The organism is Enterocloster aldenensis (genome assembly GCF_003434055.1).
Lineage (GTDB): Bacteria > Bacillota > Clostridia > Lachnospirales > Lachnospiraceae > Enterocloster > Enterocloster aldenensis.
In genome coordinates, this window is the sequence record NZ_QVEX01000001.1 from 1300895 (window position 1) to 1355073 (window position 54179).

At 47.0% G+C, this 54179-nt stretch carries 46 protein-coding genes and 4 pseudogenes (1 of these 50 cut by a window edge); 11 read left to right on the forward strand and 39 right to left on the reverse strand.

Features of this window, described 5'->3' with window-relative positions:
* The 14 genes from DWX59_RS06100 to DWX59_RS06160 all read right to left on the reverse strand — a co-directional run.
* Positions 1–408: the 5' end (the start) of an aromatic acid exporter family protein gene (locus DWX59_RS06100; protein WP_117557017.1), read on the reverse strand. The gene continues 621 nt to the left of window position 1, outside the view; the window shows 408 of its 1029 coding nt (coding positions 1–408); its start codon is at positions 406–408; its stop codon lies beyond the left edge, outside the window.
* Positions 409–515: 107 nt separating this feature from the next.
* A complete protein-coding gene (locus DWX59_RS06105) occupies positions 516–1286 on the reverse strand; it encodes a nucleotidyltransferase domain-containing protein (protein ID WP_166460169.1) in 771 nt (256 codons plus the stop codon).
* Positions 1286–2287, reverse strand: coding sequence for a nucleotidyltransferase domain-containing protein (locus tag DWX59_RS06110; RefSeq protein WP_117557305.1), 1002 nt, complete (start codon positions 2285–2287; stop codon positions 1286–1288). The genes DWX59_RS06105 and DWX59_RS06110 overlap by 1 nt, the downstream gene beginning before the upstream one ends.
* Before the next feature lie 127 nt (positions 2288–2414).
* On the reverse strand, positions 2415–2585 hold the full coding sequence (locus DWX59_RS28640) for a hypothetical protein (protein WP_165642315.1): 171 nt from the start codon (positions 2583–2585) through the stop codon (positions 2415–2417).
* A 61-nt stretch (positions 2586–2646) separates the two neighbouring features.
* Complete coding sequence (locus DWX59_RS06115; RefSeq protein ID WP_117557021.1) at positions 2647–3003, reverse strand: hypothetical protein; 357 nt, start codon at positions 3001–3003, stop codon at positions 2647–2649.
* Positions 3004–3086: 83 nt separating this feature from the next.
* Positions 3087–4586 (reverse strand): methyltransferase domain-containing protein, encoded by a 1500-nt coding sequence (locus DWX59_RS06120; protein WP_117557022.1) that lies wholly within the window; start codon positions 4584–4586, stop codon positions 3087–3089.
* Positions 4587–4893: 307 nt separating this feature from the next.
* Positions 4894–5475 carry a helix-turn-helix domain-containing protein gene (locus tag DWX59_RS06125; RefSeq protein ID WP_117557024.1) on the reverse strand — a complete coding sequence of 194 codons (582 nt, stop codon included), beginning with the start codon at positions 5473–5475 and terminating at the stop codon, positions 4894–4896.
* A gap of 99 nt (positions 5476–5574) precedes the next feature.
* A complete protein-coding gene (locus tag DWX59_RS06130) occupies positions 5575–5928 on the reverse strand; it encodes a DUF2200 domain-containing protein (RefSeq protein WP_117557026.1) in 354 nt (117 codons plus the stop codon).
* Positions 5929–6074: 146 nt separating this feature from the next.
* The gene (locus DWX59_RS28530; protein WP_147325766.1) at positions 6075–6401 is read right to left on the reverse strand and encodes a hypothetical protein; all 327 of its coding nucleotides are present in this window, start codon (positions 6399–6401) and stop codon (positions 6075–6077) included.
* Positions 6402–6439: 38 nt separating this feature from the next.
* Positions 6440–6916: a GNAT family N-acetyltransferase gene (locus DWX59_RS06135; RefSeq protein ID WP_117557028.1), complete on the reverse strand. Its 477-nt coding sequence runs from the start codon at positions 6914–6916 to the stop codon at positions 6440–6442.
* Positions 6917–7010: 94 nt separating this feature from the next.
* A complete protein-coding gene (locus tag DWX59_RS06140; protein ID WP_235844923.1) occupies positions 7011–7514 on the reverse strand; it encodes a GNAT family N-acetyltransferase in 504 nt (167 codons plus the stop codon).
* A gap of 1234 nt (positions 7515–8748) precedes the next feature.
* Complete coding sequence (locus DWX59_RS06145) at positions 8749–9774, reverse strand: PDDEXK nuclease domain-containing protein (RefSeq protein ID WP_117557032.1); 1026 nt, start codon at positions 9772–9774, stop codon at positions 8749–8751.
* Positions 9775–10079: 305 nt separating this feature from the next.
* Positions 10080–10694 (reverse strand): helix-turn-helix domain-containing protein, encoded by a 615-nt coding sequence (locus DWX59_RS06150; RefSeq protein WP_008393242.1) that lies wholly within the window; start codon positions 10692–10694, stop codon positions 10080–10082.
* A gap of 370 nt (positions 10695–11064) precedes the next feature.
* On the reverse strand, positions 11065–11736 hold the full coding sequence (locus DWX59_RS06160; protein ID WP_008393244.1) for a helix-turn-helix domain-containing protein: 672 nt from the start codon (positions 11734–11736) through the stop codon (positions 11065–11067).
* 494 nt (positions 11737–12230) lie between these two features.
* Here DWX59_RS06160 and DWX59_RS06165 point away from each other — a divergent pair, with 494 nt between their 5' ends.
* The 3 genes from DWX59_RS06165 (at position 12231) to DWX59_RS06175 (ending at position 14767) form a co-directional block, all read left to right on the forward strand.
* Positions 12231–13292 carry a replication initiation factor domain-containing protein gene (locus DWX59_RS06165; RefSeq protein ID WP_276519246.1) on the forward strand — a complete coding sequence of 354 codons (1062 nt, stop codon included), beginning with the start codon at positions 12231–12233 and terminating at the stop codon, positions 13290–13292.
* Positions 13292–13495: an excisionase gene (locus DWX59_RS06170; protein WP_015527885.1), complete on the forward strand. Its 204-nt coding sequence runs from the start codon at positions 13292–13294 to the stop codon at positions 13493–13495. Before DWX59_RS06165 ends, DWX59_RS06170 begins: the two co-directional genes overlap by 1 nt.
* A gap of 78 nt (positions 13496–13573) precedes the next feature.
* Positions 13574–14767 (forward strand): site-specific integrase, encoded by a 1194-nt coding sequence (locus tag DWX59_RS06175; RefSeq protein WP_117557033.1) that lies wholly within the window; start codon positions 13574–13576, stop codon positions 14765–14767.
* 707 nt (positions 14768–15474) lie between these two features.
* On the opposite strand, the gene DWX59_RS30325 is transcribed toward DWX59_RS06175, so the two are convergent.
* The 8 genes and pseudogenes from DWX59_RS30325 to DWX59_RS06210 all read right to left on the reverse strand — a co-directional run bounded on the left by DWX59_RS30325 (position 15475) and on the right by DWX59_RS06210 (position 23540).
* The gene (locus DWX59_RS30325) at positions 15475–15708 is read right to left on the reverse strand and encodes a recombinase family protein (protein WP_165642915.1); all 234 of its coding nucleotides are present in this window, start codon (positions 15706–15708) and stop codon (positions 15475–15477) included.
* Positions 15709–15723: 15 nt separating this feature from the next.
* Positions 15724–16170 (reverse strand): annotated as a pseudogene (locus DWX59_RS30330) (recombinase family protein); the annotation flags it as partial.
* Between the two features lie 58 nt (positions 16171–16228).
* Positions 16229–16330, reverse strand: a pseudogene (locus tag DWX59_RS30335) (DUF7695 domain-containing protein); the annotation flags it as partial.
* 519 nt (positions 16331–16849) lie between these two features.
* The gene (locus DWX59_RS06190) at positions 16850–18085 is read right to left on the reverse strand and encodes an abortive infection system toxin AbiGii family protein (protein ID WP_117557035.1); all 1236 of its coding nucleotides are present in this window, start codon (positions 18083–18085) and stop codon (positions 16850–16852) included.
* A 2-nt stretch (positions 18086–18087) separates the two neighbouring features.
* Positions 18088–18873, reverse strand: a complete 786-nt coding sequence (locus tag DWX59_RS06195) for an abortive infection system antitoxin AbiGi family protein (protein ID WP_117557037.1) — start codon at positions 18871–18873, stop codon at positions 18088–18090.
* Positions 18874–19168: 295 nt separating this feature from the next.
* Complete coding sequence (gene rlmD, locus DWX59_RS06200; RefSeq protein ID WP_117557039.1) at positions 19169–20695, reverse strand: 23S rRNA (uracil(1939)-C(5))-methyltransferase RlmD; 1527 nt, start codon at positions 20693–20695, stop codon at positions 19169–19171.
* Positions 20696–21147: 452 nt separating this feature from the next.
* Positions 21148–22107, reverse strand: coding sequence for a 3'-5' exoribonuclease YhaM family protein (locus DWX59_RS06205; protein ID WP_117557041.1), 960 nt, complete (start codon positions 22105–22107; stop codon positions 21148–21150).
* Positions 22108–22199: 92 nt separating this feature from the next.
* On the reverse strand, positions 22200–23540 hold the full coding sequence (locus DWX59_RS06210; protein ID WP_117557043.1) for a S1C family serine protease: 1341 nt from the start codon (positions 23538–23540) through the stop codon (positions 22200–22202).
* 190 nt (positions 23541–23730) lie between these two features.
* Here DWX59_RS06210 and DWX59_RS30245 point away from each other — a divergent pair.
* From DWX59_RS30245 to DWX59_RS06230, 5 genes and pseudogenes are all read left to right on the forward strand, one after another.
* A pseudogene (locus DWX59_RS30245) lies at positions 23731–24057 on the forward strand (endonuclease MutS2); the annotation flags it as partial.
* 201 nt (positions 24058–24258) lie between these two features.
* A pseudogene (locus tag DWX59_RS06215) lies at positions 24259–26343 on the forward strand (endonuclease MutS2); the annotation flags it as partial.
* Between the two features lie 47 nt (positions 26344–26390).
* A complete protein-coding gene (locus DWX59_RS06220; protein WP_117557053.1) occupies positions 26391–27098 on the forward strand; it encodes a response regulator transcription factor in 708 nt (235 codons plus the stop codon).
* 4 nt (positions 27099–27102) lie between these two features.
* Entirely contained in the window at positions 27103–28509 is a 1407-nt protein-coding gene (locus tag DWX59_RS06225; protein ID WP_117557307.1) for a sensor histidine kinase, read from the forward strand.
* A gap of 180 nt (positions 28510–28689) precedes the next feature.
* Positions 28690–29730 (forward strand): hypothetical protein, encoded by a 1041-nt coding sequence (locus DWX59_RS06230; protein WP_117557055.1) that lies wholly within the window; start codon positions 28690–28692, stop codon positions 29728–29730.
* A gap of 205 nt (positions 29731–29935) precedes the next feature.
* Here DWX59_RS06230 and DWX59_RS06235 read toward each other — a convergent pair whose 3' ends face one another.
* From DWX59_RS06235 to DWX59_RS06260, 6 genes are all read right to left on the reverse strand, one after another.
* Positions 29936–30880 carry an ROK family glucokinase gene (locus tag DWX59_RS06235; RefSeq protein ID WP_117557057.1) on the reverse strand — a complete coding sequence of 315 codons (945 nt, stop codon included), beginning with the start codon at positions 30878–30880 and terminating at the stop codon, positions 29936–29938.
* Between the two features lie 34 nt (positions 30881–30914).
* On the reverse strand, positions 30915–32204 hold the full coding sequence (locus DWX59_RS06240; protein WP_117557059.1) for a DUF5711 family protein: 1290 nt from the start codon (positions 32202–32204) through the stop codon (positions 30915–30917).
* A gap of 97 nt (positions 32205–32301) precedes the next feature.
* Complete coding sequence (locus DWX59_RS06245) at positions 32302–33795, reverse strand: LysM peptidoglycan-binding domain-containing protein (protein WP_117557061.1); 1494 nt, start codon at positions 33793–33795, stop codon at positions 32302–32304.
* A 59-nt stretch (positions 33796–33854) separates the two neighbouring features.
* Entirely contained in the window at positions 33855–34454 is a 600-nt protein-coding gene (gene yyaC, locus DWX59_RS06250; RefSeq protein ID WP_008720258.1) for a spore protease YyaC, read from the reverse strand.
* 33 nt (positions 34455–34487) lie between these two features.
* A complete protein-coding gene (locus DWX59_RS30250; RefSeq protein WP_409337921.1) occupies positions 34488–34832 on the reverse strand; it encodes a DUF6783 domain-containing protein in 345 nt (114 codons plus the stop codon).
* Positions 34829–35755, reverse strand: a complete 927-nt coding sequence (locus DWX59_RS06260; protein ID WP_117557063.1) for a sugar phosphate nucleotidyltransferase — start codon at positions 35753–35755, stop codon at positions 34829–34831. The genes DWX59_RS30250 and DWX59_RS06260 overlap by 4 nt, the downstream gene beginning before the upstream one ends.
* Before the next feature lie 161 nt (positions 35756–35916).
* On the opposite strand from DWX59_RS06260, the gene DWX59_RS06265 reads away from it, so the two are divergent.
* Complete coding sequence (locus tag DWX59_RS06265; protein WP_117557065.1) at positions 35917–37878, forward strand: methyl-accepting chemotaxis protein; 1962 nt, start codon at positions 35917–35919, stop codon at positions 37876–37878.
* A gap of 30 nt (positions 37879–37908) precedes the next feature.
* Here DWX59_RS06265 and DWX59_RS06270 read toward each other — a convergent pair whose 3' ends face one another.
* From DWX59_RS06270 to DWX59_RS06300, 7 genes are all read right to left on the reverse strand, one after another.
* Positions 37909–38736, reverse strand: coding sequence for an MBL fold metallo-hydrolase (locus tag DWX59_RS06270; protein ID WP_166460171.1), 828 nt, complete (start codon positions 38734–38736; stop codon positions 37909–37911).
* 68 nt (positions 38737–38804) lie between these two features.
* Positions 38805–40130, reverse strand: coding sequence for an SLC13 family permease (locus DWX59_RS06275; protein ID WP_117557069.1), 1326 nt, complete (start codon positions 40128–40130; stop codon positions 38805–38807).
* A gap of 47 nt (positions 40131–40177) precedes the next feature.
* Positions 40178–41146 carry a hydroxyacid dehydrogenase gene (locus tag DWX59_RS06280; RefSeq protein WP_117557071.1) on the reverse strand — a complete coding sequence of 323 codons (969 nt, stop codon included), beginning with the start codon at positions 41144–41146 and terminating at the stop codon, positions 40178–40180.
* Complete coding sequence (gene pdxA / locus DWX59_RS06285) at positions 41143–42150, reverse strand: 4-hydroxythreonine-4-phosphate dehydrogenase PdxA (protein WP_117557311.1); 1008 nt, start codon at positions 42148–42150, stop codon at positions 41143–41145. Before pdxA ends, DWX59_RS06280 begins: the two co-directional genes overlap by 4 nt.
* Before the next feature lie 38 nt (positions 42151–42188).
* Complete coding sequence (gene dapA / locus DWX59_RS06290; RefSeq protein ID WP_117557073.1) at positions 42189–43088, reverse strand: 4-hydroxy-tetrahydrodipicolinate synthase; 900 nt, start codon at positions 43086–43088, stop codon at positions 42189–42191.
* A gap of 10 nt (positions 43089–43098) precedes the next feature.
* Positions 43099–44247, reverse strand: a complete 1149-nt coding sequence (locus tag DWX59_RS06295) for an iron-containing alcohol dehydrogenase (RefSeq protein WP_117557075.1) — start codon at positions 44245–44247, stop codon at positions 43099–43101.
* On the reverse strand, positions 44232–45518 hold the full coding sequence (locus DWX59_RS06300) for a four-carbon acid sugar kinase family protein (protein ID WP_117557077.1): 1287 nt from the start codon (positions 45516–45518) through the stop codon (positions 44232–44234). The genes DWX59_RS06295 and DWX59_RS06300 overlap by 16 nt, the downstream gene beginning before the upstream one ends.
* A 219-nt stretch (positions 45519–45737) precedes the next feature.
* Between DWX59_RS06300 and DWX59_RS06305 the strand changes: the two genes are divergently transcribed.
* Complete coding sequence (locus DWX59_RS06305) at positions 45738–47537, forward strand: sigma-54-dependent transcriptional regulator (RefSeq protein WP_117557079.1); 1800 nt, start codon at positions 45738–45740, stop codon at positions 47535–47537.
* Between the two features lie 15 nt (positions 47538–47552).
* Here the strand turns inward: DWX59_RS06305 and DWX59_RS06310 are convergent, their stop codons facing one another.
* From DWX59_RS06310 to DWX59_RS06325, 4 genes are all read right to left on the reverse strand, one after another.
* On the reverse strand, positions 47553–48857 hold the full coding sequence (locus DWX59_RS06310; protein WP_117557081.1) for a M20 family metallopeptidase: 1305 nt from the start codon (positions 48855–48857) through the stop codon (positions 47553–47555).
* Positions 48858–48980: 123 nt separating this feature from the next.
* A complete protein-coding gene (locus DWX59_RS06315; protein WP_117557083.1) occupies positions 48981–50024 on the reverse strand; it encodes a ribonucleotide-diphosphate reductase subunit beta in 1044 nt (347 codons plus the stop codon).
* Between the two features lie 97 nt (positions 50025–50121).
* The gene (locus DWX59_RS06320; protein WP_117557085.1) at positions 50122–52377 is read right to left on the reverse strand and encodes a ribonucleoside-diphosphate reductase subunit alpha; all 2256 of its coding nucleotides are present in this window, start codon (positions 52375–52377) and stop codon (positions 50122–50124) included.
* A gap of 219 nt (positions 52378–52596) precedes the next feature.
* Complete coding sequence (locus tag DWX59_RS06325) at positions 52597–52854, reverse strand: hypothetical protein (RefSeq protein WP_147325770.1); 258 nt, start codon at positions 52852–52854, stop codon at positions 52597–52599.
* A gap of 190 nt (positions 52855–53044) precedes the next feature.
* On the opposite strand from DWX59_RS06325, the gene DWX59_RS06330 reads away from it, so the two are divergent.
* Positions 53045–53908, forward strand: coding sequence for a YitT family protein (locus tag DWX59_RS06330; RefSeq protein ID WP_117557089.1), 864 nt, complete (start codon positions 53045–53047; stop codon positions 53906–53908).
* Positions 53909–54179 lie beyond the last annotated feature (271 nt).

The window sequence follows — 54179 nt, forward strand, 5'->3', positions numbered from 1 at the left end:
CACCCCGGTTCCAACCAGCAGCAACAATGCCTCATTTATGATATTGCCTGCCGACACCGCGCCTTCGGTCAGGAAATGGGTCATAAGCACCGTACTCACCGATATTCCCTCCTGCACGTTCAGCAATGTGCACACCGGGGTAAAAACCAGAAGGAATGCGCCTACCGCAATGGGACGATATCCCAGCCAGTAAAAGCACACCGGCGCCAGCAAAAGGGCCACAAGGAAGGCCGCCATGCGCTTTGCCATTACGCGGATTGTCTCCCGTTTCGTGTCATGTATGCTTAAAAGGGTAATCACTGCGGCCGAAGCAGCGTAATTCAGCCCCAGCCATTCCGCAGCCGCCATGGCCAGAAGGCTTCCTCCTGCAATTTTTATGATTTTCAATCCATTTAAACCACGGTTCATCCATAAATCCTTTCAGCTTACCATGTCCGGTCCTTATAATTCCTTTTATCTGGAAATCATGCTCACAACGGAAACGTTGTATTTACAACGCTTACCCAATATCAGTATCAATCCAGCATTTCCAGGGTTTCCAGGAAAACATGATTCAGTTCTTCCCAGCCGTCCATCCTGTCATCACCAAGGGCGGATGCAGCAGCCTTCTGCCGTTCCAGTTCCTGTTCAATGAACTCCTGGATAACCGGAATCCGCTTTCCCCTTTGGCTTTCGCCGCTTCTCTTCTTTATCTCCAGAAGCTCCTCAATACCCGCCCGTAAATCCACCGGCATTTCCATTTTCATCAGGTCATCAAACAGCACCGGGGGCGGACAGCGGTGTTCCAGTATATAACGCCCGGCCAGCAATGGCCTCAGCGCATAAAAATACTTTTTGTATCTGACAAGATCCTCCTGAAGGAACTGGCTAAACGTATTCCCAGCCGTACCGCAGTAATGGTGGATTGCTGCTTTTACCGAAAAACATGGTGACGCGGCATCGTGGATCCTGCTCCAGGTATCTGTTGTCTTATATACCACAGGTGAATTCCCCCATTCAAACAAAGTGGCATTTCCCCTGTGAAAATGCTTCAGGGTTTTCCTCAAATCCCATCCATTGATGTCCAGCACTTCATCCATCTGCCATTCTATCACATCCCTCGGCTCATCCAGGCGCAGATAATCTTCCATGGTCCTTACGTATATGAACCGGACATCATAATCGCTGTCCGGTGAAGCAAATCCCCATGCGCGGCTCCCGGATTCCACTGCGTGGAGTATTGTCACATGTTCCTGTTCTTCAATCTCCTTTAATTTCATCTGAATTTCATCAATGATTCCCATCATCAGTAATCCCCCTCTATGGCCTTCCTGTTCACATATTCAACAAATGCCTCCACCTTTTCCATATCCGGATTATCGGGAAGGGTTGTATTCTTTGTTGCCATTTCAAGCCGTTCCTCATAGTCCCTCAGTATGTCATAGAACTCACTGTCAAAGGTCCCGTCTTCCTTCTGGAATCCTCCGGCCCGTATCCTGAGCAGCAGATTGAGGTCAGACTTCCGGTTTGTACGGATTTCCCCTTTTTCCAGGATATCCACTGCCATCATGAACAGCCGTATAAGATGCATGGCGTGTTTGTTCAGATGGTTATCATCCTTCTTTTTGTTGCGCTTGCCGATCTTATCATAATCCTTTACAACGCTGTGCATGATGGACCACATATTTTCATAATCCCGAAGAGGCATGTGCCTGTAATGGGCGTCCACAAATATCTCTGTCTCCAGCAGCGGGTTCTCCGCCTTATCAATATAGAGACGGATACTGCCCTTATCAAAATCAGCAAACCGCCGCTCAAAATCCTCCAATGCATGTTTCACCGAGTTAAAAATATGGCGTTCCCGCTCTGTCTGCGGCATGGAGTCCCTGGCAATGGCATTCTGCAGGCGCCGCAGCTGGGCGCTTGCATACCCGCCAAAGGACTTGGCGGCGCGTTTGGACAGGAACAGGTTCCTGTTGTCCAGAAGTTCCTGTCCAAGCCTTGACTTAATCAGGTACTGGTCATGGTCAAGGCCCAGGATTTCACATGTATTGGGGTTGCATTCCAGAAGCAGCTTCACCATTTTATTAAATGAATAGATAACCGTGTCCGTACCGCTGTCCTCATACTGCTCAAAATCCGTCAGCCCAATCAGGTCTGAGGGCATGTTCAGGGTAATTCCCCTGAAATCAATGTCACTGTTTTCGTTATTCGTCCCATAGGCATAGCTTCCGCCCAGCCCAAGGAGCATGATCCGTCTGCCCAGCCTTGGCTCGGTCCTCAGAAAGCCGTACTGCGGGGTGGTCATAAGGTGTTTGAAGTCCGGATAATATGCCAACTGCTTGTCCTCCCTGTTTTTGGTCAACTTGAAAAGGAATCACTTCCGCTTCCATTATAACGTAACCATCCCCATATTAAAAGAAAAAGAAGAGTCATCATGACTCCTCTGTTTCTTTTGCCCCGTACTTATCAATATCTTTTTTCTGCCTCATTGTATTAGGCCCCAGGAATTCGCCGTCCGTCCAATGGTTGTTAAATGTCTCAACCTCCCTGGCCCGGGCCTCCAATTCCTTTGTGGATTCCTGCTCTCCCTGCTTCATTGTCATCACCTCAGTGATAGTATGGCCGCCAGCCCGGCATGGTATGCAGGACAATCCGGTACAAACCCTATAATTTTAAAAAATAATACAAGCTTATTTCTTCAATGGATATACCCATATATGGATTGTCAAAAACTTTCCTTACATCCTTCACTACCCTGATATATGTTTTGTGGAACTCCGCCTCACTTTCCACCTCCACGGGGTTCCATACGGACGTGTATTCCGCAGTGGGCCCTTTGAGGTCGCAGCCCCTGCGGTCGCCGCAGATCATATATGACATGGCCAGTCTTGCACTTATGTAAATCCCGGTCTCAAGGTAAATCCTGTCCGCCACATCCTCCCATGTCTTGATTAAGACATCCTCCGTAAATTTCTCCGGTCCCAGACCTGCAAATATAACGATGTATCGCTTTGTCAACATCTATATCAGCCTTTTTTATTTAGTATATTGGAATCTGCCCTGCATTATACCGGGAAGGCCGGGCCATACAAGTAACTTGCCGGTTAATTTCCTTCATAACGGAGGATTATGACATCGGTTCCCTCCTTTTTCGACACCTCATGGCTTTTTATGATTCTAAAGCCTGTGCGGAAGGTCAGCTGGTCCACATGCTCTTTATTATGTGTATACAAAATCAGGATGGAACCCTTTTTCAAAAAGTCAGGGATTATCTGGAAAAACCGTTTGTAGATATCATAAACCGCATCGTCCGTAAGCCGCCCAATCTTAAACGGCATATTTGTAATCACTTCATCAAAGAGATAGTCATGGGTAAACTGGAAGAAATCCCGATTAATAAAGTGGATGACCTGCCGTGCCGCCTCTGCATTTTCCCGGGCCTTCAATATGGCCTCTTCCTGGATATCGATTCCGTATGAGGAATTGGCCCTGACTGCTTTATGGCGTTCAATCAGCATGGTTCCCACTCCGCAAAAAGGATCCAGGACCTGCGCATCCTCTTTCATGTATTCCTTTGAAAGCGCTGCGGTCAGCGCTGCATTAACCGGTTTTATACTGGTAGGCATCACATCCCTGCGGTAAGAAAACCGTGTATCCTTCAGGGTATACAGCTTTACCATGATATTGCAGTTCCCCAGCTTATTTTCAATCAACCGCAGTTCAAATTCATAGTTTTCCGTTGTGTTTATCAATTTTCTGTCTGATAATATCTCAATCTTAGAAGCCACCTTTTTCAGGAACACACTTTTCTGGCCCAAATCCTTCTTACTCTTTAACTCCAGCCGGAAATGATACGGCGGATTCCCTTCATGACTTTTTGACAGGAAGATCAGCAGCGGCGAGTCAACAACCGTGCGGGCAATCTTGTCCGGATCCATTTCACTGGTTTCCATGCCCCTTACCACAAACAGCAGTTCCTGATAGGTACGGATGCCCTTAATCCAGTTAAGATTCGTAACCCTTGCCATGACGCCTGCTCCCATAAGCTTTATTTTTGCCTTTGGTTCCAGCTCCATCAGTTCATTGCCAACCAGTTCCCGGTAATTTCGGTTGGTAATCAAAAAGATATCATAGGCTTTATCCCAGCCAATAAATTTGTGGGCAGAAACCCCTTCTATATGGACAATCAGAAACGACAGCTTCCTCATCTCTTCCATAAGATGCTTTTGGTTCTCTTCTGTCACCTCTTCCTTTTCCAGCGCAGCCAGCTGCTCCTTTATGGCGTCCATATACTCCCTGTAATCAAAGTTGCCTATGGCTGACAAATAAGAACTCTTAACAAACCTCTGCCCATCCTCCTGATAGGCCTTCCAGATAGGCGCCAAAAAAGACGGATTCCTTAAATCCCCCATAAGCAGCGCCGCATTCTTTCTGGTTTTGGCATCTTCTGACCGCAGTAAATCGATGAGGACCGTCTCCTCCCCTTCCAAAAGGGCTGAAAGCTTCCTCCGCTCCCCATTATCCTTTATTACCTGTCTGATTTTACTGAGATTCTGTCTTACTTCCTGTCCATTCTGGATCTGTTCCCATAATTCCTGTATCATAGTTCTCCTTGTGTTTATTATATTTATAGTTGCCGCTGTTATTGCTTTCCATATTTAATCATCCGTGGAAGAGTCATGAAACAAATATTCCTCCTGCAAGACACATAAATAAGTATGCATGATTTATATTATAGCGCATCTTTTCCCTTAATAGAAGAAAAAGAAGAGACAATCTGATTCCTTTGCCCTTCTTTTCCGGATTTATGATTATTTAATCTTTTTCTTTGGATGAAACCTTGTAGGGAAACTATATTCGGGTGGACTATATTTGGGGAGTCTGTGTCCGGGGAGCAGGTGTTCCAGAACCCTATATCCGTATCCGGAACATCCCATGCTTATTGCAATAGGCATAAATAAATCCATGCCCCTTTTTCCGAAAACGTACAGAAACATCCTGTTCCGGGTACAATTTAGCTATCTCCAAAGAGCCTGCCGTCACATACGCAACAAAGGAAACATAATGTTCCTTGCCCATCTGGTGATCCATTGTCACGAAGTGCTCATCATCCACGGTCTCAACACAAATCAGATGGTCCTCCCCACTTGGTTCCGGTTCCTGCTTTGGCAGCGTAATCCCACAGCAGGAAAAACTCCCCTGTCCCACAGCGGTAACGATATTGCCGCAGATAGGACAGACATAAAAATATACTCTTTGCATGTTGGCGGACCGGTTTTCATTTATCCTCAGGTCCCCGGTCAACAATTCCGCAATCGACACACCAAGCGCCCGCGCCAGTTCGTCAATCATACTGATATCCGGCAGCCCTTTATCCGTTTCCCATTTAGAAATAGTCTTATCGCTTACATGGATGATTTCTGCAAGCTCTTTCTGGGTAAGCTTCCTTTTTTCCCTTAATATCCTGATTGTGCCGCCTGTTACATATCCCATAATAAATACCTCTTTTCGTTATTATGAGTATATTGTATTTCCTAATGTGGTTTTGCTCAACCTACGGTCCGTAGAATCGAATCCGGCCAGACAATCCACTTATCCGTTCCTCCGTATTTTTTCCATGGATTTCCCCTTTGCCAGTTCATCAACCAGCTTGTCCAAATACCGTATTTCCTGCATGAGCGGGTCCTCTATATCCTCTACTCGTATTCCGCATATAAGGCCCTTAATCAATTTCCTGTTTGGATTCAATTCCGGGGCATTTTCAAAAAATTCTTTGTAATTGACGGATTCATTTACTGCTTTCACTATGTCTTCCCCGCTGTAACCGGTAAGCCAGGAAATAACTGCACTTACCTCATCTACGGTCCTTCCCTTTTTCACTGCTTTATTTACTAAAAGAGAATATATTTTTGCAAAGCTCATACGATAGACTTTTTCATTTTCCATTGTTTAAATCTCCCATAATGAATTCCCTCCACATTATGTTCCACCACATTACGTTCCACCACATTCCGGGCAGGTATATCGTTCTTTTTACCGTACCAGGGATACATATCTTCCCTGTTCTTTTACCCTGTTCTTTTACTCTATTGCTATTTCCACTCAATCCAGCATGATAGTATTATAACTTTTTCCCTCCGTTTTAATCTGCTTAAAGAGATATTCAGGCCATCAAAATAATATGTAATCTGCCGCTCCGCCAAGCGACCATTCATCGTGCAGTTCCTACAATGCCCTGGATTTCCCTGGTCGGTTTTAAACAACCTGCATATGGCTTTTATGACAGCAATATCTATAACAGCAATATCTATAACAGTAATGTGTATAACAGCAATGTCTATAACAAACCGGGCAGTTAATCCCGCAAAAGGATATATCTGGCAGGTCCTGTCTTTTCCGGCATCTTCATTTTCAATCACTCCTCTAACATATTACAGTTCAGAAACCAGTAATATTTTCATTGAAAATGATAGACCATGATATACTCTTCCTCATTTTCATCAACAATTTCAAATCCTACTTTCTTATACATCCCTACCGCATAATTTGCTTTTTGTACTGCAAGTGAGGTTTGTTCATATCCTCTTTGTTTTAATAAACAGAGCATTTCTTTCATTAAAGCAGTTCCTATCCCTAGTCCCCGGTATTCTTTATACAAGGAAATAGCAAACGAAGGGGTTGCATCATTTACATGTCCATAATCATTCATAATACGGACCCAGACAGCTCCGACCACCTTCGAATCAACTTCTGCCACCAAACCTATATCATCTTTTTTCTCCCCAAAATCCGTTAAATACACCTGCAATTCAGGCTGCTTCGTGATTGATTCCGGCGGGGCGGCCATGCCTTCAGGCACAAATATAGCTTCATACAAGAAATGTTCAAGCAGGCCATATTCTTCTTGTAATATTTCTCTGATTATATAGTCCATGGATACCTCCGGTTTATGAAAGTATATTTATCAATCGGCTTTCATTCCACACATATCAGTACCTCCTTCTTATCGGCCTCCAATGAATTGCATACTATCTTACGCGATAAATATATCGGATTTCACGCACATCTTTTCCTCCGATGTTATCATATAAATAGTCATCAGTTCCCGAAAATCCTTCTTTTTCATAAAATCTTCTTGCCCTCAGGTTTTCCTCAAGTACCCACAAATAAATATTTCTATAACCCATTTTCATCAATTCGGCAACCACTGACTGAAAAAGAACCTTACCAACACCTCTGCCCATATAATCCGGTAGTAAGTAAATGGAAATAATTTCTCCCCATCCACTAAATTGATTTAACCGTGATTCACAAAAACTACTTGTGCCCACAATGTTTCCATTGTCAACGCAAACCAGCGTACTCCAATTGGGGTTTTCTAAATTTGTAACCCAACGGCCCTCTGGAATCGACTCAAGATAATCCTGTGGAATTATACCTTTATATGTATATTTCCAACTTTCTTCATATATCCTACTGATTGCAGTCCTGTCATCCGTAGGTATAATATACCGGATTTCCACTTTGTCCACCTCTGCAGCTTTCTATATTTTCTCTATAGCCAGTTTACTGCACTTAGGATAAAACGTCCATAATTAGGATACCGTTGCTTTACCAACTGCTTATTTATGAGTGACACTTCCGTTTGGCTGCGGTATCTGATTTTCTATCTATAACGTCTTGACTGTTGGCTTAGTTGTAAATTATCCTATTGCAATATTATGTATACTTTGTTTTTGGCTTCTGAAAGAATTCTTTTAATTTGCTCATAAAATTGTTGTTCCATGGCTTCTCCTTTTATGAAACTCCATCTTTATGCATTGTATAAGACATGATAAACCTTCTAAAAATAAATCGCATAATGGAAACAATCTTCTTTATTTTCCAAAAACATACAATTATATTCCTCTTTTTTTAACCTATAGGACTATATAGGAGTTTTTGATAAGCCAAGGAGTAAGTCTTCTTGTAACAATTGTCATAGTATAACTCTTACATTCTTGATATATTCGCTTCGTTTTATCTCTCCATTTATATTCCTTCACCTCTAACAGGCTATTAGCGATTGATTATTTTTAATATTTTAAGGAATTGGATATAATATACTCCAGTTAATATCAGGATTTAAAAAATTTTCTGAAAGTGTTTCATCAATCTCAGATAACCACGCACAAAAAAAATCTTGCCGGATTAAAGGATACAACATTTTCAATATTTTCTGTCCATGGCAATCTGGATAATTTATCTTTAAACTTCCCTAAAGTTTCACTTTTTCATCTCATCCCTTATCTTCTAAATAGGCATTCATCCACGCTGAATTAACACTTTCATATATTGCTTCTGTTGTAGGAAGGCCAAACAGCAAAATTCTTAGTACGGCATGAGTCTGTTCCAATTGCTTTTTCAAGTCATGCTCCAACAGGCTCTGGTTCATTACAATAATATATAAATCCTTCTAATGTTGTCATTTTCTATCTCTTCATAAACATCATGTCAATTTTCTGATACAGTAAAAATTTATCATATTTTCGTTTTCACCAATTTCTAAAGAAGCGCTTTTTGCATATAACCCATATCCTACGTCCACTGTTCGTAGAACTTGACCAACTGTATCTCCCTAATACACTTAAATACTTTCCTTTTCAGCACCCTAATCTGGTCAGCAATTTCACAATACAGGTCGCCATATCCCGTAGACTCTTTGTCTGCCAAGCAGATACCATGAATGAGTCATATTTTTCCGAAGGGTTTCCACAAAATCTTAATCTATTCACTTTCAAAGATTCGCAGTCTCTTTGCTATCTCTTCTGGTTCCGGCAGCATTGCTTTCATATCTTCAGGCAATATATTACTTAACCGATAGGTCGCTATTCCAATCGGCACATTCGCTTGTTTCAAAGCATACTCTACATAAGTCTTATCCTTACTTTTACAAATAATAATGCCAATGGATGGATTCTCATCCGGTAATTTTACCTGTTCATCTAATGCTGTCAGATATAACTGCATCTTGCCGGCATATTCCGCTTCGAATTCACCTATTTTCAGTTCTATGGCCACCAGACTTTTTAACCTTCTATGGAAAAGCAGCAAATCAATGTATAAGTCTCTGCTCCCCACCACTAAATGATACTGATTTCCAATGAATGCAAAATCGCCACCCAATTCAATCAAAAATGCCCTAATATTGTTTACCAGTTGTATTTCCAATTCATGTTCTGAATACTCAGGAGATAGTTCGGCAAAATCAAAAGTGTACTCATCCTTTATCGCCAACTTTGCCTGCGCTCTTCGCTCCTTAGGCAAGGTCAAATTAAAATTAGTCTGATTCAGCAAATACTTTTCATAGGTTTGGGCTTCCACAAAATTTGTCAGTACCCGTTTCGTCCAGCCATATCGTTTCGTCATTTGGATATAAAATTCTCTTTGCAGATTATCTTTGCATTTTTCCATGATGATTATATTGTTGCTCCAATTAATTTCCCGCACCAGTGGTGCGAGTTTTTCCGAATCACGATATGTCAGATAAAAGTTACGCATTCTCCAGAGATTGGCGGCCGAATAACCTTTGGCTCCTGGAAATTCCTTCTGTAATTCCTTTGATAATACCTGTACAATGGATTTTCCCCATCCATTTTCTTTCTGCTGTTTATAAATTTCCTCCCCTATTTCCCAATAAAGATTTATCGTTTCAGCGTTAACCGTTTGCAAAACGCGGTATTGTTTTTTCTGTATTAATTCTTTCAGTTCATTAATAAAAGGTTCATAACCTACAATTTCCTGCTTTTCCATATACTTCTCCATTTCTCGCACCAGTGGTGCGAGTTTTATTTTTTAATCAATATTCAAGTCCTTTCGCTGTCATTTTCACATAAACTTTATATCTGATTTTTGATTATCCCTATAAATATTACACTTTCAAGCTTTTCGAAGTATAGAAAAACACTCATTTTACCACGAATATACCACGATTAAACGAGCCTTGATATGACGATAAAATAGCACTAAAAAGACACCATTGACACATTGAAGTGGTGTCTTTTATTAATAAGCAGTCAATCCTAAGACTAACTGCTTTTGCAAAATAAAGGTAATCACTATTTTGTTTGTTTCTTTAGAATAATATAGCTTGCAATCACAACTACAAAGAATACTAACACGAAAACTAAAGTATGAAATATTCCTATCGGATAAGGTGCAATCCACCCTTCTAGTTTGAAAACCAATCCTGAAATATATCCTGTAATCATAGAAATAGGCATAAAAGCAACTCCGATTATATTAAGCCAATTTACATAAAAGGGGGATTTTTCTTCCGATAGTATTCTCGCTATAAAATATCCAACAATCCCTATAGCTTGAATAATCATTGAACCCCAAACTGCTTCCATTGTTTGTTCTGCATACCAATTACCAAATGCACAAAACAGCCCAATAGCAACAAAAGCTGTTGATGATATATAAAGTACCTTACTCGTAAGCTCTTTATTTTTTTGTTCTTTGTCTGCTACTGGTTCAATTCCCTTTAGGATATAGTCAGTTGTTACTCCAAAAAAATCACTCATTATAATTATTTTTTCTAAGTCAGGCGTACTTTGTTCACTTTCCCATTTGGAAACGGCCTGCCTTGAAACTCCAACTTTATCCGCAAGTTCCTCTTGTGATATTCCTTTTGATTTCCTTAAATATTGTATTCTGTCTGCCATATTCATTAGCTAACACTCCTTTCTTTCATGGTGTAATTTTAGCAATATTATCAGTTGCATAGCCACCATTTAGATATGGAAATATGTCAACTGGCAGTTGCAATGATGTTTTTTGACAAATCAGCAGAATATTCTTGCTTATAACGTAATTTAAACATATCCATATTATAACAGTTCCATATATCCGCCACAACAAAAATCAGCACACCCCCCCTTGACATTTTTCTGTCTTGAAAAATACACACTTTTTCTTTCTTCCTCTTGATTACCAACCACAGAAAAGAAAAAGCCCTGTCAAGAGCCTTGCCACCATTGGTGGTGCTTTGCACTCTTTACTGGGCTTTTTGTTTGCTGTATCTTTCATTCAAGAGGAAAATTAAAGACCTCTGTTCCATTTCTCTTTCAGATAATCTTCATAGTCCGTTTCATCAAAATCTAACTGTGGCGAAGTGTCGGGAATGTTATTTCTGCTGTCTATGTCCGCAAGTTGACGGAATATCCAGTCATCATAAGGGTCATGGTATTTATACTCTTTGGGCTGTTCTCTGTATCGGTCTAACCCTCGCATTTCCTTATGTACTTTCATCATGCGTTCTATTTTTTGACGTTGTATCAACTGCTTGATTTCCATAAGTTCTTCTAACTCCGTAACCTCATTGGTAATGTAGTTATGGATATACTGTATGAGTTTGGTTTCCATGTAAAATCTGCATTCTTTTTCATCATTGAAAAATTCATTTTCAGACAGATAATCTAAGGAAACATTGAAGTCCTGTTCCCGTTTGATAATATCCATGATATATGGTTCGGTGTGGTCAATATACTTCCATTCTCCTGATAATAATTCATTGGGCGTTACTCCCAGCACGTCCATTATCTTTTCTAATGTGTCAAAGGTAGGATAATTCACACCCCGTTCAATCTTGGAAAGGCTCTGCATATTGATACCGATTTTATCCGCAAGTTCCTGTTGTTTCATTCCTCTGTGTTTTCTTATGGTCTGTATATTCTCTCCTAAGAAACTGATTTTCTTTTCATAATGTTCCATAACTTAGTATAACCGCTCCTTTCGTTGCTTTTCTCGGTGTTTATAAGCATATCATACTTAATATTTATCAAAAAGTCAATCAAAACTTCTTGACAAGTAATTCTAATGGCGTTATTATCGTATTAGATAGGGTGATTAAGCACGCTAGGGTCAATCACACGCTTGAGTAAGCATAGAAAAGATGTATTTTCATTTTGATAGCATGAATAAGCATGGACTATCAGACCGAAAATAAGGTTTCTGACTGGGGCTGTTCCGTTTAGCCACGAGTCTTACAAGGCTCGTGAGCGTTAAGAACGGATCAGACACAGGAAGAAAGGGAACGCCTTTAGGCGTTCATAAAGGGCGTATATGTAACACCGCCCTGCGTATACATGTCATAGTACCTAGAAACTGTGATAAATAAAGGAAAAAACACGATTTTTACCCGCAAAAAACGGGGCATACGAAAGGAGCAATGCACTATAACTACACACAAAAATTTATCCGTTAAGATTGATTACATCAGCATTGTATTTGATACTGCAACCACTGAAGATGTAATCATGCACATTTTAGGTTTACCGACTGATATTTTCAATGTCTATCCGGCAAGCATTAAATACAAAACCTATCAAGCACGCTGGCAGATTGGAGATATTTATGTATCGGGGGACGCAAGAAAAACAGAGGATAACCCACAAGGGTTAGGCTGTTATCTTGTTATGACTGGCAGAGGGTGTGATGATATTTTCCGTATTCTCGACAGTAGGAATTATACCTTTGGTGATATGTTCCGACGCTGTGAGCGAAGATACGGACTGGATAACTTCCATTTCACAAGACTTGATATTGCCATTGATGATAAGAACGAAAAGCCATTCTTTACCATAGAGCAGATAAAGAAGAAATGCGAAAAAGAGGAATTTATTTCTAATAGTGAGGGCTACCACTTTGACGAAAGCAAGTTTGATGATTTCGACACCGCAAAGACTGTTTATATCGGTGCTGGAAAATCGGGATTGTCCTATCGCTTTTATGATAAGGATAAGGAAGTCTGTTCAAAACATAATAAGACGCTTGAGGAAGTCGGCAGTTGGAAACGGACAGAAATGCAACTGCGTGATGATAAGGCTCATGCTTTTGCCATGACATTCAATGACAGACCGCTGGAACTTGGAGAACTGGCTTTCGGGCTATTGGCAAACAACCTACGCTTTGTCGTACCAAACAGAAACGAAAGTAATAAGAGCAGGTGGAAAACTTGTCGGTTTTGGGAACGCTTTTTAGGGGCTGTGGAAGTCTTAAAACTGCAAGTACCAAAACAGCAAAATTCCCTTGAAGAAACACAGCAATGGCTCACAGAGGGTGGCGTGATTTCCGCTGTCAAAAGTTTTTACTTCTTGGAAGAACATGACGCATTAGGTGGACTGGAAAAAGTGGGAACTATGCTTGATAAGGCAAGATACAGCAATTCCCTTTCCAGTAAATTAACCGCTCATTTACAGAGGATAAACCGCACCGACCTTATTCCCTATATCCAGTATGACACGAAACATGGGAAAGGGGGTATCTGATGAATAACAACGATATTCCTGTATGGGAAAAATACACCCTTACCATTGAAGAAGCGTCAAGGTATTTCCGTATCGGAGAAAACAAGTTAAGACGATTGGCAGAGGAAAACAAGGACGCTGGCTGGTTCATTATGAATGGCAACCGCATACAGATTAAACGCCGACAATTTGAACAGGTCATTGACAAATTGAACGCAATCTAATGCAAATGAGCCTTGTATGTGTTATGATGAACACAAGTCATATCAAGGCTCTTTCCAACAAGGAAAGGAGCAGACACCATGAAAGAAAAAAGACGGGATAACAAAGGTCGTATCCTGCATACTGGAGAGAGCCAACGAACAGACGGGAAATACTTATATAAATATGTAGACGCATTTGGAAACACAAAATATGTGTATGCTTGGAGATTGACACCCACAGACCCGACACCAAAGGGAAAACGGGAAAAACCCTCACTTCGAGAACTGGAACAGCAGATAAGACGAGATATTGAGGACGGTATCGACAGCACAGGCAAGAAAATGACGCTTTGCCAACTTTATGCCAAACAGAACGCACAAAGGGCAAATGTGAAGAAAAGCACACAGAAACAACGGGAACAACTCATGCGGTTATTGAAAGAGGACAAATTAGGTGCTAGGAGCATTGATACAATCAAGCCCTCTGACGCTAAAGAATGGGCGTTACGCATGAAAGACAAAGGCTTTTCCTATAACACTATTAACAACCATAAACGCTCGTTAAAAGCGTCATTCTATATCGCCATACAAGACGATTGTGTAAGGAAAAACCCTTTTAATTTCAAGTTAAGTGAAATCATAGAAAATGATACCAAAGAGAAAGTAGCATTGACAGAGGAACAGGAACAAGCCTTACTGTCATTCATCAAGACGGATAACGTGTATCACAAGTATTATGATGATGTGCTGATACTGTTAAAGACAGGACTTCGTATCTCGGAACTGTGCGGACTGACAGTAGCCGATATTGATTTCAAGAATGAGGTTGTGGTTATCGACCACCAGTTATTAAAGAGCAAGGAACAGGGCTATTATATTGAAACGCCTAAGACAAAAAGCGGAATAAGGCAAGTGCCATTAAGCAGAGAAACGATACAGGCATTTCAACGGGTCATAAGGAAACGCACAAAAGGGAAACTGATAGAGATAGACGGATACAAAGATTTTCTGTTCGTCAATCCGAAAGGCAATCCTAAAGTTGCGATTGATTACAACGCCTTATTTGTCCGTATGGTAAAGAAATATAACAAACACCACAAGGATAACCCCTTGCCACATATCACACCACATACGCTACGCCATACGTTCTGCACAAGACTGGCAAGCAAGAACATGAACCCGAAAGATTTACAGTATATCATGGGACATTCAAACATCAGTATCACAATGAACTGGTATGCTCATGCGTCCATAGATACCGCAAAATCAGAGGTTCAGCGTCTAATCGCATAAGAAGTATTTACCACGATTTTAACCACGCTTGATAGCGAAAATATAAGAAGATAGACCTAGATATGTGAGGTTTACCACAAAAGCAAAATGCCCGTAGAGCCTATAAAATAAGGCTTTGCGGACATTTAAGAAGATATAAAAAGATAGTCAAAAAGACATATATGATTTAACATAAATATTGTATCACATATAACCCTAAACATCATTACTTACAATAAAGGTTTCTGCCACGTTTATTCATTTAATGTCTTATAATTCATACGGAGTTTTAATCCGCAACTGGGGCTAAATCATTTAATTTTCAACAGTCACGATGGTATTATTCTCCAAGACTTGAACAGCACCTCTCTCATACCGCCTTACGATTCCTCAGTGACAGCTCTCGCTGATATCACGTTTTTTCTCCTGCACCTGCTACTGAATATGATAATATGCTTCTCGCTCCTGCTTCCCAGTGTGCCTGATATTGTCACACTTTCCATTCGTATTTTCACTTTTCCTGAAATATTTTTGCTAGAATACAGACTGCAAACACAATGTCCTTCTCCTGAATCCTGCGCCACAGTTTCCACAAACCAGCAGATTGCTTAACAGATACTTACTGCTATACCGATTCCTACTATTTACCTGTGCCCCATTTTCATAAGCAATTAACCTCGCCCTTCTAAACATTTCCTATTGCACCTTATCAAATCCGAATGGTCGTGTCATCCCAGCTTTCCTGTTGCCGTCGTTATCTTCTGTTTTTCTAACGCTCTCTTAATCTGTGCAAAGGTATTCCCTGCCAGATATAAATCAAATATCTGTTTCACTACTTCTGCCTGTTCCGGCACTATCTCCAATTCTCCATTTACACACCTATATCCCATAAATGCCTTATAATTTGTAAAAATCCCCTGTTCAAAGTTTCTAGTAAACGTCCACTTCATGTTTTCACTCATATTTCTGCTCTCCTCCTGTGCCACCGCACACGCTAATGTAATATACGCCTCAGCTTCGGAATTCATAGAATCCAGCTTTTCATTTTCAAAATACATGGAAATACCCCTTTCCTTTAAATATCTGACTATATTTAGAATTTCTAACGTGTCTCTCGACACTCTGCTTACCTATTTGGTGAGTATATAATCTACCTCCCCTGCCTCCGCCTGCTTTAGCATCTTTTCCAGCCCTGTACGCCCTCTTTTCCTCAATCCGCTTTTTCCAAAATCATAAAAGATTCCGGCAAATTCCCAATTTGGATTATTCAATATCTGATTCATATACGCCCATATTTGTCGAAACAGACTTGCTTGTTGTTCCTTACTCCTTGTACTGACGCGGCAATAGGCAGCTACTCTCAATCGCTTTGGTTCTTTAGGTGGAACAGGTATTAATCTGATTTTCTTCACAAAACATTTCACCTCGCCCTAAGAAAAAGACGCAAAAGCATTTTCGCCCTTACGTCTGCATTTCCTCATACTATTTTGTATCAGTCATTTCCTCTGTTATCGACAGTTCTACATAACCTTCCTTATCATCTGCTACCCTTCGCAGATATTCCAAGCCACCATCTACGCTACAGGTACCGCAGGAGACTTAATCACATCTCCACGCGCCTTACCCTAAATACAGTTTTTCAATATTTTCTCCATCTTGATTTCCCCTATATCCCTTCACCCCACCCCGCTGCAACAGGACGATGGACTAGCAGTGTGGTGAAACCGAAGATTTATACTACATGGCGAAAGCATTTTTATCCATAATGGTATGGTGAATTTGTTCATTAATTTTACCCCACTTACCCCTTTTTAACGGAAATCACCCCTTTATAAAAAAATTTACCCTCCCACCACTGAGCTTAAGTTGAAAACAAAATTTTTCAATACCCTCATTATTTAATTTACTGTCTGATACAATGCTCTGTTTCAGCGCCTCACATCGTAGCCAAGCCTCTATCACGTATGATCTGTTTTCCATACACTATATAAATATAATTTCGTATTTTATCGCCAGATACTATAACCTATTGTTCTCCAACAAGAAATCTCCTTTTCTGCTTTTCATACATTACAATCTATAACTTCAATCTTATTTAATTAATCAGTCTTCATTTTCTACAAATCCAATTTCTTTGGATTCTCTTAATTCCTGTATATGTTCTGTATTTTCTCTATACTGTTTCAATTCATCTTCTTTTGTAAAAAGCATGTTACCCGAATACATTTTTTCTCCTTCTTTTGCATCTAACTCTATATAAAAAACATCTTCTGCTCCTTTTTGCGGCAGTCTTTGGTTTACAACTACTGCATTAAAAATACCTATTAACTGGTACAAAGATATTTTATTTCCCATAATATCTAACGAACATTCTGCACACATTTCAAAATAAATTTCTTTTCCAATCATATTTGTATCTATACCAACCTTTTCATGAAAACCTTTTCCAGATACATTTTCATATTTCTCATATTTTTTATAAGGTTTTTTCTTTATAAGACAATCATATAACATTGAAACAGAATTCACCAAGCCGATTGTAATTTCTTCTTCGGGTTCAAATTTTACTCCCAAATATTTTTCTATCTCTAATACCTTTTTCCAAAATTCCACTACTTCCTCTGGTTTCTCACTTCCTTCATATTCCTCTGCCAGAGGAACTTTTACACCACAAATATATCCATGTCCTGTCATAAAAGCATTATATATCTCATTTGCTTTTACAATTTCAGCTATACTTTTCGCTCTTTTTTCATAAACACCAATAGTAAAAGTAAATCTATTTGTTTTACAATCAATAGAAAAACTAATACTCAAAGCTTCATCATCTATAGAAGCAAATTTAAAAATTGTAAAACTATTATTGGCTTTCTGTTGAATCACTATATTGCGTCTATACTTATCTGAACCTATCTCTATTGAATGTGCTTCTGGAAACTTTGGCGGAACCATATAGAAATGTGTTGACTCCTGTACTATATTATTTTTAAATGGTGCTACAAGTAAATCACTAGCTTTAAATGCAGTTCCATTAATTTCATAACAACCATTCTTGTCCGGTAAAATTTCTGCCTGCTGCTGAGAATTATATAAATATGTCCATAATTCATCCATACTAATCTTATCATTAAATATCTCTTTTGCATTTTCAGGTAATTTAATACCGCCTGACCCAACTACAAATTTCCCGTCTGTTTCAATCCTACAAATGCCATTTTCTGCATTTACATATTTAAAACCTTCTGGAAGTGGCTCACTTATTGCTTTTAATATTCCCTCTGGTATCTCTGACTCATACGATGGTTTTTCTTTAAATGCCGCTTTAAAATCAGAAAACATTATTAAAAATCTCCTTTCGTATCATCCCAAATTATGATTTTTGAAATAAGAAAAATCTTTTCAAATTTATCTATATAATCCTTTTTTAAGATTTTGTCCGCTACCAAATCAAATTCTGCTTTATTCTGGATGATTATATATTTTACATCTTCCAGATTAAACTTCAGCCACAACTGATCTGTAAACCTAATCCCCTTATTTAATGTTTCTTTTTGCACTATACCACTTCCTGTTAAAACACTCGGAAATTTTTGTGAAGAAGCATCTGGTATATACCTCCATTCACATTCGTCGGTAAAATTTTTATGTTCTAACTTTCCATCACGAAGCATCTCACCCTCTATAGGTTTCAAAAAATACATCTGTGTCAACAAATAATCCTGTACTTTATCAGTATAAGAGCTTGAAACTGCTTCTTCAAATGCATTTGTAAAATCATTCTTCAAACTAGACTGAGTATTTATATATTGTATCGGTTGAATTCCCTTTGCTATCCCCCATTGCTTGGAAAATGCAATACCATAACTACCATAAAATCCCATATGATTTTCTATTTTATGTAAATTGATATCGCAAAAACACAACATTGGGTATGCAATTTCCTTATACGATATATTCAAATAATTTATTGTTTCAACACAATATCTTGGAATCAGCGCATCCCTTTCAATAGCATCTAACAAATAATCTATTTTTCCAACAAAGTGAAATAACGTATCTGCACTTTGAATAGGTGGGGTATATGTTTTTGCTAAAGTCATACCTGTTATCGAAACTGGTTGATCCATTAGGTATCCTCCATTAGTATTCTTTTATCCATAGTTTACCATACTCTCTTACTTCTTTCCTACTACAATATACACCTTTTTATGTTAATCGAATTATCTCAACTTTTGCCCCATAATATTCACTTTTCCCAAATAGTACGAGTTTTGTCGGATTGTATTTTTTGTCCAATAAAGCCCTTATTTTTGAACTTTCCGGCGTTATCCCCGTCCCCTTATCAGCGGAAACTTATCCATCTCACCTTCCGTAAAAACACAACTCCATTTCCCGCTAAAAATCCCGCACCCCCGCCTGGAATCAAGGTTTCCGCACGAGAAGCACGGCGGTTTCAACATGCACCGTCCCAGGAAACATATCGCACCCCCTAACCTTCCCAACCACATACCCCCCATCCGCCAGATACCGCAAGTCCCGGGCCAGCGTAGCGGAATCGCAGCTCACATATACAACCTTCTCAGGCCGCATCTTAAGGATTGTATCCAGACAGACCTTGTCGCAACCTTTCCTGGGAGGATCCACCACAATCACATCCGCATGTACCTGGTTCTTTTCGTACTGTTCAGGCAGCACTTCCTCTGCCTTACCAACAAAGAATTCCACATTATCCATTCCATTCAGCGCCGCATTCCTGCGTGCATCCTCAATGGCCTGGGGAACAATCTCCACTCCATAAACTTTCTTAGCTTTCTGTGCTAAGAACAGGGAAATCGTCCCTATCCCGCAGTATAAGTCCCAAACCGTCTCATTGCCGCTTAAGTCCGCGTATTCAAGGGCTGTCCCATATAATTTCTCAGTCTGCACCGGATTGACCTGATAGAAAGACAGCGGGGAAATCTGATACTGCACATCCCCGATATAATCCGCAATATATCCCGGCCCATACAGATTGACAATCTTCTTACCCATAATTACATTTGTCTTTTCCATATTAACACTATAAGAAATGCTGGTCATCCCATTGACCTGGCACAGTCTTTCCACCAAACGCCCTGCCAGGCTGTCTGCCGTACCTTTCTCCCAACAGTCCTCCAGACCGCCTTCCATACGCTCCTCCCGACAGTCCTCCTGGCTGCCTTCCATACGTTCCTCCCGACAGTCCTCCAGACCGCCTTCCATGCAGTCCTCCCATCTATCCTTCCGTCTGTCCCCAGCTTTTTTCCCCAACGACCTCCCATTTATCACAAGGCACACCATCAGTTCCCCGGTCTTAAATCCCTTCCGGATCAGGACATGTCTCACAAGTCCTTTGTGGGCATACTCGTCATAAGGCTCCAGCCCGTTTTCCTCCATAAATCCTTTGATGATTCCCAGTATCTCCTGGTTTTCTTCCACTCCCAGAAGGCAGTCATCATTTCCAATGATATCATGGGTCCTTCCGGCATAAAATCCCGCAATAATCTCCCCATCTTTATTCCGCCCAAATGGGAACTGGGCTTTATTGCGGTACCTCCAGGGATTCTCCATTCCCATAATCGGAAGCATTTGAATCTCATCCCGTTTGAACTTCCCAATCCGCATTAGGTTATTCAGGACCTTATTCTCCTTAAAACGCAGCTGCTCTTCGTAGCTCATGGCCTGAAGCTGACAGCCCCCGCACTGGCGGGCCACCGGACAGGACGGTTCCACACGGCCAGCGGAAGGCTCCAGCACCTCCATAAGCCGTGCAAATCCATAGGACTTCTTCATTTTCATGGCTTTTGCCCGTACCACATCGCCAATGACTGTATCCTTAATAAACCAGATGTAACCGGCAAGCTTTCCCACGCCGGCTCCATCTTCATTCATGTCTTCTATTGTCACGGTAAATTCCTGATTTTTCTCCATTATCAAGTTCTCCTGTCCTTACTATTATTCACAATCCCTACACAATTCCCTATGTTATATCCAATCCTTACATTATTCCCAATCTCCACGCTCCACCATCTCCACGATACTCCCATTCCCTACACAGCGCCCACTCCCCACACTACTCCCACTCCCCACGATACCCCCCATTCCCTACACAGCGCCCACTCCCCACACTACTCCCACTCCCCATGATACCCCCATTCCCTACGCAGCTCCCACTAACCACACTACCCCCATTCTCCACACTACTCCCACTCCCCAACTCGCCCAAAAATCCCCACATCCAAAAAGGCTGAAAACCTCCGCGCACCGATATATCCTTCCGTCCATACCATCTGCCTCATAAGTTTTCAGCCTTTATATGTCATCTCACAATCATCAACCGGACAGCCCCGCCGGGCCGTGTTTTTTATAACACCCCAAACCCGTTACACGGATTCCGAAGTCTTTCTGATGTTTGTCTCCAGCAGCCGGTTATAACCCAGCCATCCCTTATTATCAGAACCCGGATTGCCGGCGTTCAGCGCCTCAATCATGGTCTCCATCTTTGCATCCGTATTGTCGGCAAAGTTCAGTGCCAGCGCTTCCAACAGCGCCGGCTTTTTGGGCGAACCGTATTCAAGCTCCCCGTGGTGGGCCAGGATGCAGTGTTTTAATTCCACGGCCAGAACTTCCGGGAATCCCGGAATGGCGCGTATGCCTTTGCCCACCATCTCTGTGCCGATTATGATATGCCCTAACAGCTGGCCGTCGTCCGTATAGTCATTCTCCGGGAAACGTGACAGTTCCTTGGTCTTGCCAATATCATGGAAAATGGCTGCTGTCAGCAGTAAATCCCTGTTAAGCTGCGGATAACAGGATGAATAGTAATCACACATCTTTGCAACGCTCAGCGTATGCTCCAGAAGCCCGCCCACAAAACCGTGGTGGACGCTCTTGGCAGCGGAGTGGAACTGGAATGCCTTTGCAAATGCCGGGCTGTCCACAAAATAAATGCTTAACAGCTTCTGAAGATATGGATTCTTCACGGTTCCTATGCAGCCAAGAAGTTCCTCGTACATTTCCTTGATATTCTTCTTGGATACCGGCAGGTAGTCTGCCTCCACGTATTCACCTTCCTGCGCCCTGCGTATGCGGCGGATATTCATCTGGTTGGAATTCTGGAACAGCGTGATGTCCGCTTCCACATGCACATAATCCATGGTCTCAAAGTCACCTACCCCAGGTGAACCCAAATCCCAGATTTTGGCGTCTATGGTTCCTGTCTTATCCTGAAGTACCAGATTGCCGTATTCCTTTCCATTCTTGGTCATTGCAATCTGCTTGTTTTTGCACAGGTACACATCCGCAATGTGCATGCCTTCCCTGAAGGTGTCGATGTATTTCATCCTTTACTTCCTCATCTTTCTAATATGTTGGCACATAAACTTCATATTCTGTTTACGATGCTCATTACAATAACGCAGCCAGGCGTTATGAACTACCTGGCTCCGATTGTTACTGAAAACTCAATTTCTTTGTACTCATCTTTTCCGCTGCGAAGGATTGCCACCTTGATTTTGTCACCGGAATGGAGTTTTTCCACCAGGTTCTGGAAATCCTTCATGTTACCCACCTGTTCCCCATTCATCCAGGTAATGATATCCCCTGCCTGTATGCCTGCATTGTAAGCAGGGCTGTCCGTAACAGTGGCAGTAACATATATGCCGTGAGGCATTCCGCTTTCTTCCATGGCAGGGCTCACCTCCTGCCCCTTAATCCCAAAATACGGGGCCGGGATTCCGTTGCTCAGCCGTTCCAGGATTCCCTTGTAGTCTGATATGGCCACCACGGTGGTCATCTTGCAGACCCCGTCCTCGCCATATTTGTCAGTGACCCAGCCAATCAGTTCTCCTGAGATGTTCAGTAAAAATGTTCCTGCGCCCGCATCCCCGTTGGCATCCGTATAAAAAATCCTGGAGTTGCCGTCCACGGTCTGCACGTTGCGCACCACATAGGAAATATTGCCGTAATCACTGGAGTGTACAATCCCCGCCGGAGCACCCACCGCAATCACGATGTCTCCCTGCTTCACCCCATAGGAATTCCCCAGTTCAATGGCTTCCACCTTCTTGAACTGTTCGCTGTCCATCTTGGCCGCATCCACACTTACCACGGACAGTCCTGTAATGGTATCGCTCTGCTTCACGGTTCCCGCCATCATGGTGTTGTCGGGAAACGCCACCTCAATGGAGTCTGCGGCTTCAACCGCTTCCTCCGGCGTCAGTATCAGGATTTCAGAACGCGTCCTGGCAATTATGATGCCGGAAAACTGTCCTGAGGTCTCAATGGGATTGTCAAACCAGTCCTTTTCATGCTGTATGGAATGGACTACCACAAGGCTGTCATCCGCGTCCACCGCAATGGCGCGCAGGTTACCGTATAATTTATTCAGGTCATCTACGGAATAATTGTACTTCTCGATTGCGCTGCGGACCAGTACGTCCACTGGTTCTGTCTGTGCAGGAACTTCCGTGGAGGGTACGGACATGGTGGCCTGGGTCGTCTCAGGATTGTCTTTGGGAATGGTAAACTGGCTGCTCTCCTCAGGTGTCTCCTGCCCCAGGAAACGCTCCGCTACCGGGCGGCTGACCACAAAGCAGATGGCTGACAGCACTCCAAACAGCACGGCACAAAAAACAGTCAGAAGGATCTTCCTGGCAATCTGGCGGCGGGACATGGGCTGACGGACGATTTTCTCGTTGATAAACCGGTGGGACTTGTCCGGCCCACGGTCCTGCTGGTTCTTATTCGGATGCTGATCTGCACGTTTATCCGCCATGGTGCTCCTCCCTTGCGAAGAATCTTATTCTCTATTATACGTTTCTTCCAGTTATTATGCAAGATTTTATATATGAAAAGATAGTAAAAAAGATAGTAAATATCATTTTTTATGGTATAATTTAAATGTCGCCTTTTGGAAAAAGGCCCTTATTAATCCAGCATTTTTACGTAAAACACAGGTGAAATCAATGAATCAGAAAGCATTAAAAACGTTAGAATACGATAAGATAATCAACCAGTTAACTGAATATGCGGCGTCCCCGTTGGGCAAGGAACTGTGCCGCAGCCTTAACCCATCCTCCGACCTTGAGGAAATCCGCACATGGCAGGCCCAGACCACGGATGCGGTGACAAGGGTCCGTTTCAAGGGCACTACGTCATTTTCCGGTGTAAGGGATATCGGGGATTCTTTAAAACGTCTGGAGATTGGAAGTTCACTGGGCATCCATGAACTGCTTGCCATCAGTTCCAGCCTTACGGCCGCTGCCAGGGCCAAGGCCTATGGACGGCACGAACCCCAGGGGGATACAAGGACCGGGGCCGGCGGCCGGAACACCGCAGGCGGCAGTGGGGCCGGCGGCCGGAACACAGCAGGCGGCTGTGGAGCAGGCAGCCGGAACACCGCAGGCGGCAATCGGGACAGCGGCCGGGATATGGCATCTGCCAGGAACACAGCCGCCCGGATGAACGGCGCCAACATCCCGGACAGCGATGGCCCGGATGATGATTATGACTCCCTGGAGCCTTTGTTTGCCGGTCTTGAGCCCCTAACCCCGCTGAACAACGAGATTAAGCGCTGTATCCTCTCCGAAGATGAGATTGCAGATGATGCCAGCCCGGGATTGTCCCATGTACGGCGCTCCATGAAGGTGGCTGCGGACCGTATCCATACGCAGCTGAATTCCATTCTCAATTCTAACCGTTCCTATCTTCAGGATGCGGTTATCACCATGAGGGACGGGCGTTACTGCCTTCCTGTCAAGTCAGAATACAAAAACCAGGTGTCCGGCATGGTCCACGACCAGTCCTCTACCGGTTCCACCCTGTTCATAGAACCCATGGCTATTGTAAAGCTGAACAATGAGATCCGCGAACTGGAGATACAGGAGCAGAAGGAAATTGAGGCTGTCCTTGCATCCTTGAGCAACCAGGCCGCCCCTTACTGCGAAGAACTCCGGATGAACCAGGAACTGCTGGCACAGCTGGATTTCATCTTTGCAAAGGCCGGGCTGGCACGCCACTACAAGTGCAGCGCGCCTGTGTTCAATGACAGGGGATATATCCATATCAAGGACGGACGCCACCCCCTTTTAAACCCGCAGACAGCGGTCCCCATCAATATATGGCTGGGCAGGGACTTCGATCTGCTGATTGTGACAGGCCCCAATACGGGCGGCAAGACCGTTTCCCTGAAAACAGTTGGGCTCTTCACCCTCATGGGCCAGTCAGGTCTTCACATCCCGGCCTGGGAAGGATCGGAACTGGCGGTATTTGATGAGGTATTTGCTGATATTGGAGATGAACAGAGCATTGAGCAGAGCCTCAGCACATTCTCCGCCCATATGACCAACACGGTCCGTATTTTAAATGAAGCTGATTCCCACTCCCTCTGCCTGTTTGATGAACTGGGAGCCGGGACAGATCCCACGGAAGGCGCGGCCCTGGCCATCGCCATCCTCACCTTCCTCCACAACATGAAGTGCCGCACCATGGCTACCACCCACTACAGCGAACTGAAGGTATTTGCGCTTACCACGCCCGGCGTGGAGAATGCCTGCTGTGAATTTAACGTGGAGACCCTGCAGCCCACTTACCGGCTGCTCATCGGCGTTCCCGGCAAAAGCAACGCCTTTGCTATTTCCAAGAAGCTGGGGCTTCCTGACTATATCATCGATGAAGCCAAAAACCATCTGGAAGCCAAGGACGTATCCTTTGAGGACCTGCTGGCCAGTCTGGAATCAAGCCGTCTCACCATTGAGAAGGAACAGGCTGAAATCAACGCCTATAAAGATGAGGTTGCCAAGCTTAAATCCAGGCTTACCCAAAAGGAAGAGCGGCTGGATGAGCGCAAGGACAAGGTCATCCGCAACGCCGCCGAGGAGGCCCAGCGGATTCTCAGGGAAGCCAAGGAGACAGCGGACCAGACCATCAAGCAGATTAACAAACTGGCGGCAGGGGCAGGCCTTAACAAGGAACTGGAAGAACAGCGCTCCAGGCTGCGTGACCAGCTTAAAAAAGCGGACGATAAACTGGCGGTAAAGGCCAAGGGCCCAAGCCAGCCCATCTCGCCAAAGAAGTTAAAAATCGGCGATGGCGTGAAAGTGCTGTCCATGAACTTAAAGGGCACGGTCAGCACCCTGCCCAATGCAAAGGGCGACCTCTACGTCCAGATGGGTATCCTCCGCTCCCTGGTGAACATCAAGGACCTGGAGCTTCTGGATGAAAAAGAGATAAGCGCCACCCTGGGCGACGGTTCCTCCATCAGCTACGGAGGCAAGGCTCCTGCCAAGGGCAAGGGCAGCGGCAGCAGCCAGATAAAGGTATCCAAATCCTCCACCATCTCAACCGAAGTGAACCTGATCGGTATGACCGTGGATGAGGCTCTTCCTGTGATGGAGAAGTATCTGGACGACGCATATCTGGCCCATCTGCCAAGCGTGCGGGTGGTTCACGGACGGGGTACCGGGGCCCTTAAAAACGCGGTGCACAAACGTCTGCGCCAGCTTAAATATGTAAAGGAATTCCGTCTGGGCCAGTTTGGCGAAGGCGATTCAGGTGTGACCGTTGTCACGTTCAAATAATTACGGCCCGCACATACAACCAACAACAGCTATAGGAGGAATGGAACATGGCAGAGAAGCAGAGAATCCTGATTGTGGATGATGATGCAAATATTGCAGAATTAATCTCCCTCTACCTGATGAAAGAGTGTTATGAAACAATGATTGTAGGAGACGGCGAGGAAGCACTCAGGGTATTCCCTGAGTTCAAGCCCAACCTGGTTCTCCTGGACCTGATGCTGCCCGGCATGGATGGATATCAGGTCTGCCGGGAACTGCGCTCCGGCTCCCAGGTACCCGTCATCATGCTTTCAGCCAAGGGCGAGATTTTCGATAAGGTCCTTGGCCTGGAACTGGGCGCTGACGACTATATGATCAAGCCCTTTGATTCCAAGGAGCTGGTGGCCCGCGTAAAGGCAGTGCTGCGCCGCTATCAGGCAGTTCCCGCACCGGCGCCCTCCAGCACACAGCAGGGCGAATACGTGGAGTATCCTGATTTAATCGTAAACCTGACCAATTATTCAGTCATTTACAATGGCCACTCCGTGGAAATGCCGCCAAAGGAGCTGGAGCTCCTCTATTTCCTGGCGTCATCCCCCAACCAGGTATTTACCAGGGAACAGCTTCTGGACCATATCTGGGGCTATGAGTACATTGGCGATACACGCACCGTGGACGTACATATCAAACGTCTCCGTGAAAAAATCAAGGACCACACCAATTGGGCCATCACCACAGTGTGGGGGATTGGCTACAAATTTGAAGTAAAGAGGTAAGATGATGACCCGTTCCTTATATTCCAAATTCATACTGGGATACCTGATATTTGGACTTCTGGGTTTCATCACCATTGCCACGTTTTCTTCGAAAATGACCCGTGACTATCTGGTCAGATACCAGGCGGATGCCATGTACGATGAAGCCAATATCATAGCATCCTCCTGCAGCACCATGTACCAGGGTAAACGCATGGATTCCGAGGAGGTCACCTCCCAGATACGCGCCCTTTCCAAGTATCTGAAAGCTGAGATATGGGTGGTCAACCGTCAGGGCACCATTGTCATGGACAGCCAGGGCGGCTTAAGGGTCCAGACAGACATCAGCAATTTCGACCCTGCGGCCATGGGGAACCGTTCCTATACCACAGGCAGGTTTTACGGACTGTTTAATGAAAATGTCCTCAGCGTTTCCGCACCCATTACCGGGAATTACAATACCTACGGTTATGTTCTGATCCATCTTCCATTGAGCCAGATTACCCAGTCCCAGAATGATATCCTGAACATACTTTATATCACGTCCGCCATTGTGTTTGCCCTCTCGCTGATCATCCTTCTGGTATTTACCCAGACCGTTTACCTGCCCCTGCGCAAAATCACCGTTGGCGCCAACGAATACGCGGCAGGCAACCTGGAATACAGGATTAATGTAAAAACCCATGACGAGGTGGGTTATCTGGCCGATACGCTGAACTATATGTCGGACGAACTGAATAAGATGGAGGAGTACCAGAAAAACTTCATTGCCAATGTATCCCATGATTTCCGGTCGCCCCTGACCTCCATCAAAGGCTATCTGGAAGCCATCCTGGACGGAACCATACCTGAGGATATGTACGAAAAGTACCTGTCCAGGGTCATTTCCGAGACAAAGCGGCTCCACAAGCTGACGGAAAGCATGCTCACCCTCAACTCCCTGGACGCCAAGGGATACCTGTCCAGGACGAATTTTGATATCAACCGGGTCATCAAGGATACGGTTGCTTCCTTTGAAGGCACATGTGATGCCAAGAACATCAGCTTTGACCTGACGTTCTCTGACAGCATCCAGATGGTTTACGCAGACCTTGGCAAGATCCAGCAGGTCCTGTACAACCTGATTGACAATGCCATCAAGTTCAGCCACCACAACTCCACCATCTATATCCAGGCATCGGGACGGTATGAGAAAATATTTGTCTCGGTCAAGGACACGGGAATCGGAATCCCCAAAGACAGCCAGAAAAAAATCTGGGAACGTTTTTATAAGACAGACCTTTCCAGGGGCAAGGATAAGAAGGGCACAGGACTTGGACTTTCCATTGTAAAGGAAATCATCCAGTCCCATGGAGAGAATATTGATGTGGTCAGTACGGAAGGCGTTGGGACCGAATTCATCTTCTCCCTTCCCCGTTCCACAAACCTTTAAAATATTGTAAGACATTTCCTTCCGGATCGTGATATAGTTATAATTAGGAATATGTATCAGGAATAGGAGACATTCATCGAGTTAAGAAGCATTGAATTTAAAAAGCATTGAATTTAAGAAGCATTGAGTTAAAAAGCATTGAGTCAAAAGGAATCGAATAAAAAGAAAGGACAGGAAGATATGATTACATGGAAAAAAGCAGCCGGCGCGCTTCTGATTGCATCCCTGCTTTCCTCATCAATGGCACCAATGGCCATGGCGGCAAGCAAAACAAAGGTGGGCAAGATCAGCCTCACCATTGACTCCGATATACGGACCGGACGGGAGGGAGGGGACGTGGAGGTGACTCCCACCGGCGATAATACGGACCGTTACTATGTAGACTCCTGGGAAGTGACCAATGATAACGGCGATACCTGGACCAGGTCCAATCCGCCTGAGATTGATATTGTCCTTGGGGTAGAGGATGAAGAGGAATATTATTTTTCAAGCACTTCGTCCAGCAGCTTCAAGCTGACTCTTGGTTCCTCCAGCAAGTACCGTTTTGATAAGATTAAAATCGTGGATGCAAAGCGCAAGGACAGCAACGCCACCCTTATCCTGACCATCCAGCTTATATTTGATAAGGACGCTGATATAAGTTCCGCAACAGCCCCTGCCGGCCTTAGCTGGGATGACGCCCGCAACGGTATGGGGTCATGGAATCCGGTTTCATCCTCCAAGTACTATCAGGTACAGCTGATGAAGGACGGCTCAGACACAGGGGATATGAAAGATATCTATGATACTTCCTATAACTTTGCGGACCAGATTACATCCCCCGGAACCTACCGCTTCAAGGTGCGCTCCGTCAAATCCAGCAACAGTGCCAAGAGCAGCTGGTCCACATCCAATGCCTGGGCTGTCAATGAAGCTGACATCACCGCCATGGGCAATACCCCTCAGGCCTCTGCGCCTGACGGCGGCAGCTGGCAGCAGGCGGCCGACGGCATCAGATGGTGGTGGCGCAATCCGGATGGTTCCTGCCCCATCTCAGCCTGGAAGGATATCAATGGCCAGTGGTACTACTTTGATGCCGAGGGCTATATGGCAACTGGATGGATTGAGCTTGACGGCAAGTCCTATTACCTTGACCCTGCAACCGGCGCCATGTACGCCAATACGCGGACACCGGATAACTGCTGGGTGGATGCATCCGGAGCATGGGTGCCCGGAGCATGATTCATAGGATTGACATAATTCATAGGTCTGGCATGATCCATAGGATTGGCATGATTGATTCATAGATCTGGCACGCAATATATGATATTCATATAATTACCAAAAAGCTCTGTCATCAACTGGTATTTACTGATTACCAGCCAATGGCAGAGCTTTTATAATTACTTTTTTGAATCAGCCCCCCCTGAAAGGGGCATCCATCTCACTACAGCAGCAGCCTTGCCGCGCCATAAATCCCGGCATCATTGCCCAGGGTTGCCAGGCCCAGCTTACCTTTATACTTGGAAATAGGGGTGAAGTGGTCATAGTGCTTCTGTACAACGTCTATCAGGAACTGCCCTGCCTTGGAAACGCCGCCGCCAATCACAAATATCTCCGGATCCACAGTCATCACCACCATGGACAGGGCCAGACCCAGGTAGCGGCCCACTACGTCCATTACCTCCAGAGCCAGCTCATCCCCGTCCTTGGCAGCGTCCAGCACATTCTTTGCTGTCACTGACTCGCCGTATTTCCTCAGGGCAGACGGCTTATCACCGGCAGCCATTTTCCGCCTGGCCTCCCTGGCAATACCGGTAGCGGAACAGATCTGCTCCACGCATCCCACGCCGCCGCAGTTGCAGTGCTCCCACTCCTCGTCACGTACGTGGATATGGCCAATCTCACCGCCAAGCCCATGCCTTCCGGCAATGATTTTCTCATTAAGGATTACGCCGCCGCCAACGCCGGTTCCAAGGGTCACCATTACCAGGTCTTTATATCCCTTGCCTCCGCCCTGCCACATCTCTCCAAGGGCAGCCACATTGGCGTCATTGCCGCTCTTAACAGGAATCCCGTCTAACAGACGGCTTAGTTCCTCCTGGGGATTCAGGTTATGCCATCCCAGGTTGACGCATACCTCCACGTATCCGCCTGGAAGCACCGGTCCCGGTACGCCTAAGCCCACGCCTGCCAGGTCCTTTTTGAGGTCAATGCCCTTTGCCGCCATCTTTTCCCTGATGGAGTCTGCCACGTCAGGCAGGATATGGCTTCCGCCATCTTCCTTGCGGGTTTTTACCTCCCACTTTTCAAGCAGTTCTCCGGTCACTTCAAACAGCCCGATCTTTACAGATGTGCCTCCAACGTCAACTCCGATACACTTCATCCCCATGGTATATACTTCCTTTCCACTTATATTCATACTGCTATTGCAGCTTGATTTCCATCATCATCTGCGGTCCCATCACAAGAAGTGTCCCAGGGAACCTGCCTGCCGACACCTTGTTGACCGTAAAATCAAATGTCCCGTTATATTTCTCTGTTCCTGTCATATTAAATACCTTACAGGAACTATCATTATACAATAACACCAGGCCTCCGTCTATATCAAATCCAGTGTACTGGTAATTAAATGTCCTCTCAAACACAAGGCCGCCTTCTTTGTCATAAATCTTCAGTCTGTACGGGTCCTGCCCTTCCACATTATCCGTCACAACTCCCATATGGTCTTCTGTATATGCGATGCTGCGGATTTCCTCTGTTATGGGAATCTGGGTCACGGACTCCGGCGAGGTTTCCACCCTGGTGGAGAAAAGCTGGATGCCCTTATTCGTAAATATGACGGCATGGCTTTCATCCAGGAACCTGACCCTTCCCGCCATGGCATCATCCAGATCCTGGGGGAAGAAAATCCCCACCACCCTCCTGGGGTCATTTTTTCCCAATCCGAAGTTGTAGAAAACAATCTTGCACTTGAGGATTCCCTGGTCCAGATACATATAGGAAGTGATTAACTGGGTACCGTTGGGGGACAGGCTTAAGTCCACCGGATATCCGTCCCCGGAAAGCAGGGACTTCACATTGATATCAAGGGAACTGCCGTCCTTTTTATAGAAGTAAATGTAGCTGGCCTTGGAGTCTTCCTGCAGGGCTGCCACCATGCCCTTGGCCGACACCGTCACACGCAGGATCGGCAGGAGCGTGGTGGCCTTTCCCACCGGTCCGCTCTTATTACATATGTAAATGCTGTTGCCCTGCTGGTCCCCGATTGCAGCGTACTCGCCGTTAATGGATACCATAGGTGTCTTCATCTCATAGCTCTGTACCCAGACCACCTTTCCCTGTGCATCCAGATATGACGCCCCGTCCTTGGTATACTTAAGCACACCGTCACCAAAATCCATGTACCCACAGAAGCTTCCCTCTCCCTGGACAGCTGCTTCCTGGGCTTCACTTATCAGGTTCTTTTCCCATATGACCTGATAATCCGTAAACTGGTGATAACGGTCATACCTGAGCAGCACTAAGGCCACCACAGCCGCAAGAATAACCAGTACCAGAAATATGGTCAGCCGCTTCCTTACCACCCGTTTATGGGCTTTATGGACAATATCCCGGCTGTCTTCTTCCTCATGATACTGGTTATTCGAAGGGACAATCTGACGCTTCAGCTGCTTCTTTTTATTTTCACGGCTCATTGAATTGGTACTGCCCATCTTACGTTCTCCCAACAATCCTCTTTTGCATCTATGCAATAGTATACAACAATTCTGGGTAAAACGCATTAATTTTTTCCGGAAGCCGGACTTTCTTCTACGGTACAAGGAGCTTCTGTCCTGCAAAGATACTGTTCTCGTCTGTCAATGCATTGACCCGGCAGATTTCGTCAATATGCTTCAGGTCATGATACAGCTTAAAACAGATACCATATAATGTCTCTCCCTCTTCCACCGTATAAACGCTATAATTAACCGCTGAAACGGTCTGGGATGAGGCATCCTCGCGGGCGCCGGTGGCTGGCGGCGTTGCCCCTTCCTTGGACGATGGTTCTGTTTCCTTAGATGCCTTGGTCGTCCCTTCACCGGTGGGCGACGAGGAATTCTGGGCTGCGGATGGGGCTGTTGACTGGTCTGAGGACTGGTCTGCCTGGCCTTTGGACTGTCCCTCTGACTGGCTGTTACCCTGTCCTGAGGCTTTATCCGCGTCCTGGCTGGTTTTGTCAGAGGACGGTTGGCCTGCCTGTCCCGCTGACTGGCCTGCCTGGCCTCCCTGGCCCGCTGTTCCTGCCTGTCCTTCACCCTCATGGCGCGCGCTGCTTTCAGCAGGCGGCATGGTCTCCGGCGTTACCTGGGACGATTGCTCTTTGTGGTTTTCAGCCGACGGCGCCGTGGTTGGATAAACCTTGCCTGCGGCTTCTTCAATCACATAGTCCGGCTCGTCCACCGGGGACCAGCCTTTTCCGGAGGAGTCTTCCGTTTTCCCGGACCCCTTTCCGGCGGATGCAAGCAGGCCCTGTTTTACACTTCCTTCCGGCATCACGGAGGCAATGACGCTCTCCATCTGGTGCATTTTCTGATAGTTGTTGAACATGGCGACCCCGCCGGCCAGGACCGTGACAGCCAGGACGCTGCAGATTCCGGACAGGACCCCCACCGTGCTCCTGTGGCGTCCTGCTTCATTTTTACGCTCGTCCATCCGCTGCTTGAAATCGCGTATTACTTTATCGTCAACTTCCGCCTCTGCCCTGGGCACGTCCTTGCGCAGGATCATATAATCCTGCATCATCTGATTGCGTTCGTAGTAGACACTGTATCCCCTCAGCTTATAAAATCCATCTGAGGATGTTATGTAAACCGCCTCTTCCCCCTCCAGGCCGCAGTTGAGATACATCAGCTGGTTTTTGCCTGTGAAGTACTGGCTGTGCTGTTTCCAGTATGTCAGGGGACTTAAGGTGCAGCCCGGCCCGCCGCACAGGAACCATCCCTGCACCGTCCGTTTGGGGAACATCTGCTCCACATCCTGATATGCCTTTTTCCAGGCATCCTCGGAAAATACCACCTTTTCGCCTTCCTCGGTAACGGAATCCATTTCCAGGGCGCCATCCACAAATACATAGGGCGTGTCCTCATGGGTCTCCCTGCTTCCAAGGAGCAGACCCACACGCAGATCAGCCCCCTTGGCCGGCTGGAGGCGTCTTAAGTACGTATTTACATAATCTTCTAAATATAACTTTAAAACCTGGTCCCGTTCTCCAATCTGCCGAATATTTTTCGGCAGCTTTGGAAAGGGTTCATATAATTCTCCCATAGAATCACCCCGCTGTCTTTAATCTGTACAAGCATAGCAGATTCCATATGCAGATTCTGTCATATTATGGCGGCATTGTCCCATAATCGTTCGACAAGGCAGATTCCTTCACAGATGCAGTCCGCCATCTTCATGACAATGGACAGCCGCACGCTTTGAAGCATGACCGGGTCGCGGCTTCCCGCCCCGCCCACGATTCCTGTGATGGAAATATCCCCCACCGCCTCCAGGTTCTTGGATACCCCAAGTCCTGGCTGCAGCGCCCCGCGTCCCAGGGTGGCATAACCCACATGGTCCGGGCTGCCCACCGATGCATCGATGGCCACCACCACGTAATCCGGATAATGAAGCTTTATATACCTGGCATAAAGGTCCAGGTTCATGGCATGTACCGGCTTATCCAGGGTACCGATGACCGCGGCCCCCGCCAGACGCCTGCCGCGCAGCTTATGCCCAATGAGCGGGCCCAGGCTGTCCCCGGTGGAGCGGTCCGTGCCAATACACAGGAACATGACCCCGTCCTTGCCCGTTGCTGTCATTTCCTCGCAGATCAGCCGGTTTAAATGCAGTGCAAACTGTTCTGTCTCAAACTCTGACTGCGTATTATAATAGGCAATGCCTTCCCTTTTTTGTATGTTAAATGTCTTCCATAATCTCATATCCAAGTTGTCCACCCGAAATTTATTAAAATGTCAGGCCCTGCCGCGCATGCTAGAGCGTGTTTGAAAACTGCTTTCCGTTGGCTGTGCGTCCCACTTTGTGGGAGATTTGGTCCCGATGATGGAGGCGTAGCGAACTACGCTGACTGAATCGGGGCCAAATATACCGCGAAGTGGGGCGTGCAGACGGCGGGAATGAATTTTCAAACAGGCTCTGGCATGCATTGGCTGATAAAGGCTGTTTTTATAGTATAGGCTTGGGCTTTTGAATTTATGCATGAAAAAGGGGCACACGGATTGACAGTATCCGCGCGCCCAACAAAAAAACGCAGCCCGGGATGACTGCGTTTTCACAATACCATATCTTATTTTACTCATTCGCTGTAAAGCTTCTCTTTGTACACGCCTGCGTCAATCAGCGCCCTGACAGCGTCCACCACGGCCTGTTTGTCCTCTTTGTAGGTGACTCCGAACCACTTGTCCGGTGTGCCAAGGACCGTGACCCTTGCGCGCTTTGACTGTACCAGGCTGTCAATGATTCTGGGCAGAAGATATTCTGATTTAATATCCCCCTGCTTCAGATTGTCCAGGAATTCAGGGAATCCGGCTTCCAGCTCATCCAGGAACCCGGCCGGGATTCCCCACATGTTCATGGAAACCGGCTGGTCCGGGCTGACAGTGACAGGATTGCCCTGTTCATCGGTTGCCAGAAGCCCATTTTCCGTCATTCTGATATTATAGGTTTCGTTGACCGTCTTAAGGATACCGTCATCATCCACCTGGCATACGCCCCTGGTAACCGCCCCATTGTCACTGAGGGTGTTGGAGAGCACGAAACCTCCCATGCACAGGTCATATACATCGGAATCCGCATCCATGGTATTTACCATGTAATCGTGGATTTTCTTAAAGGCTTCCCTGCCATAATAGTCATCTGCGTTAATGACAAGGAACGGTCCGTCCACCAGGCCCTTGACCATAAGAACGGCCAGCCCCGTCCCCCATGGCTTTGTGCGCCCGGGCGTCACCTCATATCCGGCCGGAAGTGCATCCAGCTCCTGATAAGCGTATTCCACAGGAAGAAGCTTTTCTATCCTGTTACCGATTACTTCCTTAAAATCCTTTTCCAGGTCCTTCCTGATGATGAAAATAACCTTGTTAAAACCTGCTTCCATGGCATCATGGATAGAATAATCCATGATGATCTCCCCGCCTGGCCCCACTGGTTCCAGCTGCTTGATTCCTCCTCCAAAACGGCTTCCAATCCCAGCCGCCATGATTACCAATGCAGTGTCTTTCATTGCACATTTCTCCTTTGATATAAACTGGTTACACTATAGCACAAATGGCCTCAAAAGGCAAAAGAAATAAAAAACCCCCCTTACTTATATTAGGATTTTCAGGAATATGACGATTATATAAGTACATCATGTATTTATTATAAGGGGAGGTAATATAGGCCATGAAAACAATCCGGGCAAAAATACTATCAAGCATCATACTGATTACCACTGTGTCGCTTCTCATCACCGGAGGCGCGGCCAGCGTAATGAACTACCAAAGTACGGTCAGCACGCTGCAGCAGACGCTGCAGGAAGCCGTAGTGATTGCCGCCAACCAGGTTTCTGCTGAGATGAAAGCGCAGATGAACCTCGTAAAGGAATTCGCATATAATTCCGTATTATGGGGCGACATTGACCGGGACAGTAAAATAGACCAGCTCCACAGCCTGAGGGATAACAGCGGTTTTGACCTTATCATCATGACCGATGCCAGCGGCATCAGCCTGGAGACAAGGGAAAACATGTCCGGCCTGGAGGCTTTCCAGCATGCAAAAACAACCGGCAGTCCTTTTATCAGCGACCCGGTCCGGTTAGACGGATCTGAAGATATGCTGGTTCTGTTTGCAGCTCCTGTCATGCGCAACAATGTATTCCAGGGCGCCATCATCGCCGGAAAGAGCGCGTCCTTCCTGTCTGACCTGGTATCCACCATCCATGTCGGAACCGGCAACGCCGCCGTGCTGAACAAATCAGGCGACACCATCGGCTTTGCGGATTATAATCTTGTGCTGCAAAAATATAATACACAAAAAGAAGCTAAATCCGATTCCAAACTGGAGCGCCTGGCCGCAATTGAGTACAGCATGACTCAGGGGAATACCGGATTTGCTGATTATTACTATGCCGGGCAGGAGAAAATGATGGCATACGCGCCTGTGCCGGGTACCAATGGATGGAGCATTGATATCGCAATCGTGCAAAGCGATTTTATGGGAGGAACACGCCAGTCCCTGTTCATCACGGCTTTTATCATGCTCGCCGCCCTGATTGCCGCCTCCGTCCTGGCCATACGTCTGTCCACTTCCATTGCCAATCCAATCAAGGCAACGGCGGAGCGGCTCAGAAAGCTTGCGGAGGGGGACCTAAAGTCAGAGATCAGCATATCTGCCAATAAGGATGAAACCGGTCTTTTATCCAGCTCGCTGAGCCAGACTGTTTTAGATTTAAGGGATATCATAACCGATATCACCCTTCAGCTTGGGGAATTGTCACAGGGGAATTTCTGCATTGACTTTCATAAAAATTATAAAGGTGATTTCCAGCCCATACAGGATTCCATCACCAACATCACCCAATCCCTTAACCATACCCTGTCCCAAATCAGTACGGCGGCGGACCAGGTTTCCAGCGGCGCAGACCAGGTTTCCAGCGGCGCCCAGGCATTATCCCAGGGAGCCACCGAGCAGGCCAGCTCCATAGAAGAACTGGCCGCCACTGTCAATGAGATATCGGCCCATGTGGGCAATACCGCCCAAAAGGCCGCAGGCGCCAGCGCCAAGACAGAGGAAAACAGTCTCCGCATGGATCAAAGCAAGGCAGAGATGGAGCAGATGATACGGGCCATGGAAAACATCAACAAGTCCTCCGGCGAAATAGGAAAAATAATTAAGACCATTGAGGATATTGCATTCCAGACAAACATATTGGCGCTGAACGCAGCTGTTGAAGCTGCCCGGGCCGGAGAAGCAGGAAAAGGATTTGCAGTGGTTGCAGACGAAGTCCGCAGTCTGGCAGGAAAGAGCGCGGAAGCCGCCAACGACACAACCGGCATGATTGAGGAATCCATACAGGCAGTAAAGGACGGGGCCAGGATAGCTGATGAAACCGCTCAGTCCCTGTTGTCCGTTGTCACGGAGTCCAGGATAGTGTCCGATGATGTCCAGGAAATACACAGCGCCGCAGAACAGCAGGCCCGGAGCATTGCCCAGGTAACAGAGGGCATTGACCAGATATCAGCCGTTGTCCAGACAAACTCCGCCACCGCACAGGAGAGCGCTGCAGCCAGCGAGGAGTTAAGCGCCCAGGCCCAGATCCTTAAGGATTTGGTGGGGAGGTTTAAGTTAAAATCACCAGATATATGATAGGACAATCAAAGCGATAATACAAAACTTTTAGAACCTTCGTTCCGTTCTATGGCAATATTGGAGGAAGTCCTCATATCTGCCGTCAATGACCCGGCGAAATCCCTCCGGGTCTATGAACGGGTTCCCTTCACCTGCCGCCTTTCTCCTGGCTTTTCCAAGCATATCGCCATGGTTCGTATGGGAACCCAGGGGAATATCCACCTGTTCTTCCCTCATGATTCTGAGATTTTCCTCAAAATCATCCTGCAGTGACTTGGGAAGCCCCATTTTTTCCAGATATCCATCTGTCAGGGTGTTTATGCCAAGCCCTCCGTGCATTCCGCACCTGTATGTCTTTCCGCCTTCGCTGATATGGAAGAAGAAGGAATAGGTCCCCGGCGTATGACCGGGGCAATGCCTGGTCTCTATACGGACCGTACCAAGCTCCACATCCTTTCCATCCCCGTAGCATTCATCCACATGAAAGGGGAGGCTCCAGCCATTTACCGCGTGAATCAGTTCCGGCCTTTCTGTCAGGAAAAACATATCTTCCTTTCCCATTAAGACCCTGGCGCCTGTATATTCAGCCAGGAGCCTTGCCCCGCCGCAGTGGTCATAATGTGCATGTGAAAGGAGGATGAGTCTGATATCCTTTGGATTAAATCCCAGCCTTCGTATTCCCTCTAACGTCAGGTAAACCGTCTGCGGCATCGCCGTATCAATGAGTATCAGTCCTTCACCGGTATCAATCAGGTAAACGGATACCCAGGAATTTCCTACATAATAAAGATTGCCTGCAATATGGAACGGTTCCACCGCATACTTAAAAGGCCGCTCGCAGATATCCTCCATTTTTACACTCAATAACGGCGCCATCCTTTTACCACCTCTCATTATGCCGGCCACAGGCCGGCCTTATTGTATCTACGGTAACCATATCATATTTAAAAAAGGAAAACAATACTGCTGAATGTTACCACAGCCGCCAGGATGACAAGCAATGGTCCCCCTATTTTTACAAAGTCAGTAAATTTATAACCCGCTGGAAGTATCTGCACATTAACCGCAGTGCCAAAGGAAGTCGCAATAGCCAGGTTGGAGCAGACCGCAATGACAATAACCCACGGTACGGGGCTGATTCCCAATGATAGGGCAATGGCGATACAGATGGGCGTAAGCATTGCAGCCGTACCGTTATTAGACATAAAGTTCGTCAATACGCTGGTCAGGACGGCAATCACAGTCGTCAGTGCGATTACGGAAGCATTTGCCCCGCCAAACAAGTTCAGGACAAAGTTGGCAATCAGCGCGCCGCCGCCTGATACATCCAATCCGGTTCCAAGGCCGGAGATCGCACCGATACAGAACAGTACATCCCATGGTAAATCGGCAAATGCCTTGTTTACCGGCAGACATCCGGTCCCCAATATGATGGATGCCCCCAGCATGCCGATGATGCCGATATTAAGGAAGTTATTAAAGGGTGCAAATCCGCTCAGTATAAAGCATATGATGCAGCCCAGCATGGTGAAAAGAGCGACATTTCCCTTCCATGCAGGGACATGTCCGTACGTATCAGGCGTGCTGTCCGGTAATACGGCATAAATATTATTTTTATCAAAGTCAGGGCTTCCCGGCTTCAGTGCCCACTTAAGGATGGGATAACCGATGGTTCCCCAGAATATGATCTGCACCACTGCTGCCGGAAACATGACCTTGGTCATATCAAACATTCCAAGTCCTGCCTCGTACCCCTTATACCCCTGAAGAATGGAATTGGCGGCCAGCTGGGATGTAGAACCTATGAGTGTACAAGAACCGCCGATGATTGCCGCAGTTCCCGCAGGAAAGATTACCATTTTAGACCGGATACGGCCGTTGGAGCCGGCGGCAACCGCCGCGATAATGGGCATCCACATGGCGACACAGCCGTTATTGCTCATGAACGCCGACATGACGGTACAGATTATGCTGACAGTAACAATAAAGCGCCTCTCTGTCCTAGCCAGAAACGTATTGCCGATCTTTGTCCCGATACGCTGCGCGACCCCCGTTTCAAACAGCGCCGCGCTGACAATACACATGCCCACTACCATGGGCCATCCAACCGCGCTAAAGCCCGAATATACGGCTGACAGTTTCATCTCCGGAATGAAAATCCCCATGGCCAGTGAAGCCAGCATTGCAACAACGCTGACCGGCAGCCGGTTGCATATGAATAAAACGATTGTAATAACCGTTATGATAATTGCAACAATACTTGAATCCATATTAACCTCCTCCTTTTAACCGCCATTATTGGCGCTTTAAGCACAAGCTACCTCCATTTCTCATGCTCATATACTTTGGGATCTGCCACATAGGGCCATTTTTCCCCATTTAAAACAGCCAGGCATCCCTTAACACACATCTGCGCCATATGTATGACAGCCTCTCTTGTCTGGGCCGCGCTGTGGGGACTTACGATGATATTTTTTGCCCTCAGGATGCTGCTGTCTGCTTTTGGCGGCTCCTCCCCGAATACATCCAGGCCCGCGCCGGCTATCACACCGGCATTCAGCGCTTCTGCCAAATCGGCTTCATCTATGATGCCGCCTCTTGAGCAGTTGATGAGAAGGGCGGTGGACTTCATCAGCCCCAATTCCCTTCCTGTTATCATGTTCCTGGTCTGTTCTGTCAGAGGAACATGGATTGATACCACATCGCAGTCCCTCATCAGTTCCCTGTAGTCACTGTAATATTCCGCTCCCATGCCCTCCACCTGGACAGAGGTCAGGAATGGGTCATAACCGGCCGTTCTCATACCGATGGCCGCACATATCTTTTGCGTTTCCCTGCCGATGGCGCCCAATCCGATAAAACCGATTTTCTTGCCCTCCAGTTCAAACGCTTTCTTTGCACCGCGGATTTCCCAGTTTCCTGCCAGCATCTCCTGCTGTGCCTCGTAAAGATTCTTTGAAAGGGCAAACATCATGGCGATTGCATGCTCTGCCACCGACCGGTTATTTGCACCTGGGGTGATAACCACCGGTATTCCCTTTTCCGTTGCCTTTTTTACATCAACACTGTCATATCCCACGCCGGTCCGGCCAATCACCTTAAGACTGGGGGAATTCTCTATCACCCTGCCATCACAGGATGCAATCCTGACAATCAAAGCATCCGCATCCGCCATTTCATCCAGATAATCATTGGGATCCGGACGGTCCGCCACATATATATCCGATTTTCCTTTAAGAAGCTCCATTCCTTCCGGGCACACTGCCTGGGTCATAACAAATTTCATCTTTTCTTTCCTTTCGCCAATAATACTGCATATTCTATGGAATTCTTAAGACTGAGTTCGCTGGCCATTCCTGTCCCTGCCTGGTCAAAGGCAGTACCATGGTCTACGGAAGCCCTGATGATGGGAAGCCCCAGGGTAATGTTAACGCCTTCCACCGCGTCCCATTTCTTCATTTCCCTGTCATATACAAACCCCAGGACCTTAAGGGGTATATGGCCCTGGTCGTGGTACATGGCTACTACGATATCATACCAGCCGCCTCTTGCCTTTGAGAAAACAGTGTCCGGGGGAACAGGACCTTCCGCCTGGATTCCCTCTTTTGCGGCCGCCTCTATTGCGGGTATGATTTCATCTATCTCTTCCCTTCCAAACATACCATGCTCACCGGAATGCGGGTTCAGCCCCGCCACACCGATTTTGGGCTGTGGAATGCCCAGCTCCCTGCAGGCCCGGTCCGCTATCCTGATTACGTCCAGCACCCGTTCCTTCTTTACCCGGTCACAGGCCTGGCGCAGGGAACAGTGGGTGGACACATGGACGACCCTGACATTTTGGAAGGCCAGCATCATGGTGTATTTTTTAGTGCCAGTTTTGTCCGCATAAATCTCTGTATGGCCTGAATAGTGATGTCCGGCCAGGTTGACCGCTTCCTTACTGAAGGCATTGGTCACGGTTGCATCTATCTGCCCGTCCATGGCCAGCGCTATCACCTTATCCACATATTGGAATGCGGCTTCTCCGGCTTCCCCGCTTATTTTCCCAATCTCAATGCGGTCCATGTCCGCATTCTTCATATCCAGCACATCTATGGTTCCCCACTCAAACCTTGCCTCTGATACTTCCGATACCGGACGTATACGGATATCCATACCGGGGATGAAGTCACGGGCCTTTTCCATGCAGGCCGCGTCCCCGATGACCAGTGGTCTGCACACTTCATATACAATACGGTCAGATAACGCTTTGAGGGTTATCTCCGGCCCTATGCTGGCCGGATCCCCCATGGTAATTCCTATAACCGGTTTATTTTTCTCTCCACTCATCAGCACATTCCCTTTTCCCTGCATTCATCAAGAACTTTTTTAATAGCCGCTACTCCCTCTTGTGGCACACTGCTGAACGGCGCCCTGCATTTTCCCACAGGATAACCCAGAAGGGCCACGGCTGTCTTTACGATTGTGTTGGGATTCCCATATTTAAAGCAGGCCCTGAATGACCGTATGCTCTCATTGGCTTCCTTTGCCTTCTCAATTTCTCCTGCCGCAAAATAATCATAGATGGATGCCATGGTATGCGGGAATACATTGGCGCATCCGGCTATGCCGCCTGTGCCTCCGGCCAGCAGTGTCCAGATAATCAGGGCGTCATTGCCTGAAAGCACGGAAAAGTCTTCGCCTTTTGCAGCTGAAATGTATTCCAGAATATTATTGAAGTTGCCCGACGAATCCTTTGCAGCAACTATGTTATCAATTTTTGCCAGTCTTCCCACGGTTGCCGGGGACAGTGAATTGCCGGTCCTGGCAGGAATATTGTAGAGAACAATGGGAAGCTTCACTGACTTTGCCACTTTCTCATAATGCTGGTATAACTCCTCCTGGCTGGCCAGCGCAAAGGACGGAGTAATGATGGAAAGCACGTCCGCACCAAGGGACTCCGCCATCTGGGACATCTCAATGGTCTCCTTTGTGCTGATACAGCCTGTTCCGGCATATACAGGCACTCTTTTATCTACTTCCTCAATTACTGTCTGAAGGATTTTCTTCTTCTCCTCAGCCGTAAGGATATAACCTTCCCCATTGGTCCCGAAGGGAAATAATCCGTGAACCCCGCCCTCAATCATGCGGTTTACCTGGTTTCTTAATTCTTCATAATTTACAGTCTCATCCTCAAACATGGGTGTGATAATTGGCGGGATAATTCCTTTCAGCTCTAAATGTTCCATAATCGTCCTCCTATAATACTTCCAGATATAATTTGCGTGCGTCTTCTTCTGTTACGGTCCTTCTGTTATTTACCAGTAAGCGCTGTACCTGCATCCCTGCGTCCACCAGTACGTCCAGGTCGTCCCGTGATACCCCGTAAACCGACAGGCTTGCAGGTATTTCCAATACCTCCACCATACGGCACAGTTTTTTTATGAGATTCCCGGACTTTTCTTCTTCTGTCATGGCTGCCCCGTCATCCGCAATCCTGTCATATGCCGCGGCCAGCAGTTCCCGGCAGTCCGGCTCATTAAAGCGCATGACCGGAGCCAGCATGATTGCGTTGGACACGCCGTGGGGAATATGGTATTTTCCTCCCAGAGGATAGGAAAGCGCATGTACGGCAGTAGTTCCTGAGGCAGTAATGGCCACCCCTGCATAGAATGAGGCTAAAAGTATCTGCTCCCTAGCATGTAAATCAGCCGGTTCCCCGCAGGCCGCTTCCAAATTCATCATAATCATTTCCAAAGCCCTCAGGGCAAATGTATCTGATATGGGGTTGGCCTTTTTGGATGTAAAACATTCAATGGCATGTGCCAGGGCGTCCAGACCGGTGGATGCCGCAATCTTAGGCGGGAGTTTCTCAACCATGGATACGTCAAGTATTACATAGTCGGCAACCATTGCTTCATTTACAATTCCTACCTTTAACTCCTTTTCCGGGACAGCCACGATTGCATTGGGGGTTGCCTCAGCCCCTGTACCCGCTGTTGTGGGAATCATCAATGTCTTCATCTGCTTAACCGCTTTTGAGGAATCCTCCAGCAGGTCCCTGACCGTCAGGCCGGGCGGCAGGACGCTTACCAGCTTGGCCGTATCCATAACAGAACCGCCTCCGATGGCAACAATGAAATCAGCGCCAAACTCCCGGCATTCGTCCACCACAGCCTGTACCTGGTCCGCTGTGGGCTCCGCGGCCAGACGGTCAAAGACCGCCACCTGGCCCACAGCATTTGTTATGTCTTCAATGGGCCGTTTGGTAATCCCTGACTTGACAATACCCGCATCGGTTAATACGGCTGCCCGGGTCACCTTATTCTCCTTCAGCACTGAAGACAGCTTTTTCAGTGAATCCGTTCCGGCATATACAATGCCGGGAATCTTTAGACAATACTCCATCCGCTTTCATTCTCCCTTTCTTTTAAACAATTTATTAATCCAAGGAATATATCCTTTTCTCCAAATCCGCCGGACTTAGTGATAATTTCATATGGTTCACCTCTGTAAATAAAGGATGACAGGACAATCCCAGGCATGATTTCCTCTATCGGTTCCATATCATGTACATCCAGTGCCCTGAGAAGTCCAATCAGCGTATCACCCCCGGTTATCATCAATATGCTGTCCCGGTTTACATTCAGCAGTTCTTTGGAAATGCTTCCTAGAATCTGTAGAATCCGCTCTCTCAGCTGATCCAGTGAAAGCCCTGTTTCCCGTGCCAGTCCCTCCGCCGGATTTTCGCCTGTATTCCCGGATGAATCTATAATCAGGTATGGATTGTGTCTGCATAGGTCCGCCAGTTCACTGAACTCCCTGGAACCTGCAAATATGTAATCCTTCTCTTTCAGCATCTTTCTCACAATATCCAATACCGGATAATACCTAAAGCCATTTTCCGCCGCATACCCTATCTGTTCCAGCGTAATGGGATTAATGGAACCGCTCACTGCGAAAATACCGTTTTTCAGTGATATCTTCCTGGATCCGGATTTTTTTATCCGGAAAATCCCCGGCAGGATTGACGCAAACCCGGCGCAGCCCGCCATGATTTTCAGATTTCCTTCCGTGCTCAGCTTCTCTGCCCAATACCGGATATCCATATCGGTTTCCGAATCATATATCACAACAGACGGGGTTTTTATCTCTGCAGTTACCGTTTTATCACGGGAATATACCTCCAGACAAGGGATATCTGCCTGCTGTGAAATAATTTCCCTGACCGAACTGGATGTAACCGGGTTAAAGGGGTCTTTTCCAAAAACAGATTCACCTACTTTAACAGTATCAATGTAGTGGATTCCCTTTTTAGTGAAGCGCTTCATCTTAGGATAAGCCGGTATGAACGGAAGCATCTTGGCCTCTGACGCACGTAACAGCGCCTCCAGGCAGCTTCCAATGTTTCCCCTTAAGGCTGAATCTGTCTTCAGATAAAAATAACTGATTCCCGCATCCATTCCTCTTCTCACTATACTGTATATGACCGAGTATGCTTCCCCAGGTGAAATGTGTCTCGTCTCCGCGTCAATCACTGCCACTTCCGTATCATCATCCTGGGAAAATAGATAATTCCGTTCAAACACCACCTTTGTCTTAACGCCATTCTTGGCAAAATGTACGCTGGTATCCAATGCTCCCGTAAAGTCATCTGATAGAATTAAAAGTTTAATCATAGATTATCTCCGCATTTTCTGCAATACATTTAATTGTCTTATTTTTAAACTGTTTTGCTTGATGCATTTATATTACTAAAACAGACGCTGGAAATATATATTGTTTCAGGGATTATTGTTTCATTTTTATACGTTTTATTATTTCAAAAAAGATATATTGCTTTATTTGTTTCATTATGATACAATTTAATAAATTATAATACATGGAGGTAGGACCATATGGCTGCTGACAAGATAAAAATTTTAGGAGTTGCTCCATATACCAGCATGAAGTCCCTGATGATAAATGCTGCCAGGCAGTTTCCTGATATTAACCTGACCGTCTATGTGGGGGACCTGGAACAAGGAGCGCAGATTGTAAGGGACAGTACGGATAATTACGACATCATCATATCCAGGGGCGGTACGGCCCAGTTAATCAGTAACTTCTCAGCTGTTCCCGTAATGGATATCCCCATATCCGTATACGATATCCTCAGGGCCGTGAAATTAGCGGATAACTATGGACAAAAATACGCCATTGTGGGATTTCCGAGCATCATAGATTCAGCCGCCATTCTATGCGACCTTCTCCAGTACAATATAACGCTGATTACCATACACAGTTCAGACGAGACCATGGGTGTGCTTAAAACCCTGCAGAAACAGGAATATAAAATCATACTGGGGGACAATATCGTCACAAGCTGTGCCAAAAACCTGGGGATGAATTCCCTTCTGATCACATCCGGGTCAGAAAGTATCTGCGCTGTCTTTAAACGCGCCATTTCCTTCTGCCACAACTTTGCAGGCATACGCACGGAACTTTCCGTCATACGCTCATCATTTAAGGGCCAGTCCTCATCCACCCTGATTCTGGACCAGCAGTGCGAAACTGTATTTTCCTGTTTCAATACAGATGACCTCGAAACGGCCTCCGCCATCACTCATAAACTAAAGGAAGAAATGCAGAACTGCTTAGATGCGGAAAAAAAGAAATTTTTCATAAATATCAGCAATCAGATGTTTTCCGTGTCATCCTATTCCTACAATGATTTCGGAAAAACATATGTGGCCTTCCACATATGGACTAATGAAGTGCCGGTTGCCGGCACAAGAAAGGGAATAAAGATACTCAACAGTGACCAGCTTGAAGAATCCAACTCACTTTTTAAAAATATAGCCTCCAACACAGACCTGATTGCTCAAATCAAAAAGATGGAACAATACACGACCCCTGTCATGCTTCTTGGGGAAACCGGAACCGGAAAGAGCCATCTGGCTGCACTCATCCATCTTGGCAGCCCCCTGAAAAACAATCCGTTCATAGAAGTGGACTGCAGCCTGTTGTCTTCCAAAAACTGGAGTTATCTTATAAGCAGCTATAACTCGCCTTTCCTGGATTCCGATAACACCCTATGCCTGAGCAATATAAACCATCTGGACAAGGAACAGACCACGCGCCTGCTTTCCCTGATACTGGATTCCAACCTGTGCGGCAGGAACCGCGTCATATTCTCCTACAGCACGGATTCCGGTGCACAGGCCCCCAAGGAATTTTATGAATTCATCAATCAGTTTACCTGTGTTACCCTGTCAACCTCCCCGCTGAGGGACAGTGCCGCGGACATTCCCAATATCGCCAACCTCTATCTCAACAGCCTCAACATGGAACTTGGCAAAGGCCTGGTAGGTTTTGAGCCGGAAGCCCTTGATCTGCTGCAGAATTATTCGTGGCCATATAATATCTCACAGTTCAAACGGATACTCCACGAAACAGCCCTGGTGACAGAGGGTTCCTATGTCACTGCCGATATGGTATTTAAATCACTGTCCAAAGAGCCCGGCCACACCCTTGGTGCGGTCCCAAACTCCTCAGGGACAGGAAGCCGGAACTACAATCCGCAGAAAACACTGGAACAGATGAACAGGGAAATAGTCCTGGCCGCCTTATCCTCCAACAACGGGAACCAGACCCGTACTGCCAAGCAGCTGGGCATCAGCCGTTCTACCCTCTGGCGTTATCTGAACGGAAAATAGGGTGCATGCAGCATGTCATGAATTGCCTTCTGCAAGCCTGCACAGCACCCTCCTGCACCTGCACACATCCTCATAGGGTACATACTCATTAGGCTTATGGGCCAGTTCCAGGCTGCCCGGCCCATAGGACATGCAGTTGTGATTGCCCAGCTTCCCGGCAATGACGGCAGTATCCGTATATCCGTTAAATGACCCTACTGCGGTTTCGCTTCCTGTCACCTCACCGCAGACATCCCTGAGATTTTTAAGCAGCCGGGAACCGCTGTCCTTTTCCACATAGGGGCGGTCCCCTGTGACGATATAATGCCCCTTGACCCCGGGCACCTCATGTTCGGCTATCCTGATAGCCTGCTCTATGATCTTCACAGCCGCCCCGGTATCGGTCGGAGGTACCAGTCTCATATCAATCCATACTTTACAGGTATCCGGCACCACATACGGGCGGTATCCTCCTGTAATCTGGCCAAAGGTCACGGTTGGGATTCCCAGGTCCCCGTGGGACGGGCATCCTGCTATGGCCTTCCTGATATGGCTTACCGCTTCCGCCATGGCTGCAATGGCGTCCGCGCCTTTCCAGGGATTGCTGGCATGGGCCGTGATTCCATCCATGGTAAGTTCAAACCAGGTACGTCCCTTATGTGCCACCTGAATCTGTCCGTCCGTGGGCTCCGTGTCCAGGATCCAGTCATCCTTTTGCACCCAGCCGTCCTGGATGGCGGCTTCCACACCCCGCATGAAATCCTCCTCATCCACGGTGCCGATAAAGGATAATGACCGCTCCGGAAGTTCCCCCCTCTCTCCCGCCAGTTTAACGGCATGGGCAAACGCGGTAAGGGCACAGGCCAGACCGGACTTCATGTCGCAGGCTCCCCTGCCATAAAGTCTGGTTTCCATATCCTTTCTTCCTACGTCATCTGTGCTGCTGCCGGTCCGTTCCGCCTCTTTAACCACGGCTCCCAATGCAGGCGTATCCTCATCCCATCCATCCCCCAGCATAACCGTATCCATGTGGCATATGTAAATAAGTCCGGGCTCCTTGGTCCTGCCCGGTATGCGGGCCATGACATTGCTGCGGCCAGGGAGGACCTCCCTTTCCTTAAGCTCAATCAACCCTGCCAGACTGCCGGCCGTCTCGGTGATTTTGCTCTGCAGCCAGCTGAATATCCATTTTTCAATGGTTCCCTCGTAAGCCCCCGGATCGGAACTGTCTATCCCAACCAGCTGCCTGGCCAGATTCCACGCTTCCCGGTCCAGACGGACCTCCTCATCCTCTGCGGTCTTACTTACTGCGGTGGATACCGCGCCCTCTAATTCTCCCATCCTCTGCTTCCTCCCATACACTCATTCAATCTATAAATAAAACCATATAATGTTATATCACCGGTACCAGGATGAGTAAATAGCAAATGTTGATTTAATTTCCAGTCATCTGCAAGCCCCAGCCTACAAATCATCAATAATCGCCGCACTCTTTGCATAGGCCGTGCTCTTTGCCTCGAAGAAATCCGTTTTCACCATATTGGCATTGGAGTACTGGTTCACCCAGGCCATGGATTCAGGCTCCTTCTCATACCCTTCATACAGCGGTCCAAAACCCAGGCCGGTCCATCTTAGGTTACCCAGGTATTTAATATAGGATGAAACCATATCCTTTGTCAGTCCCGGCACATCATCCCCAATCACATAACAGCCCCACTCTATTTCCTGGCTCACGCCTTCCCTCAGCATTTCCTCCAGCATTTTCACGTTCCCCGGCGTGAACAGGTCCGGTTCTTCCTTCTTAAGTTCTCCTATCATGCTGCGGAACAGCCACAGATGGGTGTTCTCATCCCGGTTGATGTAGCGGATTTCCTGGACGCTTCCCGGCATTTTCCCGTTTCGTCCAAGGTTGTAGAAAAACATGAAGCCGCTGTAAAAATATATGCCCTCCAGGATGTAATTAGCCATCATAACCCGCAAAAGGGTCATATCATCCTTTCTTTCCTGGAACTCGTTATAAAGGTTCCCGATAAATGTATTCCGCTTCAGAAGGTGTGCGTCCTCCTTCCACTGATAAAGGATCCGGTCCCTTTCCACGGGGCTGCATATGGAATCCAGCATATAGCTGTAGCTCTGGCTGTGCACCGCCTCCTGGAACCCTTGTATGGTCAGGCACAGGTTTACCTCATTGGCCGTTATGTACTGGCCGATGCAGGGCAGGTTGGCTGTCTGTATGGAATCCAGGAACACAAGGAAACTGAGTATTTTATCAAATGCCTCCCTCTCTGCCCCGGACAGGTTCCGGTAATCCTTCACATCCGTGCCAAGGTTGATTTCTTCCGGTATCCAGAAATTATTCATGGCCTGTCTGTACCAGGCGCTGGCCCAGGTGTACTTCATATTGTTAAAGTCGTTGAGATTGGTGGTATTGCCCCCAATCATCCTCCGGCTGTTCTTATCCGTGTCCCCCTGTGGGTTAAACAGGGATTTTGCCTTTAAAACTGTCATGTCGCGCTCCTTATTATGAATGATAGATGGATTTTGGGCCTGGGAGCCGCCGCAGCGGACCACCCAGGCGGCCAGACTGCCCGGCCGCCTGGCGCACTTAGCTGGAGCAGCTCTCGCACTCCTCCACCTCCAGTGACTGGCTGCGCACATAGTAAATGGTCTTGACCCCCTGTTCCCAGGCCAGGATATATAGGTTTAACAGCTGCCGCATGGTATACTCATTGGTGATATACAGGTTTACGCTCTGGGCCTGGTCGATATGGCGCTGGCGCACCCCGGCCGCCCGCACCGTATAGGTCTGGTCAATGGTGTATGCGCTTTTATACAGCCAGAACGTGCTGATATCCAGCTCAGGCGCCACCCTTGGCATGATGGAATTCTTCTTTTCCTCCAGAAAGAAACGCTTCATCACCGGATCCAGGCCGGCGGTTGTCCCGGACAGGATGCTGGTGCTGCTGGTAGGCGCCACCGCCATCAGCCATGCGTTGCGCATCCCCTGCGCAGCCACGTCCGCTGCCAGCCCGGCCCAAGGTCCGCCTTCATATCCCCTCTTTTTAAAATACTCCCCTGTCTGCCATTCACTGCCCTCAAAATATTCATAGCTGCCCTTTTCCGCGCCCAGGGCACTGCTGGCCCGGATGGCCGCATAATTAATCCGTTCAAATACCTGGTCTGCAAATGCAAGGTGTTCTTCGCTTTCCCACCTAATCCTGTGCTTTGCCAGCATATGATGATATCCGCTGACCCCAAGCCCGATGCTCCGGTAACGCCTGTTGGTCACTTCGGCATAGGGAAGGGGATAAAAGTTCAGATCAATCACATTGTCCAGCGCCCGCACGGCCGTGGAAACAATTTCCCCCACCTCCCTGTCGCTGGTCACGTCAATGTTGCCAAGACAGAGGCTTGCCAGGTTGCACACCACAAAGTCGCCCGGCCTGGTGGTATTCACAATCACGGTGTCCCCCTCCCTGTTAAGGATTTCCGTTGACACGGATTCCACGGGCGACATGTTCTGGGCAATCTCAGTGCAGAGGTTGGAGCAGTAAATCATTCCCTTATGGCTGTTGGGATTGGCTTTGTTTACAATATCACGGTTGAAGGCAAAGGGCGTCCCGGTTTCCACTGCGGACTTGAGGATCAGCCTCACCGCGTCCTTAAGCAGAACCGTGCGCTTGGAGATGCGCGGGTCCTTCACGCAGTCCCGGTAACGTTCTTCCCACTCCTCCCCATAGGAATCCTCCAGGCAGTAACCTTTGACTGCCTCTATCTCATGGGGACACATAAGATACCAGTCCTGGTCCAGGTTTTCCTTTGCAAGCCTCCAGAACAGGTCCGGGTAACACACCCCCGGGAAAATATCATGGGCCTTCATCCTGTCGTCCCCGTTATTGGTCCTCAATTGAAGGAACTCAGGCAGGTCCTTATGCCACGCATCCAGATAGACCGCAGCAGCGCCCTGGCGCATCCCAAGCTGGTCCACGGCCACAGCCGTGTCATTGACCAGCTTTATCCAGCGTATCACCCCGCCTGCAGCCCCCTTAAAGCCCCGTATGCTGCTGCCGGTTGCCCTTACCTTTCCAAAGTACAGCCCCATGCCGCCGCCGAACTTGCTGACCTGGGCAAAATTATCCACGCTTCTGTATATGCCCTCCAGGCTGTCCGGCACCGTATCAATAAAACAGCTGGAAAGCTGGTGGTATGGCTTCCTGGCATTGGAAAGGGTGGGGGTGGCCATGGTGACCTTTATCTGGCTGAGCATGTCATAGAACCGGCGCACCCACTCCATCCTGACCTCCTTCTTTTCCTTCATGGCCAGGTGCAGCGCAATCCCAAGGTACATTTCCTGGGGCGTCTCCAGTCCATGGCGCTCACGGTCCTGTATCACATAACGCTTCAGCAGGAGGTCCAGCCCCGCGTAGGTGAACAGGCAGTTGCGCTCCTCACGGATAAATCCCTGGGCCTGTTCAATCTCCTCCCTGCTGTAATTCTCAAGGATATACGCCCCGTAAAGCCCCTGGTCCGTCAGGTATTCAAGCTTATCATACAGGGAGACGATACCCAGGGTCCCAAGACGCTCCTCAACTTCCTGTTGGAATTGGCAATACCTGAGCCTGGCCGCTGCAAATTCCCACCTTGGCGCCTCCCTGGAGGTCAGCTCTGCCGCGGACCGGATAAGGGTCTCCATGTGTTCCTCAGGAGTCATATTCGCTTTTTCAAATGCCCTGCAGCGCTCAAATAAAAGCTCCAGCCCATAGCCTTCGCCTGTAAAATCACGTCCGATTCCCTTCAGGCACTCCATGAGCCCCGGATTCCTGGTCCCGCGGACCGCTTCGTTTATATACGCATCATTCATAATCTCATTATTATCTCCTTATGTTCCTTCCATACATAACCCTTACGGCACAGATTCCAGCCGCGCTTCAGAGCCACGGTTCCCATTATAAACCATATATCTTGTGGTTACAAGCTGATTTTATACAAAAATACCCAAAATGCTGTGTTTTACCCAAATTTACCAAATTTCATATCCATCTCATATTTCCTTGCTGTCCGCCTTATATTCCCCCTCTGCCTACTGCCCGAATTTCCAGGATGGGCCCCTTCCCGGACCAATCGGATGCCCCTTCCTGGCTGCCCGGATGTACCTTCCTGGACCGGCCAGATGTACCTTCCCGGACCGATTGGATGCCCCTTCCTGGCTGCCCGGATGTACCTTCCCGGACCGACCCGATATACCTTCCCGGACCGACCCCATGTACCTTCCCGGACCGACCCCATGTACCTTCCCGAACGGCCGGATGCCCCTTCCTGCGCTGACCGGATATCCCACTCCCAGGCGCCCCTCATCCGCCCGTTCCCAGCTACAGCCTTATGGTTGTAACCATTTCAGCAAAAAAGGTGATTGCACTTGTGGCCCTTTCCGCTTATTATATGGTTGGATTGTTAATAACAATGCGGCAGAACCGCAAAGGGGGTAAACTTTCCGGACCATACGGTATTGTGTCCGGGAAGCAGGGATTATGAAAGAATTGAAAAATCCATTCTGGCGCATGGCAGCCGAGTATGGTGTCATTACTTTAAGTATCTGGATTATGGTAGTGGGGATTTACTTTTTCAAATTTCCAAATCATTTTGCATTTGGAGGCGTAACAGGCTTTTCCACCGTGGTCAGCGAGGCAACCCGCTGGTCTGCAGGCGACTTCACATTCATTGTGAACACGGCCCTGCTCCTGCTGGGCTTTATTTTCCTTGGAAAGGGATTCGGCCTTAAGACCGTTTATGCCAGCATGCTTATGTCTGTCAGCCTTTCCATGCTGGAGCGCGTCTGCCCTCTGGCCCGTCCTCTGACAGAGGAACCGCTGCTGGAGCTTATGTTTGCGATTTTCCTCCCGGCCGTGGGCACTGCCATCCTGTTTCATATCGGGGCCTCCAGCGGGGGAACCGATATCATTGCCATGATATTAAAAAAGCACACCAGCCTTAACATAGGGACCGTCCTCATGCTGGTGGATGTGGCTGCCGTGGCTTCCTCCTTCTTTATATTCGGACCGGAAACAGGGCTGTTCTCCACCATTGGCCTTGCCGCCAAGTCCCTTGTGATTGACGATGTCATCCAGAACATCAACCTTTGCAAATGTTTCAATATCATATGTGATGACCCGGACCCGATCTGTGACTATATCATTAACACGCTGCACAGAAGCGCCACGGTCTACCATGCCCAGGGTGCTTTTTCCCACCATGAAAAAACAGTCATCATGACTACCATGAAGCGCAGCCAGGCCCTGAAACTGCGCAATTACATCCGCGGGATAGAGCCCACTGCGTTCATGCTGATTTCCAATTCCAGCGAAATCATCGGGAAAGGGTTTCTGACTAACTGACGGGTACAGGCATGTGTAATCAGACAGTCATATAGCAAAAAGGAAGCGGATATATGCGCCGGCGCATACACCCGCCTCCTTTTTTGATTGCCAGGATCAACGCCAGGACAGGCGGCATCAGGGACACTCATGTAATCGGCAGGCAGAACCCCTATGAGGTTCATGATAATAACAGCCAAAGCGGTTATTGTGACAACGGTAAAGGAGGGGTTTCATCCATCATCCCAGACAGTCGCCGCCACCCGTAAAACGGGTGGCTCGGTGAACGGGT

Excerpts from the sequence above, each read along its gene's own strand:
- DWX59_RS06125 (WP_117557024.1), bottom strand. The coding sequence starts at position 5,475 with ATGGGATATGTAACAGGCGGCACAATCAGGATATTAAGGGAAAAAAGG.
- DWX59_RS06205 (WP_117557041.1), bottom strand. The coding sequence starts at position 22,107 with ATGAAATACATCGACACCTTCAGGGAAGGCATGCACATTGCGGATGTG.
- DWX59_RS06280 (WP_117557071.1), bottom strand. The coding sequence starts at position 41,146 with ATGAAATTTGTTATGACCCAGGCAGTGTGCCCGGAAGGAATGGAGCTT.
- DWX59_RS30250 (WP_409337921.1), bottom strand. The coding sequence starts at position 34,832 with ATGAGTAAAATAAGATATGGTATTGTGAAAACGCAGTCATCCCGGGCT.
- DWX59_RS06320 (WP_117557085.1), bottom strand. The coding sequence starts at position 52,377 with ATGAATGATGCGTATATAAACGAAGCGGTCCGCGGGACCAGGAATCCG.
- DWX59_RS06130 (WP_117557026.1), bottom strand. The coding sequence starts at position 5,928 with ATGGAAAATGAAAAAGTCTATCGTATGAGCTTTGCAAAAATATATTCT.
- DWX59_RS06115 (WP_117557021.1), bottom strand. The coding sequence starts at position 3,003 with ATGTTGACAAAGCGATACATCGTTATATTTGCAGGTCTGGGACCGGAG.
- rlmD (WP_117557039.1), bottom strand. The coding sequence starts at position 20,695 with ATGGAGAAAAATCAGGAATTTACCGTGACAATAGAAGACATGAATGAA.
- DWX59_RS06190 (WP_117557035.1), bottom strand. The coding sequence starts at position 18,085 with ATGTTTTCTGATTTTAAAGCGGCATTTAAAGAAAAACCATCGTATGAG.
- DWX59_RS06135 (WP_117557028.1), bottom strand. The coding sequence starts at position 6,916 with ATGGACTATATAATCAGAGAAATATTACAAGAAGAATATGGCCTGCTT.
- DWX59_RS06120 (WP_117557022.1), bottom strand. The coding sequence starts at position 4,586 with ATGATACAGGAATTATGGGAACAGATCCAGAATGGACAGGAAGTAAGA.
- DWX59_RS06150 (WP_008393242.1), bottom strand. The coding sequence starts at position 10,694 with ATGAATATGGCAGACAGAATACAATATTTAAGGAAATCAAAAGGAATA.
- DWX59_RS06110 (WP_117557305.1), bottom strand. The coding sequence starts at position 2,287 with ATGACCACCCCGCAGTACGGCTTTCTGAGGACCGAGCCAAGGCTGGGC.
- DWX59_RS06310 (WP_117557081.1), bottom strand. The coding sequence starts at position 48,857 with ATGGGAGAATTAGAGGGCGCGGTATCCACCGCAGTAAGTAAGACCGCA.
- DWX59_RS06305 (WP_117557079.1), top strand. The coding sequence starts at position 45,738 with ATGGCTGCTGACAAGATAAAAATTTTAGGAGTTGCTCCATATACCAGC.
- DWX59_RS06275 (WP_117557069.1), bottom strand. The coding sequence starts at position 40,130 with ATGGATTCAAGTATTGTTGCAATTATCATAACGGTTATTACAATCGTT.
- DWX59_RS06230 (WP_117557055.1), top strand. The coding sequence starts at position 28,690 with ATGATTACATGGAAAAAAGCAGCCGGCGCGCTTCTGATTGCATCCCTG.
- DWX59_RS06315 (WP_117557083.1), bottom strand. The coding sequence starts at position 50,024 with ATGACAGTTTTAAAGGCAAAATCCCTGTTTAACCCACAGGGGGACACG.
- DWX59_RS06245 (WP_117557061.1), bottom strand. The coding sequence starts at position 33,795 with ATGGGAGAATTATATGAACCCTTTCCAAAGCTGCCGAAAAATATTCGG.
- yyaC (WP_008720258.1), bottom strand. The coding sequence starts at position 34,454 with ATGAGATTATGGAAGACATTTAACATACAAAAAAGGGAAGGCATTGCC.
- DWX59_RS06160 (WP_008393244.1), bottom strand. The coding sequence starts at position 11,736 with ATGGAACATTATGAAAAGAAAATCAGTTTCTTAGGAGAGAATATACAG.
- pdxA (WP_117557311.1), bottom strand. The coding sequence starts at position 42,150 with ATGGGGGATCCGGCCAGCATAGGGCCGGAGATAACCCTCAAAGCGTTA.
- DWX59_RS06295 (WP_117557075.1), bottom strand. The coding sequence starts at position 44,247 with ATGGAGTATTGTCTAAAGATTCCCGGCATTGTATATGCCGGAACGGAT.
- dapA (WP_117557073.1), bottom strand. The coding sequence starts at position 43,088 with ATGGAACATTTAGAGCTGAAAGGAATTATCCCGCCAATTATCACACCC.
- DWX59_RS06195 (WP_117557037.1), bottom strand. The coding sequence starts at position 18,873 with ATGGATCAACCAGTTTCGATAACAGGTATGACTTTAGCAAAAACATAT.
- DWX59_RS06225 (WP_117557307.1), top strand. The coding sequence starts at position 27,103 with ATGACCCGTTCCTTATATTCCAAATTCATACTGGGATACCTGATATTT.
- DWX59_RS06175 (WP_117557033.1), top strand. The coding sequence starts at position 13,574 with ATGAAAGAAAAAAGACGGGATAACAAAGGTCGTATCCTGCATACTGGA.
- DWX59_RS28640 (WP_165642315.1), bottom strand. The coding sequence starts at position 2,585 with ATGACAATGAAGCAGGGAGAGCAGGAATCCACAAAGGAATTGGAGGCC.
- DWX59_RS06260 (WP_117557063.1), bottom strand. The coding sequence starts at position 35,755 with ATGAAAGACACTGCATTGGTAATCATGGCGGCTGGGATTGGAAGCCGT.
- DWX59_RS06270 (WP_166460171.1), bottom strand. The coding sequence starts at position 38,736 with ATGGCGCCGTTATTGAGTGTAAAAATGGAGGATATCTGCGAGCGGCCT.
- DWX59_RS06240 (WP_117557059.1), bottom strand. The coding sequence starts at position 32,204 with ATGGGCAGTACCAATTCAATGAGCCGTGAAAATAAAAAGAAGCAGCTG.
- DWX59_RS06330 (WP_117557089.1), top strand. The coding sequence starts at position 53,045 with ATGAAAGAATTGAAAAATCCATTCTGGCGCATGGCAGCCGAGTATGGT.
- DWX59_RS06265 (WP_117557065.1), top strand. The coding sequence starts at position 35,917 with ATGAAAACAATCCGGGCAAAAATACTATCAAGCATCATACTGATTACC.
- DWX59_RS06105 (WP_166460169.1), bottom strand. The coding sequence starts at position 1,286 with ATGATGGGAATCATTGATGAAATTCAGATGAAATTAAAGGAGATTGAA.
- DWX59_RS06235 (WP_117557057.1), bottom strand. The coding sequence starts at position 30,880 with ATGGGGATGAAGTGTATCGGAGTTGACGTTGGAGGCACATCTGTAAAG.
- DWX59_RS06145 (WP_117557032.1), bottom strand. The coding sequence starts at position 9,774 with ATGGAAAAGCAGGAAATTGTAGGTTATGAACCTTTTATTAATGAACTG.
- DWX59_RS30325 (WP_165642915.1), bottom strand. The coding sequence starts at position 15,708 with ATGAGTGAAAACATGAAGTGGACGTTTACTAGAAACTTTGAACAGGGG.
- DWX59_RS06220 (WP_117557053.1), top strand. The coding sequence starts at position 26,391 with ATGGCAGAGAAGCAGAGAATCCTGATTGTGGATGATGATGCAAATATT.
- DWX59_RS06170 (WP_015527885.1), top strand. The coding sequence starts at position 13,292 with ATGAATAACAACGATATTCCTGTATGGGAAAAATACACCCTTACCATT.
- DWX59_RS06210 (WP_117557043.1), bottom strand. The coding sequence starts at position 23,540 with ATGGCGGATAAACGTGCAGATCAGCATCCGAATAAGAACCAGCAGGAC.
- DWX59_RS06300 (WP_117557077.1), bottom strand. The coding sequence starts at position 45,518 with ATGATTAAACTTTTAATTCTATCAGATGACTTTACGGGAGCATTGGAT.